54 protein-coding genes and 2 tRNA genes (1 of these 56 running past the window's edge) are annotated in these 51,402 nt (G+C 64.1%); 25 read left to right on the top strand and 31 right to left on the bottom strand.

Annotated elements, in window-relative coordinates; translation table 11 throughout:
* Window positions 1–155: 155 nt before the first annotated feature.
* Window positions 156–1,466, bottom strand: a complete 1,311-nt coding sequence (locus OB905_11675) for a ribonuclease R (GenBank protein MCU4926632.1) — start codon at window positions 1,464–1,466, stop codon at window positions 156–158.
* A 148-nt stretch (window positions 1,467–1,614) separates the two neighbouring features.
* Here OB905_11675 and OB905_11670 point away from each other — a divergent pair, with 148 nt between their 5' ends.
* The 7 genes from OB905_11670 (at window position 1,615) to OB905_11640 (ending at window position 7,126) form a co-directional block, all read left to right on the top strand.
* A complete protein-coding gene (locus OB905_11670) occupies window positions 1,615–2,094 on the top strand; it encodes an RNA-binding protein (protein ID MCU4926631.1) in 480 nt (159 codons plus the stop codon).
* Window positions 2,095–2,190: 96 nt separating this feature from the next.
* Window positions 2,191–2,547 carry a cell division protein SepF gene (gene sepF / locus OB905_11665; protein MCU4926630.1) on the top strand — a complete coding sequence of 119 codons (357 nt, stop codon included), beginning with the start codon at window positions 2,191–2,193 and terminating at the stop codon, window positions 2,545–2,547.
* 76 nt (window positions 2,548–2,623) lie between these two features.
* Complete coding sequence (locus OB905_11660) at window positions 2,624–2,803, top strand: hypothetical protein (protein ID MCU4926629.1); 180 nt, start codon at window positions 2,624–2,626, stop codon at window positions 2,801–2,803.
* 169 nt (window positions 2,804–2,972) lie between these two features.
* The gene (locus tag OB905_11655; GenBank protein ID MCU4926628.1) at window positions 2,973–4,121 is read left to right on the top strand and encodes a citrate synthase; all 1,149 of its coding nucleotides are present in this window, start codon (window positions 2,973–2,975) and stop codon (window positions 4,119–4,121) included.
* Between the two features lie 321 nt (window positions 4,122–4,442).
* A complete protein-coding gene (ilvA, locus tag OB905_11650) occupies window positions 4,443–5,654 on the top strand; it encodes a threonine ammonia-lyase (GenBank protein ID MCU4926627.1) in 1,212 nt (403 codons plus the stop codon).
* 87 nt (window positions 5,655–5,741) lie between these two features.
* A tRNA-Ser gene (locus OB905_11645) sits at window positions 5,742–5,823 on the top strand.
* Between the two features lie 334 nt (window positions 5,824–6,157).
* Window positions 6,158–7,126 carry an AAA family ATPase gene (locus OB905_11640; protein MCU4926626.1) on the top strand — a complete coding sequence of 323 codons (969 nt, stop codon included), beginning with the start codon at window positions 6,158–6,160 and terminating at the stop codon, window positions 7,124–7,126.
* 40 nt (window positions 7,127–7,166) lie between these two features.
* Here OB905_11640 and OB905_11635 read toward each other — a convergent pair whose 3' ends face one another.
* From OB905_11635 to OB905_11620, 4 genes are read right to left on the bottom strand one after another with little or no spacing between them, the layout of a single operon-like run.
* On the bottom strand, window positions 7,167–9,164 hold the full coding sequence (locus tag OB905_11635) for a hypothetical protein (GenBank protein ID MCU4926625.1): 1,998 nt from the start codon (window positions 9,162–9,164) through the stop codon (window positions 7,167–7,169).
* Window positions 9,164–10,519 carry a DUF58 domain-containing protein gene (locus tag OB905_11630; protein MCU4926624.1) on the bottom strand — a complete coding sequence of 452 codons (1,356 nt, stop codon included), beginning with the start codon at window positions 10,517–10,519 and terminating at the stop codon, window positions 9,164–9,166. The genes OB905_11635 and OB905_11630 overlap by 1 nt, the downstream gene beginning before the upstream one ends.
* Window positions 10,512–11,237, bottom strand: coding sequence for a hypothetical protein (locus tag OB905_11625; protein MCU4926623.1), 726 nt, complete (start codon window positions 11,235–11,237; stop codon window positions 10,512–10,514). Before OB905_11625 ends, OB905_11630 begins: the two co-directional genes overlap by 8 nt.
* Window positions 11,234–13,669: an FUSC family protein gene (locus tag OB905_11620; protein MCU4926622.1), complete on the bottom strand. Its 2,436-nt coding sequence runs from the start codon at window positions 13,667–13,669 to the stop codon at window positions 11,234–11,236. Before OB905_11620 ends, OB905_11625 begins: the two co-directional genes overlap by 4 nt.
* 351 nt (window positions 13,670–14,020) lie before the next feature.
* Here OB905_11620 and thsB point away from each other — a divergent pair, with 351 nt between their 5' ends.
* Window positions 14,021–15,682 (top strand): thermosome subunit beta, encoded by a 1,662-nt coding sequence (thsB, locus tag OB905_11615; protein ID MCU4926621.1) that lies wholly within the window; start codon window positions 14,021–14,023, stop codon window positions 15,680–15,682.
* Between the two features lie 193 nt (window positions 15,683–15,875).
* Here thsB and OB905_11610 read toward each other — a convergent pair whose 3' ends face one another.
* Window positions 15,876–16,340: an Lrp/AsnC family transcriptional regulator gene (locus OB905_11610; protein MCU4926620.1), complete on the bottom strand. Its 465-nt coding sequence runs from the start codon at window positions 16,338–16,340 to the stop codon at window positions 15,876–15,878.
* 125 nt (window positions 16,341–16,465) lie between these two features.
* Here OB905_11610 and glnA point away from each other — a divergent pair, with 125 nt between their 5' ends.
* On the top strand, window positions 16,466–17,821 hold the full coding sequence (gene glnA, locus OB905_11605) for a type I glutamate--ammonia ligase (protein ID MCU4926619.1): 1,356 nt from the start codon (window positions 16,466–16,468) through the stop codon (window positions 17,819–17,821).
* 96 nt (window positions 17,822–17,917) lie between these two features.
* Here the strand turns inward: glnA and OB905_11600 are convergent, their stop codons facing one another.
* From OB905_11600 to OB905_11590, 3 genes are all read right to left on the bottom strand, one after another.
* Entirely contained in the window at window positions 17,918–18,823 is a 906-nt protein-coding gene (locus OB905_11600; protein ID MCU4926618.1) for a phosphatase PAP2 family protein, read from the bottom strand.
* A gap of 43 nt (window positions 18,824–18,866) precedes the next feature.
* Window positions 18,867–20,204: a YihY family inner membrane protein gene (locus OB905_11595; GenBank protein MCU4926617.1), complete on the bottom strand. Its 1,338-nt coding sequence runs from the start codon at window positions 20,202–20,204 to the stop codon at window positions 18,867–18,869.
* Between the two features lie 81 nt (window positions 20,205–20,285).
* On the bottom strand, window positions 20,286–21,404 hold the full coding sequence (locus OB905_11590; GenBank protein ID MCU4926616.1) for a tRNA (guanine(26)-N(2))-dimethyltransferase: 1,119 nt from the start codon (window positions 21,402–21,404) through the stop codon (window positions 20,286–20,288).
* A 96-nt stretch (window positions 21,405–21,500) separates the two neighbouring features.
* Here OB905_11590 and OB905_11585 point away from each other — a divergent pair, with 96 nt between their 5' ends.
* Window positions 21,501–21,950, top strand: a complete 450-nt coding sequence (locus tag OB905_11585; protein MCU4926615.1) for an S-layer protein — start codon at window positions 21,501–21,503, stop codon at window positions 21,948–21,950.
* Between the two features lie 59 nt (window positions 21,951–22,009).
* Entirely contained in the window at window positions 22,010–22,366 is a 357-nt protein-coding gene (locus OB905_11580; protein MCU4926614.1) for an SWIM zinc finger family protein, read from the top strand.
* A 138-nt stretch (window positions 22,367–22,504) separates the two neighbouring features.
* On the opposite strand, the gene OB905_11575 is transcribed toward OB905_11580, so the two are convergent.
* The gene (locus tag OB905_11575; GenBank protein MCU4926613.1) at window positions 22,505–22,699 is read right to left on the bottom strand and encodes a DUF5786 family protein; all 195 of its coding nucleotides are present in this window, start codon (window positions 22,697–22,699) and stop codon (window positions 22,505–22,507) included.
* A 245-nt stretch (window positions 22,700–22,944) separates the two neighbouring features.
* On the opposite strand from OB905_11575, the gene OB905_11570 reads away from it, so the two are divergent.
* Window positions 22,945–23,604: a helix-turn-helix domain-containing protein gene (locus OB905_11570; protein MCU4926612.1), complete on the top strand. Its 660-nt coding sequence runs from the start codon at window positions 22,945–22,947 to the stop codon at window positions 23,602–23,604.
* A gap of 288 nt (window positions 23,605–23,892) precedes the next feature.
* Here the strand turns inward: OB905_11570 and OB905_11565 are convergent, their stop codons facing one another.
* Window positions 23,893–24,159 carry a hypothetical protein gene (locus OB905_11565; protein ID MCU4926611.1) on the bottom strand — a complete coding sequence of 89 codons (267 nt, stop codon included), beginning with the start codon at window positions 24,157–24,159 and terminating at the stop codon, window positions 23,893–23,895.
* Window positions 24,160–24,316: 157 nt separating this feature from the next.
* Window positions 24,317–24,979: an imidazole glycerol phosphate synthase subunit HisH gene (hisH, locus tag OB905_11560; GenBank protein MCU4926610.1), complete on the bottom strand. Its 663-nt coding sequence runs from the start codon at window positions 24,977–24,979 to the stop codon at window positions 24,317–24,319.
* Window positions 24,980–25,123: 144 nt separating this feature from the next.
* Here hisH and OB905_11555 point away from each other — a divergent pair, with 144 nt between their 5' ends.
* Window positions 25,124–25,558 carry a hypothetical protein gene (locus OB905_11555; protein MCU4926609.1) on the top strand — a complete coding sequence of 145 codons (435 nt, stop codon included), beginning with the start codon at window positions 25,124–25,126 and terminating at the stop codon, window positions 25,556–25,558.
* A gap of 4 nt (window positions 25,559–25,562) precedes the next feature.
* Here the strand turns inward: OB905_11555 and OB905_11550 are convergent, their stop codons facing one another.
* The 3 genes from OB905_11550 to OB905_11540 all read right to left on the bottom strand — a co-directional run bounded on the left by OB905_11550 (window position 25,563) and on the right by OB905_11540 (window position 27,007).
* The gene (locus tag OB905_11550; GenBank protein ID MCU4926608.1) at window positions 25,563–26,162 is read right to left on the bottom strand and encodes a uracil-DNA glycosylase; all 600 of its coding nucleotides are present in this window, start codon (window positions 26,160–26,162) and stop codon (window positions 25,563–25,565) included.
* A gap of 102 nt (window positions 26,163–26,264) precedes the next feature.
* Window positions 26,265–26,837, bottom strand: coding sequence for a DUF99 family protein (locus tag OB905_11545; protein ID MCU4926607.1), 573 nt, complete (start codon window positions 26,835–26,837; stop codon window positions 26,265–26,267).
* Window positions 26,837–27,007 carry a DUF5786 family protein gene (locus tag OB905_11540; GenBank protein ID MCU4926606.1) on the bottom strand — a complete coding sequence of 57 codons (171 nt, stop codon included), beginning with the start codon at window positions 27,005–27,007 and terminating at the stop codon, window positions 26,837–26,839. Before OB905_11540 ends, OB905_11545 begins: the two co-directional genes overlap by 1 nt.
* 145 nt (window positions 27,008–27,152) lie before the next feature.
* On the opposite strand from OB905_11540, the gene OB905_11535 reads away from it, so the two are divergent.
* Entirely contained in the window at window positions 27,153–27,764 is a 612-nt protein-coding gene (locus tag OB905_11535) for an MBL fold metallo-hydrolase (protein MCU4926605.1), read from the top strand.
* A gap of 68 nt (window positions 27,765–27,832) precedes the next feature.
* Here OB905_11535 and OB905_11530 read toward each other — a convergent pair whose 3' ends face one another.
* The 3 genes from OB905_11530 to OB905_11520 form a co-directional block, all read right to left on the bottom strand.
* Window positions 27,833–27,982 carry a 50S ribosomal protein L40e gene (locus OB905_11530; protein MCU4926604.1) on the bottom strand — a complete coding sequence of 50 codons (150 nt, stop codon included), beginning with the start codon at window positions 27,980–27,982 and terminating at the stop codon, window positions 27,833–27,835.
* Between the two features lie 77 nt (window positions 27,983–28,059).
* Window positions 28,060–28,563: a DUF367 family protein gene (locus OB905_11525; protein MCU4926603.1), complete on the bottom strand. Its 504-nt coding sequence runs from the start codon at window positions 28,561–28,563 to the stop codon at window positions 28,060–28,062.
* Window positions 28,564–28,672: 109 nt separating this feature from the next.
* The gene (locus tag OB905_11520; protein MCU4926602.1) at window positions 28,673–29,188 is read right to left on the bottom strand and encodes a hypothetical protein; all 516 of its coding nucleotides are present in this window, start codon (window positions 29,186–29,188) and stop codon (window positions 28,673–28,675) included.
* Between the two features lie 214 nt (window positions 29,189–29,402).
* On the opposite strand from OB905_11520, the gene OB905_11515 reads away from it, so the two are divergent.
* Window positions 29,403–29,738, top strand: coding sequence for a nuclear transport factor 2 family protein (locus OB905_11515; protein MCU4926601.1), 336 nt, complete (start codon window positions 29,403–29,405; stop codon window positions 29,736–29,738).
* 48 nt (window positions 29,739–29,786) lie between these two features.
* Here the strand turns inward: OB905_11515 and OB905_11510 are convergent, their stop codons facing one another.
* Together OB905_11510 and OB905_11505 are read right to left on the bottom strand one after the other, a co-directional pair.
* The gene (locus OB905_11510; protein MCU4926600.1) at window positions 29,787–30,932 is read right to left on the bottom strand and encodes a rhodanese-like domain-containing protein; all 1,146 of its coding nucleotides are present in this window, start codon (window positions 30,930–30,932) and stop codon (window positions 29,787–29,789) included.
* A complete protein-coding gene (locus OB905_11505; protein MCU4926599.1) occupies window positions 30,926–31,282 on the bottom strand; it encodes a hypothetical protein in 357 nt (118 codons plus the stop codon). Before OB905_11505 ends, OB905_11510 begins: the two co-directional genes overlap by 7 nt.
* Window positions 31,283–31,429: 147 nt before the next feature.
* Between OB905_11505 and OB905_11500 the strand changes: the two genes are divergently transcribed.
* The 3 genes from OB905_11500 (at window position 31,430) to OB905_11490 (ending at window position 33,385) form a co-directional block, all read left to right on the top strand.
* Window positions 31,430–31,702 carry a hypothetical protein gene (locus tag OB905_11500; GenBank protein MCU4926598.1) on the top strand — a complete coding sequence of 91 codons (273 nt, stop codon included), beginning with the start codon at window positions 31,430–31,432 and terminating at the stop codon, window positions 31,700–31,702.
* Between the two features lie 175 nt (window positions 31,703–31,877).
* Window positions 31,878–32,837, top strand: a complete 960-nt coding sequence (locus tag OB905_11495; GenBank protein ID MCU4926597.1) for a succinylglutamate desuccinylase/aspartoacylase family protein — start codon at window positions 31,878–31,880, stop codon at window positions 32,835–32,837.
* A 74-nt stretch (window positions 32,838–32,911) separates the two neighbouring features.
* Window positions 32,912–33,385 carry a universal stress protein gene (locus OB905_11490; GenBank protein MCU4926596.1) on the top strand — a complete coding sequence of 158 codons (474 nt, stop codon included), beginning with the start codon at window positions 32,912–32,914 and terminating at the stop codon, window positions 33,383–33,385.
* Window positions 33,386–33,528: 143 nt separating this feature from the next.
* On the opposite strand, the gene OB905_11485 is transcribed toward OB905_11490, so the two are convergent.
* The 11 genes from OB905_11485 to OB905_11435 form a co-directional block, all read right to left on the bottom strand.
* Window positions 33,529–33,933 carry a DUF6276 family protein gene (locus tag OB905_11485; protein ID MCU4926595.1) on the bottom strand — a complete coding sequence of 135 codons (405 nt, stop codon included), beginning with the start codon at window positions 33,931–33,933 and terminating at the stop codon, window positions 33,529–33,531.
* A 13-nt stretch (window positions 33,934–33,946) separates the two neighbouring features.
* Entirely contained in the window at window positions 33,947–34,651 is a 705-nt protein-coding gene (locus OB905_11480; protein ID MCU4926594.1) for a V-type ATP synthase subunit D, read from the bottom strand.
* A 65-nt stretch (window positions 34,652–34,716) separates the two neighbouring features.
* Window positions 34,717–35,673: an aminopeptidase gene (locus OB905_11475; protein ID MCU4926593.1), complete on the bottom strand. Its 957-nt coding sequence runs from the start codon at window positions 35,671–35,673 to the stop codon at window positions 34,717–34,719.
* A gap of 85 nt (window positions 35,674–35,758) precedes the next feature.
* A complete protein-coding gene (locus OB905_11470; protein ID MCU4926592.1) occupies window positions 35,759–36,193 on the bottom strand; it encodes a low molecular weight phosphatase family protein in 435 nt (144 codons plus the stop codon).
* Complete coding sequence (locus OB905_11465) at window positions 36,190–37,344, bottom strand: phosphate uptake regulator PhoU (GenBank protein MCU4926591.1); 1,155 nt, start codon at window positions 37,342–37,344, stop codon at window positions 36,190–36,192. The genes OB905_11470 and OB905_11465 overlap by 4 nt, the downstream gene beginning before the upstream one ends.
* Window positions 37,345–37,350: 6 nt before the next feature.
* Entirely contained in the window at window positions 37,351–38,013 is a 663-nt protein-coding gene (gene phoU, locus OB905_11460) for a phosphate signaling complex protein PhoU (protein MCU4926590.1), read from the bottom strand.
* Between the two features lie 8 nt (window positions 38,014–38,021).
* Window positions 38,022–38,846 (bottom strand): phosphate ABC transporter ATP-binding protein PstB, encoded by an 825-nt coding sequence (gene pstB / locus OB905_11455; protein ID MCU4926589.1) that lies wholly within the window; start codon window positions 38,844–38,846, stop codon window positions 38,022–38,024.
* 1 nt (window position 38,847) lies between these two features.
* Window positions 38,848–39,780: a phosphate ABC transporter permease PstA gene (pstA, locus tag OB905_11450; GenBank protein ID MCU4926588.1), complete on the bottom strand. Its 933-nt coding sequence runs from the start codon at window positions 39,778–39,780 to the stop codon at window positions 38,848–38,850.
* On the bottom strand, window positions 39,777–40,769 hold the full coding sequence (pstC, locus tag OB905_11445) for a phosphate ABC transporter permease subunit PstC (GenBank protein MCU4926587.1): 993 nt from the start codon (window positions 40,767–40,769) through the stop codon (window positions 39,777–39,779). Before pstC ends, pstA begins: the two co-directional genes overlap by 4 nt.
* Before the next feature lie 15 nt (window positions 40,770–40,784).
* The gene (locus OB905_11440; protein ID MCU4926586.1) at window positions 40,785–41,807 is read right to left on the bottom strand and encodes a substrate-binding domain-containing protein; all 1,023 of its coding nucleotides are present in this window, start codon (window positions 41,805–41,807) and stop codon (window positions 40,785–40,787) included.
* A gap of 407 nt (window positions 41,808–42,214) precedes the next feature.
* Window positions 42,215–42,287, bottom strand: a tRNA-Asp gene (locus tag OB905_11435).
* Between the two features lie 332 nt (window positions 42,288–42,619).
* Between OB905_11435 and OB905_11430 the strand changes: the two genes are divergently transcribed.
* The 7 genes from OB905_11430 to OB905_11400 form a co-directional block, all read left to right on the top strand.
* Window positions 42,620–42,847 (top strand): DNA-directed RNA polymerase subunit H, encoded by a 228-nt coding sequence (locus OB905_11430; GenBank protein ID MCU4926585.1) that lies wholly within the window; start codon window positions 42,620–42,622, stop codon window positions 42,845–42,847.
* Window positions 42,848–44,428 (top strand): DNA-directed RNA polymerase subunit B'', encoded by a 1,581-nt coding sequence (locus OB905_11425; protein MCU4926584.1) that lies wholly within the window; start codon window positions 42,848–42,850, stop codon window positions 44,426–44,428. It abuts the gene before it with no gap.
* Between the two features lie 4 nt (window positions 44,429–44,432).
* Window positions 44,433–46,262 carry a DNA-directed RNA polymerase subunit B gene (rpoB, locus tag OB905_11420; protein ID MCU4926583.1) on the top strand — a complete coding sequence of 610 codons (1,830 nt, stop codon included), beginning with the start codon at window positions 44,433–44,435 and terminating at the stop codon, window positions 46,260–46,262.
* 3 nt (window positions 46,263–46,265) lie between these two features.
* Window positions 46,266–49,196, top strand: coding sequence for a DNA-directed RNA polymerase subunit A' (locus OB905_11415; GenBank protein ID MCU4926582.1), 2,931 nt, complete (start codon window positions 46,266–46,268; stop codon window positions 49,194–49,196).
* Window positions 49,189–50,376 (top strand): DNA-directed RNA polymerase subunit A'', encoded by a 1,188-nt coding sequence (gene rpoA2, locus OB905_11410; protein ID MCU4926581.1) that lies wholly within the window; start codon window positions 49,189–49,191, stop codon window positions 50,374–50,376. Before OB905_11415 ends, rpoA2 begins: the two co-directional genes overlap by 8 nt.
* 194 nt (window positions 50,377–50,570) lie before the next feature.
* Window positions 50,571–50,999 carry a 30S ribosomal protein S12 gene (locus OB905_11405; GenBank protein ID MCU4926580.1) on the top strand — a complete coding sequence of 143 codons (429 nt, stop codon included), beginning with the start codon at window positions 50,571–50,573 and terminating at the stop codon, window positions 50,997–50,999.
* A gap of 1 nt (window position 51,000) precedes the next feature.
* Window positions 51,001–51,402, top strand: the 5' portion of a protein-coding gene (locus tag OB905_11400; protein MCU4926579.1) for a 30S ribosomal protein S7. The gene runs 207 nt beyond the window's last position; the window shows 402 of its 609 coding nt (coding positions 1–402); it begins with the start codon at window positions 51,001–51,003; its stop codon lies off the right edge, out of view.

Here is a 51,402-nt window from a genome sequence, read left to right as displayed (position 1 = left end):
CACTACCGGGTCCTTCGGACCGCTCGTTCGCGCGAATGCTCGTGTTCAACTCGCAAACGTACTGAGCAGGTATTTCATACCAACAGCCCTCGAAATGAGCCGCCTTTCGAACTGTGCCACCCTGTTTTGCGGTGGCTGATCGGTTATTGAGACGGTCAGATCGTCTTCTCGGCTTCGTCGTCGTCGACGACCTCGATCCCCCGATTGTTGACCGCCATCGGGTCGAGGCCGACCTCTTCGAGGAACTGCTTGTACTCGCGCTCGCACTGCTCGGCGTCTTTTTGCTTGTCGCTGGCGCGGTCACAGAGTGCGACGAGATTTTCGGGGACGTCGTTCTGGTAGACGATCCAGTGGTTGATCAGGTCCGACAGGCGCCGGATCGGGCTCGTGAAGTGGCCGTAGATCTCGAAGTTGAGCGCGTGGTGGCCGCCGAAGGGGTCGCTCATGTACTTCGCGCGGGGCATGACCTTCATCACGGCCCACTGGATCTTGTCGAGCTGGCGGCCGGGGGCGTCCTCCAAGGTGGCGTTGACCGCCTTTCGTGGTTCGTCCCAGGTGTCGCCGGGAACGGAGACGCCGTCTAACTCCTGGATCTCCTGGAGCGCCTTCGACCACTCGTCCGGGGTCGGCTGCGGGTGGACGCGGTACATCGCCTCGACGCCCCGCCCCCACATCAGCTCGTGCGTGACGGCCTTGTTCGCCTTGAGCATGCACTCCTCGATGATGGTGTGTGCGCGGTCCCGACTCGGGTTCAGGACGAGCGAGCCGTCCTCCTTGCGGATCTCGTGCATCTCGTCGGCCAGCTCGTGGACGAGGACGTTCTCCTCGTGCAAGGGCGCGTCGGGGTCGTCCAGGCGCTTCTCGGCGTCGGAGTAGGTGAGGCGCTCGTCGGACTCGATGACCGATTTGTAGATGTCGATCGTCTCGTAGGAGAGCGTCTCCTTATCGAGGTGCATCTCGACAGTGTGGGCGAAGCGCTCCTCGTTGGGAACGAGCGAGCAGACCGACTCCGCGAGCACCGGCGGGAGCATGTGGATCGTGTAGCCCGGCAGGTAGACCGTGTTCCCGCGCTCGACGGCTTCCTCCCACATCGCCGTCTCGGGGTTGACGTAGTGGCCCACGTCTGCGATGTGGACCCAGAGGACGTACTCGTCGTCGCGCTCCTCGACGGAGATGGCGTCGTCGAAGTCCTGGGCGTCGATCGGGTCGGTCGTCCACGTCGTCAGATCCCGGAGGTCCGTCCGCTCCTCGTCGTCGAGCCCCTCGCTGATCTCGGCCTGGACGTCCTGCGTCCTGGCCTCGGCTTCGTCGAGCACCTCGTCGGGAAAGCCGTCGCGGATCTCGAACTTCTCGAACAACTCCTCGCGTTTGTTCTCGAGGTGGCGCGCGAGGTCTTCTGAGATTTGGACGGGGCCCTGCCCTTCGGCCGTCCCAGCCTCGGCCTGCGCCTGTGCGTCGTCGCTCATACCGGCGCCTACGGACGTGGTCGTGAAAGTCGTGTCGGGACGGAAACTGTCCAACCATCGGACGGCTCTCCTCCGAGTGCAGGGTCTGGCTGTCCTCCGAGCGGTCGAGAACGGGCGTTTTATACCCAGACCCGCTGTTTGCCCGACCATGCAGGTGAAATCGCGCCACCACCTCCGAAGCGACGCGGTCCGGGAGCTCGAGGCAACCCTCGAGGAGCAACTCGGCGTGTCGCCCGACGGCGACGCCTACGAACGCGTCGAATTCGAGGAGACGGACTGGGAAGTCGTCCTGATCGACGGAGCCCCCCAGGTCGCGTACTTCGACGACGTACCGTTTCTGACAGTTCGTGGCGCCAACGCCTACGAGCCCGAGCACCGCGTTGTGACCGTCGACGCGGGCGCCGTCTCCTTCGTCAGCGACGGGGCCGACATCATGCGCCCCGGTATCACCGCGGCGACTGCCGACATCCACGCCAGCGACCTCGTCGTGATCGCCGAAGAGTCCCACGGGAAGGTTCTCGCCATCGGCCGCGCCCGCGTCGACGGCTCCGAGATGGTCGGTGATGAGGGGAAGGTCGTCGACTCGCTACACCACGTCGGCGACGAACTGTACGACTTCACCGGCTGAGCCACGACGCGATTCTCACACGTTAGTGACAGTATCGGCGGCGAGAAACTCCGTCTGACGTAAGAACTATACTGGCGGCGACGGTGGGTTCCTCCAATGGGACTCATGAGCAAGATCCTCGGCGCGGAGCAGTCTCGAACCACCGAGGACTACGTCGAACTGGATATCGCTGACGTCGACGAGGAAGCCGTCGAGGCGACGATGCAGGTACATATCGCCGAGGTCGACGGCCAGCAGTCGACGATCGAGATCAAAGACGCCGTCTACGACGGTGACATCGTCCTCGCAGATATCACGCGTCTGCGGACGCAAGACAAGACCATCGAACACATCGTCGACGAGCTCCGGCAGGTCGCCCGCGAGGTCGACGGTGACATCGTCCGGAAGGGCGACGACCAGATCATCGTCACGCCGACTGGCGTGAAGATCGGCCGCGAGAAGCTCGGTCGGTAATCACCGCTTCAGGCGATTCCGTCCCTCCGTTTTGCCGTTCCGATAGCTACTTTGGAGCGCTCCGGCCAGGATCGGTATGGACGTCGCATCGCTTCCCGGCCCCCGACAGCTCTGGACTGCACTTGCGGTGTTCGCAGCCTTGCTCGTCTTCCAACTACTCGTTCGCGGTGAGGTCACGATCGTCGTGGCGGCCGTCGCGGCACTCGGATACGTGGCCGTCGCGACCGCCGTCGAACGGAGTGATAGCGGACGCTAACCATCTCTCCTCTCTCTGCCTCTGGTCGTTTTTTACAAGTGCCAGATAGGGGCCGTTATGGCCTGCGTGTTTTTGCTGTCTCCGGGCGCAACCGGCAACATCGGACGCGTTCGGGTGTGACAGCGACCAAACGACAATACTTTTCCATCGCCGACGGGAACCGTTCAGTATGACTGACGACCTGAAGAAGGGGCTCGAAGGCGTGTTGGTCGCCGAGTCGGAACTCAGCTCGATCGACGGCAGCGTCGGTCGGCTCGTCTACCGGGGCTATCCGATCGAGGAGCTGGCGACGGGTGCGAGCTACGAGGAAGTGCTGTATCTGCTCTGGCACGGCCACCTGCCAAGCGAGGACGAACTCGATCCCTTCGTGGCGTCGATGGTCGACGAGCGTGAGGTCGACGACTCGATTCTGGAAACCGTCCGCGCACTCGCCGACGCCGATGCGGAGCCGATGGCTGCGATGCGCACCGCCGTCTCGATGCTCTCGGCGTCGGAGCCCGAACTCGACGCCGATCCCGACGACCGGGAGGCGGCCCTCCGGAAGGGACGTCGGATCACGGCGAAGGTTCCGACGATCCTGGCGGCCTTCGAGCGCTACCGCCAGGGCGAGGAACCCGTCTCGCCGAACCCCGACCTCGGCCACGCGGCGAACTTCCTCTACATGCTGACCGGCGAGGAACCCGACGAGATCGCCGCCGAGACGTTCGACCAGGCGCTTATTCTCCATGCCGACCACGGCCTGAACGCCTCGACGTTCACCGCGATGGTCATCGGCTCGACGATGGCCGACATCTACTCCTCGGTGACCGGTGGCATCGGCGCGCTCTCGGGGCCGCTTCACGGCGGCGCCAACCAGGACGTCATGGAGGTCCTGATCGAGATCGACGAGAGCGACCTCGATCCCTTAGCGTGGGTCGAGCAGGCGACCGAGGAGGGACGGCGCATCCCCGGCTTCGGTCACCGCGTCTACGACGTCAAAGACCCGCGCGCCCACATCCTCCAGGAGCGCAGCCGCGAACTCGCCGAGACCGGCAATCCGCGCTGGTACGAGATCACGACCACGATCGAGGAGTACCTCACCGAGGAGAAAGGGCTCGTCAAGAAGGGGATCGCCCCCAACGTCGACTTCTACTCCGGCTCGGTCTACTACCAGCTCGGCATCCCGATCGACATGTACACCCCCATCTTCGCGATGAGCCGCGTCGGCGGCTGGATCGCTCACGTCCTCGAGTACCAGGACGACAACCGTCTCATCCGACCCCGAGCTCGATACACGGGTGAGACTGATCAGGAGTTCGTCTCGATCGACGAGCGGTAGGCCGTCTTCACCCCCAATTCCGGTCGCCGCCTTCGTGCGAATCCATCACGAACGACGTGCGTCTGACCCGCGTCTGACGCCGCCCCTATCTCGACTCAGTCTGCCACTTTCACTTTCGGGAAGGAGCCATGAGATTTATATGGTCTGCCTTCCCGTTTCCAGTTGCACGTCACACGCCGTGCACTCCTGTATTCCCTGTAGTGCTGTTCCGCCCAACAGCACTACCCGTTTATCACAGTTGAGTGACATCGATCCGATCACCCGTCGGGACGACTCGCCCACAGCCGAAATCATTACCCACCCGACCGAGTACTGGGGCGTATGCTCGACCGCTCGGACGTCCTCGCCGCCCGGCCGCGGGTGCAAGAGACGTCCAGACACACGCCCTGTGACCGATCACACACGTTCTCGGAGATGACCGGCGCTGAGATCTTCCTCAAACTCGAGAACTTCCAGCGAACGGGGGCGTTCAAGATTCGTGGCGCGACCAACCGCATCGCGACGCTCTCGGATGCACAGCAAGACGCCGGTATCGTCACCGCAAGCGCGGGCAACCACGCCCAGGGCGTTGCCCTGGCTGCCACCCGGGCCGGCGTCGACGCGACTATCGTCATGCCCGAGGACGCGCCGATCGCGAAGGTGAAAGCCACCAGAGGCTACGGCGCCGAGGTCGTTCTCTCGGGGATCGACTACGACGAGGCCGCCGCCCGCGCCCACGAGATCGAACGCGAGGAGGGCCGAACCTACCTTCACGCCTTCGACGACCCGGACGTGATGGCCGGTCAGGGGACGATCGGGCTCGAAATTTTGGAGGACTGCCCCGACGTCGAGACCGTCGTCGTCCCCATTGGCGGCGGCGGACTCATCAGTGGAATCGCCACCGCGATCAAGGGCGCCCACCCTGAGGTCCGCGTCGTCGGCGTGCAGGCCGAGGGCGCTGCGAGCGCCGCTGCTGCAGTCGAGGCGGGCGAGCGCGTCGTCTTGGATGGGGTCGACACGATCGCCGACGGGATCGCGACTCGCAGCGTCGGCGAGCGGACGCTCCCGATCATCCGTGAGCGCGTCGACGAGATCGTCACCGTCTCCGATCCCGAAATCGCCGTCACGATCACCCACCTTCTGGAGCGTTCGAAGACGCTCGTTGAGGGTGCCGGCGCGGTGGCGCTCGCGGCGGTTCTCTTCGAGCGCTTCGAGTACGACGAGGGCGAGGTGATCGTCCCCGCGCTCTGTGGCGGCAACATCGATCTCAACACGCTGACGACGGTGATCGTCCGCGGGCTGGTCGAGACCGGACGTTACCTCAAGATTCGAACGGTGCTGGTCGATCGCCCCGGCGCCTTAGAGCAGCTCGTCGAGATTCTGTCACGCCACCGCGCGAACATCTACGCCATCCAGCACGACCGAACCTCCCGGGAAGTCGGGATGAGCGACACCGAGGTCGAACTCGACCTCGAGATGCGCGGCCCGGACCACGTCGAGACCGTCGTCTCTGCCCTCCGCGAGGCTGGATACGAGGTCGACGTGCTCGTCTGACTGCGACTGTCGCAGGTCCGACACCGTCCTTGCACCCGGTGACTGCTTCGAAATAGTTAAACGACTCTCGGGGCTAGCAACTGGTGAGCCAGGATGGCCGAACGGTAAGGCGCACGCCTGGAAAGCGTGTTCCCTTTCGGGATTCAGGGTTCAAATCCCTGTCCTGGCGCTTCTTCGAGTTCACTATCAACGAGCGACGCGTAGCGGCGCGAGTCATCCGAACTCGAAGAACGCAAGAAGCGGGATTTGAATTAGACTGAGGTTCTGCGAGCGAAGCGAGCAGGTTCTCAGCCGTAGTTCAAATCCCTGTCCTGGCGTTGCGCGATTCGGAGCGAACAGAGAGCGAGAATCGCGGGTTACCGAACGACGAAACCGTGACGCATTTTGTCGTTACAACCCGGTGAACGCCGCGTAGCGGTGCGAACGCGCAGTGTCGCGACTCGTCGAGACGACCTTACTTAGCGCCAGTATTTTGATACCGTTTCGGACGAAAGTCTGCCACGATGGAACGCGACGACCGCCCGGTCGCGTCGGCGAGCGAGCGCTGTGACGCCGTCCTCTCGCGGGTCGGCGAGGCCGTCATCACGGATCGGGGGTTCTTAGAGCACGTGCTCACGGCGGTGTTGGCACGCGGCCACGTCCTCTTGGAGGATGTCCCCGGAACCGGGAAGACGCTGACCGCACTGACGCTCTCGCAGGCGCTCGGGCTCGACTTCAACCGGATTCAGTTCACACCGGATCTCCTGCCGGGTGATATCACGGGTTCGCACGTGTTCAACGAGGGGACCGGCGAGTTCGAATTCACCGAGGGACCGGTGTTCGCGAACGTCGTGCTCGCCGACGAGATCAACCGCGCGCCGCCGAAGACACAGGCGGCGCTGTTAGAGGCGATGGACGAGGGACAGGTGACCGTCGACGGGACGACGCGTGACCTCCCCGACCCGTTTCTGGTGATCGCGACCCAGAACCCCGTCGAACAGGAGGGGACCTTCGAGCTGCCGGAAGCCCAGCGCGACCGCTTCATGGTCAAATCCTCGATCGGCTACCCGGAACTGGCGGGTGAACTCGAACTGATCGAGCGGCGCAGCCGGCGTGAGACGAAGATGCCGTCGGTCGGTTCGGTACTCGATACGGAGGGCGTCCGTGCGCTCCAGCAGGTTCCAGAGGGCGTCTCGATGGAACCCGACCTCCGGGAGTACCTCGTCAAGCTGGCCCGAGAGACCCGGACCGACGACCGAGTCGAAATCGGCGTCTCCCCGCGCGGTATCCAGCGCTACTACGAGGCAGCCCGCGCCCGCGCGGTGATTTCCGGTCGAGCGTACGTCGCCCCGGACGATGTAAAGCGCATCGCTGAACCGATCATGCAACACCGGCTCGTCCTGACGACCGACGCGAGGATCGCGGGCGTCGACGGAGCGGACGTCGTCGCCGACGTGATAGACCGCGTCGAGGTCCCGGCGGTGCGCCCATAACTGGCGGTGAGTTCGTAACAGCCGGTGTGTCGTCTCTGGCTCACCGCGACTGTTGCCTGTGCTGGTGGTCGTCCCGGGCCGCATCTACGATCACGCTCGCTCGGGTCGCGTTGATGCCGTCGATGGTCTCGAGCTCCGTCGCGGTGGCCGCCTGCAGATCGCCGATGGTCTCGAAGCCGTGCTCTCGCAGGATCGCCACCTCGACACCGTAGAGCTCCGGGAGCGTCATCTCGGACACCGCCAGATCGCTTCGGGCACGTTCGGTCCTCGCCGCCCCGTCGCTTTGCTCGGAGGAGTGCCTTCTTCGGGGCGCTTTTGCGTGGGGCGGCGACTCGTCTCCCGGGTTTCCGCTGGAACCCGTCGCATCGGTTCTCGCCTCGTCGTCTCTCTCCTCGTCCCTTCTACCGACTCGGAGCGCCCGCCGCTTCAGGGCGATCCAGACCGCAATCAGCGCCACGATCAGCGCGCCGAGAGCGGTGAGTCTCGGCTGTACGACGACCGTCTCGGTGAGCGCCAGCAGCCCGAGTGCCACCCCGACCCCGGTCCCGGCGACGACGGCTGTGCCGGTGATATGTACGATCGCGGGCCGCCGGGCCGAGCCGTCGCGGCCGAGTTCTTCGGTTATCGACACGCCGTAGAGGGCGGCGTCCCACGAGACCATCGCACAGGCGACGGGGATCGCGACGACCAGCGTTCCGGCCCCGCCCACCGCGGCGACAATCGCGCCAAGCACGAGCGCTGCAGCGCCGAACGAGCCGGGTGCTGCCCGATCCGGCAAGAGCGCGAGCGCTCCGATCCCCCAGACGCCAACCAGGAGCGTGACGACCAACCCGACGACGGCGACGGTCGCCACGCTCGCGATAGCGATCCCACTCGGTGGCGCGAGTACCGCCTGCACGTCCGCTACCGGCACCACTCCGGTTCCCGGAACGGCGACCGTCTGTTCCGTCGTTCCCTCGAGCTCCGGCCGGAGTACCCGCTCGAAGAGCATCGGGTAGCCGACGATCAACAGGGATGCGACGACTGCCCCACCGGTAAACGCAGGGAGCCACGCGAGGAGGCGGCTGTGCCTGAGTCGCCGGAGTCCCGGCAGCCACGAGAGGACGAACAGGACGGCCATCACTGCGATGCCCGCGAGGAGGACGATCCGGAGGCCAGTCGACGTCGCGACCGGGAGAAGGAGTGTCTCGAGCGTCGCGACGGCCTGTGCGGCGGCCTCGACCTCGATCCCATCCGAGACGGCAATTGCGATCGTTGCCCCGCTGCCGAACAAGAAGACGAGAAAGCCGTACCGAGTGGCAGCCGTCGATACGCGCTCGATTTGTCTTCGCGCCGGTTCGCGTCGATCCCGTGCCAGCAGCTGCGGAATCGGTAATCGGGGGCCCACGGCGGCGACAACCCACAGCGCCCAGACCACCAGTCCGACGAACGTCGCCATCGCGGTGACCGATCCTGTCGGTGAGAGTGCCAGCTCGGAGACGATGCCCACGTTGACTGCGTCCGCGTCCCCTCCACGCTCGCCCCACACCGAGCGTGCCGGATCGGTGTGTACCGCCCCCACGATCGCGATCGGAACCGCGGTCGCAACGGCGATCGGGATCGCAGCCCGGACGGCGCCGTCGCCGATCGCCCCGGTAACAGTCGCCGTCGCGCCGAAGGCGGCGAGCCCGATCGCAGCGACGACACCGAGTCGGTATCCGACCGCGATCGATGTCGGGCCTCCGACGACCGCGATGGCGCCAGCCGCCGTCGCAGCGACCGCCGCGAGAACTGTCAGGACGCTCGCGATGGCTCGGCCGCCCGGCGTTCGACGGTTGGCCGCCGAGACCGTACCCGTTAGCAGACTGCCCGCGAGGGCGGCGACGACACCCGGGAGAAGGACGTCGGTCCCGACTGCGAGGACGATGGCCCCGACAGCCGTCGCGAGCACTGTTCCCACCACCGTCGCGGGAGCGCTGACGGTTTCGGCTGTTCGCTCGCGGTCGGCTCGGCTCGGCACCGGTGTCACACTGGCGGCTCGCTCTCCTGAGCTGCCCATCAGCGGATCACCTCGCCGAACCCGCGAGCGAGTGCGCTCGCGAGCGTTCGATCGGTGCTCCAGTCGACGACCGGGACGTCGCTGCGCCGGAGCCGTTCGAGGCGTGCCTGCCGGCGCACGCCTTCGAGCCTGGCTCCCACCTCGTCGCCGCCGGTCACGTTCGGTGAGAGCACAGACAGGGGGTAGCCACGTCGGCGAAGCGCGAGCACGAGATCGACGATTTCGTCGTCTACCGCGGGTGTACAGCACACGAGCTGCGTGTTCGGCGGGAAGAGCGCATCGAGGCGTGTTGCCAGCTCCGCGCCGCCATCCGGGCGGGCCCGGGGCGGCTCGCGCTCCCCGCTTCGCATCGACGGATCAGGCGTCGATCCGTCAGCCGGTGAGCCAGCGCTTCCGGATGCGGCGACGGCGTCACAGACGGTCGCGATCCGGCCCCCGACGTCGGCACCCATCCCCGGCTCGACGTACGCCGGTGGCCCGGTGTAGACGCCGGGCATCCGGCCGCGAACGCCGAGGCCCACGGCGCCGACGCTGTGGCCCACATCGGCCAGGACGCTGGCGGCGACGATGCCGGTGTAGGCGGCGAGCGTCACGCCGTCTGGGTGGCCGCGGTCGGCGGCTACCCGGGAGGCGTCGCGGCCGTCGACGAGCACGACGACGCTGGCCGCTTCCTGCTCGCGGTAGCGAACGGTTCCGAGCTCGCCAGTTCGGGCGTACCGCCGCCAATCGATGCGCTTGAGCGGATCGCCTCGCTGATACTCTCGCGTCGAGTGAAACTCGTAGCCTGCGCCGCCACTATCCGTCGCGACCGCACCGACCAACGGGATTGTTTTTCGGTGTAACGGAAGTCCATCGAGGGGGATCGAACAGTCGAGTTCGGTGTCGCCACTGGCTCGGATCGAGTCGGTCGTGACGGCCGCCGCGCTCAGGCTGCGGAGTCTGATCCACGTCGGACCGAACGCGTACGTCCCGTGGCGCGGCCGGAGCGCGTACGAGACGCTCGTCTGTTCGCCGGCTCGCAGCGTCGTCGCCTGCTTGACCGTCCCCTCGACGGGGTCGAGTCCGTCGGGAACGCGGTCGACGATCCGGACGTCAGCCAGCGTTCGGTCCGTCTCGTTTCCCACTGTGAGCGTGACCTCGACGCGCTCGCCCGGCAGCGGGTTCGCGGGCGTACAGCTGCGTTCGACCGCGATCGCCGCTGTCGGCTCTGGAACGGACGACAGCGCTGCATATCCCACAAACGCGATTGGGACGATCGCGGCCAGCACCAGCGCGCTCGAGCCGACGAGAAGTCCGGCGGCGACGAGGACGATTGACGCGACGACGCCCGAGTGCCACCGCGTCACTCTACGCATTCGATCGCTCCCCCGAGCCGTCTCTTTCGGCCGCGCTCGCAGCGGGCTCGGATCTCTGCCGACTCGCGTGTTCGTCTGTCGTTCCGGCGTGCTGGCTCGTCGCTGCGTCTGTTGTCGCTCGCTCGAGTTCGTCGACCGTCCGCTCGAGGCGACGCTCGAACGTCGAGCCGGGAAACAGCCAGGCGCGAAGCCGGTGCCAGAGCGTGAGTTGGCCTGCCGACTCGTCGCCCAGGAACACCGCGGCGATCCGATCGTCGGTCCACTCCCCGCGCCGGACGCGCTCGGCGGCCCGCTCCGTCGACTGTCCGCGGGCCGTTTCGACGGCCAGGGCTACGTCTCGCACCTCGTGGATGACCTCTCGGGTGCCTGCCGACCGACCGCGTTTTAGGGCGTCGATCGTCGTGTCGATCCGGTGGGTCGTCCGTTTGCCGGCCACTGCGACGTGCTTCGAGTCGCTGGCTTCGGCGGCACCCTCGACGCCGCCATCTCGGACGTCCGTTGCTCCGGAGAAGTACGCGCGCCACAGCCCGAAGAGTGCGACGACCGCGACGACGGCGAGTAGTGCGTGATCCGGATCTACCGATTGCTCGGCCGCTTCGATCGTCGCGGTGAGCTCCGAGGGGAGGAGCGTCGGTGCCGCCGCGACGCCGACGCCGACTCCCAGTCCTGCGAGCGCGACGAGCACGAGCACGACGTTGCCGATAGACCGCCCGCTCACGGCTCCTCCCTCCCGTCGGTACCGGAGCCGTTCGCTGCGTCAGTTTCTGCCGTCCCGGACTCGGCATCGGCACTGATCGACCGGACCGCGACCGCCACCCGATCGAGCCGATCGGATGAGGGGGCCACGTTCCCGTACTCGGCGTCGCGAAACGTCTCCACGACGGTTTCGACCGCTCGCTCGGGAACTCCGTTCTCGACTGCGTACCGGCCGATCTCGCCCGGCGTCTTCGTTCGCACCCCCGGTGGGCGGACGACTCTGACGAACTCGATCCACAGCTCCCGGAGCGTCTGGGTGACCGCCCCCGCTGTGTCCTCGCCGGCCGTACCCGCGCTTCCCGATTTCGATCCGACACCCCGCTTTCCTCGGAAGCGGACGGACCGGAGCAGCGACCGGATCGCCGCGACGACCGCCCGGACCAGCCGTCGGGGGTCGAGCGCTGCCAGACCGGCGAGCCCGGTCTCCCGGAGCCGCCACGGCAGCGCGGCGAGCCATCGCCCGGCCCGCCGGATCGCGAGCGCGACCCAACGGGCCCGCTCGGCCAGTCGATCGCCCAGGCGATCGAGCAGCGCTGCGAGCCGGACGATGCCGTCGACTGCTCGCCGCCCGAGCGCCGAGAGGAGTGCACGCAGCCGCGCGAGGACTGCGCCCGGAGCCGACCATAGCCCCGCTCTCGAGAGCCCGACGCGCCGGACGAGCACCCAACCCGTCACCGCCACGAGGACGGCCGCCCCGCCGAGCACGAGTGCAGCGTTCCGATACAGGCCGTCGAGGGTCGTCTCCGCCTCGGCCCCGGCTAACGCCGCGCTGATCGTCGCCCCGTCGGCGACCGGCAACCCGACGGTCGCCGTCCCGTTTTCTGTCGTCTCGACGGGCTCTCCGTCGACGAGTACCGTCGCGTTCTCGACCGGGTCGACGCCGTCCGTAACGGCGACGTCGACCGTTCGGCCGGGAAGCGGTAGGATCGTTTCGACCTCGACGTCGAGCATCCGAACTTCGACGTCCCGCTCGACGCGAATCTCGCCGCGTTCGACCGCAACGGTCACGTTCCCCTCGCTCTCGGGGACGGTGAACGATGCGGTGCCCTCGTCGTTAGTGACGGCGATCTCGTCTCCGTCGACCAGCACCGTTCCGTTTGGGATCGGATTCCCGTCGACTGTCGCCGAAACCGTGGTATCCATCTCGGGAAGGATCGGTTCGTCGATTTCGACGGCCGTCTCGGGATTCAACTCGACGGTCGTTCGCGTCTCGTTTTCGGAGGCGGTTCCCGGATCAGCAACGAGCTGTGACTTCGCGTCGAGTTGCTCACCGTCGGTCCCGCCACTGGCCACTGCCGTCTCAGTCGCCGCGCTCGGATCGATCGTTACCTCAAGTTCCGTCGTGTACGGAACCGTTCCGGTGACCGTTCCATCGGAATCGGTCGTTCCGATCGGCTCGCCGTCGAACGCGACCGATGCTCCCTCGAGTGGCTCGTCGTCTTCGGTAACCGTCGCCGTGACCTCCGTGCCTGGGCTCGGCGGGTCGTCGAACGCGACGTCGTACTCGGGACCGCTGTCTGCATCGTCTCCGTTCTCCTCGCCGTTTTCGTCGTCTCCACCATCGCTGTCATCTCCGTCGCCATCTCCATTCTCTCCACCATCGCCGACCTCACTCTCATCGTCGTCACCACCGTCCACACCATCTCCCTCATCACCGTCACCGCCATCCCCACCATCGCTGTCTCCGTCATCGCTGCCTTGACCGTCACCGCTTTCTTCGTCCTCACCATCATTACCGTCGCCACCATCACCGTCTCCCGTGTCGCTGTCATCGGAGTCACCATCCTCACCGTCGCCCGGATCACTGCCGTCGCCGTCGCCATTCTGACCGTCTCCGATCCCATCCTCGTCCCCGTCACTGCCATCCTCACCGGTGCCATCTCCGATCCCGTCCTCGTCGCCATCACTGCCATCCCCGTCCCCATCCTCGTCTCCAGCGCCACCGTCTCCATCTCCGACGTCGTGGTCGTCTCCACCGTTCTCGACACCATCAGCTGGGTCGCCGTCGTGATCATCACCGTCACCTAGCTGCTCGTCACCGCCGTCTACGTCTCCGTTAGCCTGATCTCCGCCGTTCGGATCTCCGCTATCGACATCTCCGTCGTCTGGTCCGCCATCGGCGGGAGCGCCATCTGATGGGACATCGTCTCTACTCTGGTCGCCCGGATCGCCGTGCTCCGACTCGTTACCTGCGTCTGGATGCCCGTCTCCGGGTTCCTCACCATCGGCGCCATCACCAGGGCTAACCCCGCTGCTCCCCGGGCCAATACCCCCCAGCGTCGGTGCCGCAACCGCTGCTAACGCAAGAATGAGAACCGACAGCACAACCAGTGTGAACTGTCCCCAGTCCGGCCCACCCGTCCCCTCGCGGTTTCGGTCTGCTGTCTCTCGCATTCCAGTTACTGCTCCGAACTGTCGTTCAGCTAGGTATCCACAGTCCCCGGAAATAAAACTCCTCGCTCCGCTGTCCTCTTGTGAGGGGTGTTGCATCCGGCCAACGTCCGGCAAACACACCGGTAGCGCAACCTCCCGTTTCTTGGGTTGGCGCTGTCTCACTGTGGTATATATACGGTCGAAGATGGACCGACAGATCGGACCGACTGTGCGATAGCAGTTCACACGGATCTGCGCGTACCAGTTGGCCCTACGGCGATCTTCTCCTGGGCTGTCGGAGACGTGGGACACCCGCGCTCTCCACTGAGTAGAAGCTTTTTTATAGAAGGACAAACATAGAATCGGCTGACTATGAGTCAGCGAATGCAGCAGGGTCAGCCGATGATCGTTATGAGCGAGGACTCCCAGCGCGTCAAGGATCAGGACGCGCAGGACTACAACATCAGCGCTGCCCGCGCAGTCGCCGAGGCAGTTCGCTCGACGCTCGGACCGAAGGGAATGGATAAGATGCTCGTCGACTCGACGGGCTCGGTCACGATCACCAACGACGGCGTGACCATTCTGAAGGAGATGGACATCGACAACCCGACGGCCGAGATGATCATCGAGGTCGCCGAAACCCAGGAGGACGAAGCCGGCGACGGCACTACGACGGCCGTCGCGGTCACGGGCGAACTCCTCAAGAACGCCGAGGATCTCTTAGAGCAGGACATCCACCCGACGGCGATCATCAAGGGCTTCCACCTTGCCGCCGAGCAGGCCCGCGCGGAGATCGACGACATCGCGACGGAGATCGACACCTCCGACGAGGACCTGCTTCGCAAGGTTGCCGAGACGTCGATGACCGGCAAGGGCGCCGAGGTCAACAAAGAGCACCTCTCCCAGCTTATCGTCGACGCCGTCTCCGGCGTCACCGTCGAGGCCGACGACGGCGAGAACGTCGTCGACCTCGAGTACCTCAACATCGAGACCCAGTCGGGCCGCGGCGTCGGCGAGTCCGACCTCCTCGAAGGCGGCATCGTCGACAAGGACCCGGTCCACGACAACATGCCCAACAGCGCCGAGGACGCCGACGTCCTCCTGCTCAACGACCCGATCGAGGTCGAGGAAACCGACGTCGACACCGAGGTATCCGTCACGGATCCCGACCAGCTCCAGAAGTTCTTAGACCGTGAGGAAAAGCAGCTGCGCGAGAAGGTCGACCACATCGTCGACACCGGCGCCGACGTCGTTCTCTGCCAGAAGGGCATCGACGACCTCGCCCAGCACTACCTCGCCAAGGAGGGTATCCTGGCGGTTCGCCGCGTCAAGAAGTCCGACCTCGAGTTCTTAAAAGAAGTCCTCGGCGGCGCCATCGTCTCCGATCTCGAGAGCGCGAGCGCGGACGACCTCGGACACGGCGACCTCACCCGTGACGACGAGGACGAACTGTTCTACGTCGAGGGCGAGGACGCCCACGGCGTCACCCTCCTGCTTCGCGGTTCGACCGACCACGTCGTCGACGAACTCGAGCGTGGCATCAACGACGCACTCGACGTCGTCGCGACGACCGTTTCCGACGGGCGCGTGCTCGCTGGCGGCGGCGCAATCGAGGTCGAACTCGCCTCGCGCCTGCGTGACTACGCCGACTCCGTCTCCGGACGCGAGCAGCTGGCCGTCGAGGCCTTCGCCGACTCGCTCGAGCTCGTCCCGCGCGTGCTCGCCGAGAACGCCGGCCTCGACAGCATCGACACGCTCGTCGACCTCCGCGCAGCCCACGAGGACGACGAGATCCGCGCCGGTCTGAACGTCTTCTCGGGCGACGTCGAGGACACCTTCGAGGCCGGCGTCGTCGAACCGGCCCACGCCAAAGAGCAGGCCGTGACCTCCGCCGCGGAGGCCGCGAACCTCGTGCTCAAGATCGACGACATCATCTCCGCCGGCGACCTCTCGACCGACAAGGGCGACGACCAGGAAGGCGCCCCCGGCGGCGGCATGGGCGGCATGGGCGGCGGCATGGGCGGCATGATGTAACACCGCGGGACACACCGCTTTGCGCTCGTTCCGTTCCGTTCGACGACCGACGATCCGTTTTTTGTGGCCGTCTCGAGACTGGGCTGGCCAGACCCCACCACGACCGAGCCGATCGTCTGTCGTTACAAGCTGATCGTACACCGTTATAATCGCACGTCGGACCGAGCGACCGAACGCGCGTAGTACCGCAGAATTAGCTGTCTTCGTCGACGTCGAGCTCGAACTGTTCGTTCTCCGAGACTGCGTTGAGCACGACGCTCGTGTTCGAGGCCTTGATGTCCGGGTCGGTCAGCAGCGCCTTGATCTGGTCGTTCATCCCATCGGTGTCTTTGAACTTGCCGATGGCGATGACGTCGTAGTCACCCGTGACTTCGTAGACGCTGGTCATCTGTCGGTGTTCGCTGAGGGTGTCGGTGATGTCCGGGAGTGCGTCACCTTCGACCTGGAGCTGGATCACGGCGGTCACGTCGTAGCCGACCGCGTCGTAGTCCACTCGAGGCGTGTAGCCTTCGATGACTCCTTCCTCCTCTAAGTCCGAGAGGTGGTTCGAGATCGTCGTCACCGAGACGTCGAGATCCTCTGCGAGACTTCGCAGACTCGCTCGGCCATCGCCTAGCAGTGCATTTACCAATTTTGCATCGAGATTTTCGTACGTCATCAACTCCATCCTCTCACTCCACCCTTTAGAACTTTACGAATATCCAATTACGTGGCGACGAGGGAAGATTTGCTCGATGCAGTAGCATTAATGTACTAGGGATAGTTTGATAGCACGACGAGAAGATGACAAGCGGAAATCTCACAAGTGCCGAACAGGACGTATTGGATCAGATCGAGGAACACGACGTCGACTTCCTTCGCCTCCAGTTCACCGACATTCTCGGTGTGGTGAAGAACGTCTCCGTCCCAGCCCGCCAGGCTGAGAAAGCGTTCACCGAGGGAATCTACTTCGACGGCTCTTCGATCGAAGGCTTCGTCCGTATCCAGGAGTCGGACATGCGTCTCAAGCCCGACCCAGAGACGTTCGCGGTCCTGCCATGGCGCCAGAAGGAGAACAGCGCTGCCGGTCGGATGATCTGTGACGTCATCAACACCTCGACTGGCGAGCCGTTCAAGGGCGACCCCCGCTACGTGCTCAAGCAGGCCCTAGAGCGTGCCGAGGAGATGGGGTACACGGTCAATGCGGCTCCCGAGCCGGAGTTCTTCCTCTTCGAGGAGGACGAGGAGGGCCGCGCGACGACGAAGACCAACGACGCCGGCGGCTACTTCGACCTCGCGCCAAAAGACCTCGCACAGGACGTGCGCCGTGACATCATCTACGGACTCGAGGACATGGGCTTCGAGGTCGAGGCCAGCCACCACGAGGTCGCCCAGGGGCAACACGAGATCAACTTCGAGTACGACGACGCCCTGACGACGGCCGACAACGTCGGCACCTTCCGGACGGTCGTTCGTGCTATTGCGGCCCAGCACGACCTCCACGCGACGTTCATGCCCAAGCCAATCCCGAAGATCAACGGCTCGGGGATGCACACGCACCTCTCGCTGTTCACCGAGGACGGCGAGAACGCGTTCCACGACGGCGACGACGAGTTCGACCTCTCGGAGACGGCAAAGCAGTTCACCGCCGGTATCTTAGAGCACGCTCCGGCGATCACCGCCGTCGCGAATCCGACGGTCAACAGCTACAAGCGACTGGTCCCCGGCTACGAGGCGCCCGTCTACGTCGCCTGGTCCGACCGCAACCGCTCGGCGCTGATCCGCAAGCCGGCCGCACGCGTCCCGGCCGCCAGCCGCGTCGAAGCGCGCTTCCCCGACCCGTCCTGTAACCCGTACCTCGCACTCGCGACGCTCATCCAGGCCGGTCTCGAGGGCATCGAGAAGGGTCTCGAGTGTCCCGACCCCGTCCGCGAGAACATCTACGAGTTCGACGAGGAGAAACGCGAGGAGTACGGCATCGAGACGCTGCCGACGAACCTCGGCGAGGCCGTCGACGCCTTAGAGGAGGACGAGGTCATCCTTGATGCCCTCGGCCCGCACATCGGACCGAAGTTCGTCGAGGCAAAGAGCCAGGAGTTCTCGGAGTACCTCGTCGACGTCTCCCAGTGGGAGCTCGACCGGTACTTAGAGACGTTCTAAGGCTCCGACTACGGTCCTTACTGATGCGCCGCGATCTCCGCGTCGCTTTTTTTGTATCTTTGGCGACTCCGTCTCCGTCCGCTACGGTGTGTACTGTCAAGAAACAGCACCGGTCGACGCCTCCCAGTGAGGGAGCGCGAGCACTACCGCTGCGCCGACGAGTCCGACGAGGAACCAGGCGGCGTACCCCTCGAGAACCACCAGCAGTGCCGCGATCGCCGCCAACAGCGCGAGTCCGGTGAGGATGCGGGCGCCCGCGCCGACCGTGAGCGACCACGGCGCCTGTGGCGGTGGCGCGTACCACCACAGCGCGAGGCCCGCGATCGCGGCGCCAAACAGGGCCGCCGCGTCCGGCCGCCCGCCGACGAGTAGCGCCAGCAGCGCGATTGTAGCGACGGTCGCGAACACGCCCTGTGTCGCCGTCTCTTGCCCTCGACCGGACAGCCACGCCCGGATCGCGAGCACGACGGCCAGATAGCCAAGCGCGATCGCGGTTCCAATCACGACGTCGAACGGGTAGTGCAGGCCGGCGCCGACCCGCGAGAAGCCGACGAGTGCGATCATCGTCGCCGCGACGCCGTAGCGCATTCGGCGCGTCCCGTAGTTCGTCTCGAGTGCGAGCATCGTCCAGAGCACCGTTCCCGCGATGGCGTGTCCACTCGGAAAGCTCGTCGTTCCGACTTCGACGGCGGGCGCGTAGACGAGCGCGACCACAGTGGGGAGACTCTCCGGTGCGATCGCCGGCCCGACGCCCGGTCGCGCAACCGAAAAGAAGCCCTTCAGCCCGACCATGACGGCGTAGCCGCCCATGACGATCCCCACCCAGGGGGCAAACCGGTGGCGGTCGACGAGCCAGTAACAGCAGACGACCGTCGGCGCGACGATCCAGACGCTACCGAAGTACGAGAGAAACGCGAAGACGAATGCCATCCACTCCGGGAACGTGTCACGGACGGCTTCGACGTGGGACGGCTCGAACACCGTGATGCCGACGTGGAACATAGTGTCTGACTGTCATTTCCGCAGCGTAGCTGTTCCTGTTGGGCTAGGAGCGCCACTCGCCGACTCGATCTCGGAGGCGACCCGGGAGCCCGAGTACCGAGAGTCCGGCTCCGAACAGCACCATCAGCACGTAGACGCCGAGCGTCGAGGTCCAGACGACGAACATCGCGAGGATGGCCCAGCCACCCTCAAGGAATCGAAACGCCGCGACGGCCATGATCGTCCCGTAGAGCAACACCAGGTACGGCCCCCAGCCGTGGGCGTGGCTGCGCCGCACGCGCCGACGGACGTAGCGTTTGAGCTCGGACTCTACGGACTCCTTGCGAACCGTTCGGCGCTCGACGTCGTCCTCGAACGACTCGACCTGGTCGCGAAGGCGCGCGATCTCCTCGCGAAGCGCCTGCGGGTCGTCGGCTCTGTCCCGCGTCCGGGACGTTCCGCGCCCATCCGACCCATCGGCGCCGCTCCGGCGCTCTTCGCGGGGGTCGTCCCCTCGCGGGTCCGCACCCGTCCCGTCCTCGTCGGCGCTGCTGGCGTCGTCGGACATCGCTTCTGTCGAGATCTGTCGCGCTCCCGGACTTTGTAGCTGCCGATCCGTGTCACGGCCCGCGAGTACCGCATTCACCACGGCGCCGAAGACGACGACGGCCGACGCCACGTATAGCCAGGCCAGCACGAGAAAGACGGCACCGATCGCCCCGTAGACGGCGAATTCGCCCGCGAAAGCCGCGTAGAGGCCGAACGTCCGACTGAGTAGGAACCAGCCGATCGTTGCCACGATCGCCCCGGGGAGAGCCTCTCGAACTCCGACGTTCGCGTCCGGGAAGACGACGTACATCGGCAGAAAGGCCGCCAGCAGACCGAGCACGACGAGCGCGTAGCCGACCACGGTCAGTCCGGTTAGCGCTGGCGGAACGAACAGCAACACGGCTTCGATCACAGCGACGGCGCCGAGACCGACTACGATTGCGGCGGAGACGATGAGCACGTCCCAGAGGGAGTCGACGAACGACTTCGCCGCGGCAGTTCCGTACACCAGCGCGAAGGCTCTGTCGAGCCCGCGAAGCACCCGACTCGAACCCCACAGCAAGCCGACCGCTCCCACGGCCGTCGCGCTCCGTCTGCCCGTGTCGTCGACCAGCGTCTCGGCGACGAGATCGAGCGCCGAGGGCGTGAGCACGTCGCTCGCGGCGGTCGTGACGCGGGCCACGAGCGCGTCCCCGCCGACGGTCGTTGCGAGCGCGACGGTCAGCAGTGCCAGGGGGACCAGCGAGACGAATGCGTAGAAGGCGACACCGGCAGCCAACAGTGTCAGCTGTTCGGTCCGTGCGAGGGAAATCGAGCGTCCCAGGACGTCTTCGGCGCGATGGCGGTCGAGCACGCCCACAGTATCACTTCCCAGAGGCAAATAGCGGGTGGGATGGCGCACGCTGTGGTGGTTCGAGCCAGGCCACCGACGGGCTCAGTCGGTCAGTTCCGACGCCGTCGCTGCCCGGATCTCGCCCACGTCGGCGTCCGTCTTGAACGTCGTTCCGCCGTAGTGAGCCGGCGACGCGCGGTAGCCCGCCTTTCGGAGATCAGCGAGGAAGTCGTCCATCGCGTTAGCCGGCAGCCCCCAGTTCTTACAGAGTTTGTGCTGGTCGTAGTGGGTCGGCTCGGCGAGTTCGCCGGCGAGGGTCTCTATGAGGTCGCGGGCAGTTTCGGCGGTCGCGAACTCGTCCGGGATCGCCTCCCGGACGGTCGCTGTGAATTCCAGGTCGACGGTGGCACCGAGCCAGAGCGGGCCGGCTGCAAGAATTCGGTCGCCTCCACAGTTCGGACACGCTTCCAGCGTGTTCGCGATCAACCCCGACTGAGTCTCGCGGTAGAGACAGTCTTCGCAGTGACTGAGCGTGCCCAGCTCCGAGAGTGTGGCGTCGGCGGCGGTTGCGCGACGGTCGAGTTCGAGATACGTCCGCACGTAATGACTCGTCGCGTGGGTCACGAGCGGGGTGATCCCGACGTCGAAGCGGGCCGCACTCCGGGCGAGCGCCGAGAGCAGCGTTCGGACGCCCATCTCCGGGTGGTACTCCGTGTTCCGGGGGACCGATCCGTACGAGCGGACGCCGCTGGCGAAGTGGGCGCCACACAGCGGCGCGGTGTCGGTCGCGGTTACGCAGACGAGGTTGTGACAGTTCGCGAACGCGGCGTCGGCAAAGGGCATCGGCGTTCCGAACGGGTCGAGATCGACGACGTCGAACATCGAGTCGTGCAAGAGTGCGTTGACGTTGCGTCGCACAACCTCACCCTCCAGATCGTTCCGCTCGAAGTTCTCCCGGGCCAGGGAGACGGCCCCTTCGTCGATATCACAGCAGGTCACGTCCCAGCCGTCGGCAGCGGCGCGGACGCCCCGAACGCCGCTTGCCGCCATTCCGTCCAGGTAGCGCTCGGCTCGCGGCTCACGCTCGCGGTAGGCCCGCAGGACCGCGATCGTCAGATCACGGTTTAACTCCTGGCGCGGGTTGTAGAACACCGACTCCTCGAACCCCTCCGTCTGCTCGCCGGGTACCGCGATCTCGACGCCACCCTCCGTCACGCGCATACAGTCAGATGGTCGCGGTACCGCGAAAAGCGACCCGGTTTTCGCGTTCCGATCAGTGTCAAAAGAGTCAAATCACACTGGTTTGATAGGTGTACTATGCACACGTCTGCGGTTACCCGGCGCCAGTTTGGCGCCGCGGCTCTCGCAACCGTTTCCGCCGCCCTCGCGGGGTGCCTCAATAACAACGGTGACGACGAGAACCTCGACACCGGCGGAACGCCAGTCCACCTGGTCGTCTCTTTGGAAAACGACGATGGCGAACCGGTCTCTGAGGGCGTTTCGGTCACGATATCGCACGACGAGCAGAGTTTCACCAGTAACTTCCAACACGAAATCGACGGCGGACGCCTCGTCGCTCGGACGCTCGCAGATCCCGGCGCGTACACCGTGACCGTCGAAAGCTTAGCCGACGAGTTCGACGTCGTCGAGCGCGAGGTGTCACTCGACGAGGCCAACGACGAAGATGACGCGGAGGATAACGCGACGGAGATCACGATCGAACTCCCTGGAGCAACTGGTGACGGAGAGCGCGAGGAGGACGGCTGAGCCTCTCGCTTTCGTCCAACAACCAAACGGATTTGACGGTTCGGTACCCAGACCTGAACGTGTCCGCGTCGAATCCCGTCGAGCGGTGGCAAGCTCGCCTCGAGGAGACGGGTCGCCTCACGCCGGAGATCGTCGACCGGATCACCCGGATTCACGACGATCGCGGCGCCCGCGCGATCGAGGCCGTCGGCGAAGGGCGAGTCAAGGCCTACCAGGACTTTACCATCGTCGTCGGCTACGAGGATGAGTACATCGTCGAAGACGGCGGCTGTACCTGTAAGGACTACGAGTACAATCTCGATGCGGACGACCCCACGGATCTCTGCTGGCACATTCTCGCGGTCGCCATCGCGCGACGAATCGGTCACGTCGATTACCACGACATGTGGTACTCCGAGGTTCGAGAACTGCTTTAGCGGTCGGTTGACTACGCTTCCCTCCTCCGAACCCGTGCTACCCAGTGGTCATCACTTCGCGGCGGTCGATCGCCGGTGGCTGGTGGATCTCAACGGAATCGACGAGCGACTTCATAGACACCCCCGGTTCCGGGCGTCTTACTCGTCTTTGGCGGCCTTCTTCTCCTTGATCTCCTGAAGCTGTCCGAGGAGGGCGTCGGTCGACCCTCCCGTCTCGACGCTCATTTCGCCGTCGTGGTCGTTCTGGTGGACGTTGACGGCCGCGTCCTCGTCGTCTTCGGTTCCGGCGTCAGGTTGGCGCTGTTCGGACTCGTCGTAGCTTCCAAAACCCATACTACCGCAGCGATCGCCCGGCGATAAAGCGCCACCGGTCCGCCGGCGCCTCGCGTTGCCCTCCCACGGTAGCTCGTCGTATGCGGGTGCGTGGCTCTGTTGACTGGTGCCCTCTCTGACAATTACTCCCGTAGAATCCGTGTTCACTACAGTTGTGTATCGACCGGCCATCGTTCTAATAATCGCACAGCACGCGGTGCGTGCTCCGCGGAGGTTTTTACAGCCAGCGAGACATCATTTCAGCAATGGCTACTGAGGCTACGTTTACCGTTCCATCCGATCAGTTCCCCCTTGGTACCGTGTTCGCTCAATTGCCGGACGTGACGGTCGAACTAGAGCGACTGATCCCGTCGCGTGACGTGGTAATCCCCTACTTCTGGGTTCGGGGGACGGACGTTGCGAACATCGAGGACGCGTTTTCTGATCATCCGGGCGTCAATCGAATCCAGCTCGTCGATTCCGTCGATGATGAGTCTCTGCTACGTGTCGAGTGGTCACTCGAATACGACGACGTGTTGAGTGTGTTGACCGAGACCGACATCCCGCTTATCAAAGCTATCGGCACAAGCCGTCGGTGGACGTTCGACATCCGCGGAGATTCCCGAAGTGATGTCGCAACCTTTCACTCTCGGTGTCAAGAGTTGGACATTCCAGTCACGCTGACCGAACTGCACGCACTGACGCCGGTCGAGACTGAAACTGAGGCAGCACTCACTGACACACAGCAAGAAGCGCTGGTACTGGCCTATCAGCGTGGGTACTTCGAGTCCCCGCGTGAGGTGACGATGGAAGAACTCGGCGACGAACTCGGTATTTCCCAGCAGGCCATCGCGTCTCGACTCCGCCGTGGGACGAAACACATCCTCGGGCGCACCCTTCCCGAAACGTCGGATTCGAATCGATAACTCGCTTAAAAAGCTGTTGTACTCCCAACAGTAGCGCTGACAGTGGTATCCGTCGAACAATGGGTAACTGATGCCCGAGGGAGACAGCGATCGAACGGTCATCACGTGTCTCAATTGTGGATCAGCCTACGCTGCGCTGGAATGGCCCGACGGTACAATACAGCCAATTGGGAAGCGAGACGGGTGTGACTGCGGATCAACGGAGTTTCACACCGTCGAAACGACGAGTACGGCGGATGTTCGTGGTAACTGAATTGGTCGACTACCGGAACGCATCCTGCTCTTGGGTCATCTGCGTTGAATACGTAACTCGGCGTCCGTACTGTCCACTCGATACTCCCCAATGGGGAACTGCACAGAAACACCGTCACCGCTGGCCAGCAGGGTGTCGAGGGCATCAGGATCGACCCAGTCATAGACTCTGATATCGTGAGTCTCCGAGAGAGTTTCCAACTCAACCCCTTCGAGTGTTGCAATAGCGTCGACGATTGCAACACTCGGCTTCAAATCGGTCGTTTGTAGATCGACCACGAGTGCGTTGTCTGCTCCCTCCATAGAGAGTGCTAGCAACAGAAGTCGGTTGGGTGTTCTGGTACATCTCTAGAAAAGCCGCGCTGGTCGTTTTGGGACCTGTACTGACTGAGAAATGTACACCTACAACCCTCACACGCACTCTGTAACGCTGGTTACGTCCCGCTGTCGTCGCGACAGATCACTCTGCCGCGCAGATCTCGACGAAGTTTCGCAGAATCTGCAGCCCCGTCTCACCGCTCTTTTCGGGGTGGAACTGCGTCCCGAAGACGTTGCCGGCCTCGTTGGCGACGATCGAGGGGAACGTCCGCTCGTAGTCCGTGCTGGCGACGATCGCGGCCTCGTCGTCGGGGACCGCATAGTACGAGTGGACGAAGTAGGCGTACTCTCCGTCTACCCCTTCAACGAGTGGGTGCTCGCGCTCGATCACCAGTTCGTTCCAGCCCATGTGGGGCACCTTCTGGCCGTCGTCGAATCGGACGTTCGTTCCCGGGACGAGATCCAGCCCCGATACGGCGGCGTCGCCGTCGGTCTCTCCCTCTTCGCTCGCAGTCAGCAGCATCTGCATTCCCAGACAGATCCCGAACAGGGGCTGGCCGCGCTCGGCGACCGCCAACAGATCGTCGCGGATTGGATCGGCGTTCTCGACTCCCTCGCGGAAGGCGCCGACACCGGGGAGGACGACGCCGTCAGCAGCTTCGAACGCAGCGGGGTCGTCCGTGATCTCGACGGCTGCGCCTGCGCGTTCCAATCCGCGGGTGACGCTGCGGAGGTTCCCGAGGCCGTAGTCGACGACGACCACCTCGGCGAGTGCGTTTTCGGGCGGCGAGAGTGTCGTGTTCATGTCTGCCCGTCGGTGGCGCGCGGGCAAGTGCGTTGCCCTTCGCGCAACGCGCGCGAGGCATCGAGTCGGCGGGTTGTTCGCCGTGACTTTCCGTCGCTGCGAACCGTGCGAGATATTATCAACCTGTAGAACTGTTTTGATTCTATGACCCTCCGATCCTCGATTCTCGGCACTCGGCCGGCGCGCACTCGCGTGCTGGCGCTTGCAGCTCTGATCCCGACCCTCGCGTCGGTGGCGTTTTTGCTCGAGTACGATGCGGTGCTCTCGCTAACACTGCTCGTCGCCGTCGCCGTGGTCGTCACCCTTTACGCCGGCTGGGCGCGAGCCGGCGTGATCGCGGGGCTGTCGCCGGTCTTCCTCGCGATCCTCTGGCGGTTCGTCGTTCCGCCGCTGATCGGCTACATCAGGTGGTCAGAGGAGACGCGCTACACCCCGCCGCGGCTCCTCGGTTACAAGCGCGACCCGCCCGGCGAGCTCGTCGAGGGGATCACGAATGGGGTTCCGTCGGCCCTGATCGGGGCGCTCGTCATCGGGGGTGTGGCGTACCTGCTCGGCTCGCGCGTCCGACGGCGGCTGTAGCCACTCAAAAGCCGTCCAGTCGCGACTGGCCGCTCTCGCTTCCCGCTACGTCCGCGAGATCGGCTGCCGTCGCGAGCGCCTCGGCGAACGTCTCCTCCTGGCTCCGATCGTACAGCGTCGCCGCGGGGTGGACCGAGATCACGACCCGCCGGGGCGTCTCGGCGATTCGCACCTCCTCGACGGTGCCTGCCTCCGACGTCACCGCGACCGAGCGCTCCAGCAAGTGCTCGCTGGGGACCTTTCCCAGCGTGACGATCACGTCCGGATCGAGGCGGTCGAGTTCGGTCTCTAAGTAGCCCCGGCAGTTCCCCAGTTCCTCACGGGTCGGATCCCGATTGTCGGGCGGTCGACAGCGCACGCAGTTCGTGATCCGGATGTCGGACCGTGCGAGCCCGACCCGTCGAAGCCCATCGTCTAGCACCGTGCCGCTACGCCCGACGAACGGTTCGCCGCGCTCGTCTTCGGTCGCGCCGGGTCCCTCGCCGACGAAGACCACGTCGGCGTCTTCGGGACCCGTTCCGTTGACGATCCGGCTGCGCGACTCGACGAGCGCCGGGCACCGCTCGCAGGCGGTCACCTCGACGCCCTCCATCTGCTCGTCCATAGCGGTCGGTCGAACGGCCCGGTACTACGTGTTTCGGCTCGCGAACGCCGGGTCGGCCCACCCGGTTCAATTTGGCGTGCTGCGACGGGGTTGACTCGGCGTTCACGGCTGGCTCGACTTCTCTCGGTAGCGCCGGGCCGCCCGCGCGGCCAGCCGGGCGACGCGAATCGGCTCCGGCCGCCCGCCCGAATCGGTAAACGCCTGGACGACGCGCTCGGCTTCTTGGCGTTCACAGCCCACCGCGCGGACGTACATTGTCTCTGATCCAACAGCGACCGGCTCTCGCGGCGGCAGAGCGCGGTAGCGTGTCAGCCGCCTTTCGAGCTCCACTCCCGAAAATTCAGCTCGGAGCGCGGGCGCTAACCCGTCGCTCTCTTCGAAGGTGACAGCAATCACCGGCCCGTCGCTCGCTTCGGCCAGCCGTTCGAGGTCGAGGACGTTGTACCACGCCGGTGCGACCGCCCCCAGAAGCACGTACCGCGCGTCCGGCCGGTCGAGATCGGCGAGTAGGGAGCCGACGGCCGCAGTCGCGTCGGTGCCGCCGACCGTGCAGTCGGCATAGCTGAGGCCGTCGACGATCCCGTCGGCCCGGACGACTGCGCCGGCGAGGGTGGCAGTCTGCCGATCGTCGCCGGCCGATTCGGCGACGCCGACCGCCCGCACCCCCGATTTCATCACTCCTCTTTGATCTCCTCGAGACGATCGAGTAGCTCGTCGTTTGTGGCCCCGTTTTCGAACTCGATGCTTCCCTGGTGGCTGTGTTCTTCGGACTCAACCGCGTCGTCCTCGTCAAAATCGGCGTCGACGTCCTGCTGCTCGGATTCGTCGTAGCTTCCGAATCCCATACAGACACACGTATGCGAGCCACGGCAAAAAGTTCCGGGGTTGTCCCAGTTTGCGTTTTTAATTCCCGGTTCGTGCCGGCCGATCGCGACCACCATCGTGCTCGCGCCAGGGTTATCCTTCCGCAAGCCGACGCTCCGAGCACGCATGGACGTCACCAACGTCACCGAGGACGCCGAGTCGTTCACCGCAAACGCCTACCTCGTGGTCGGCGACCGGACGGTACTCGTCGACGCCGGCGCGTGGGACGGGGCCGTCGACGAGATTCGCGAGCACGCAGACGGCCTCGATGCGGTCGTCCTGACCCACCAACACGGCGACCACGTCGCCAGCCTCGAGGCAGTCGTCGACGCCTTCGACCCCGACGTCTACGCCTTCGACGACCACTCGGCCCGAACGCACGAACTCGCGGACGGCGACACGATCCGGATCGGCGACGAGGACTTCGACGTCGTCTACACGCCGGGCCACGCCGACGATCACGTCTCGATGGTTTCTGACACCGCACTCTTTTCGGGCGACGTGGTCGTCCACGACGACGGCGCCTTCGACGACGGCAGCTTTGGCCGGACCGATAGACCCGGACAGTCCCGCGAACGGCTGATCGAGAGTATCGAAGAACTGCTCGACCGCATGCCCGACACCGTCGAGCAGATGTACGCGGGCCACGGCGGCGTCTTCCACGGCGATGTCCGGACCGTCGTCGAGCGGGCCTTAGAGCGGGCCGAGAGACGCGAGCCGAAGTATCCCGACGAGTGACGGCTCCGGCTGTCGAGAAACAGAGCTGTAGCTGGCAGGCAAACAGGAAATAGTGCGAGAACCGACGATCAGGCCGCGCGGGCTTCTTTCGCTTTCGGTCGGAGCTTCTTGTAACCGCACTTGCGACAGCGCTTTGCCTCCTTGGAGTTGCGGGCGTTACAGCGCATGCAGATCATCTTCTCGAGCGTTCGTTTTTCCGCGGCGTCGAAACTGGCCATACGGGTTCGTTACGCGCTGGCGCATTTAACCGCTGTGGTCCGCAGTTTGGCGGCGCGGTAGCCATCCGGTATCGGCCTCACTCCTCGTCGGCTAGATACTCGGATTGCACGGCGACGACCTCGGTGGAGTCCGCGCAGTCGGCGTACCGGCGCAGCGGCTCCTCGTTGAGTTCCAGAAACGTCTCGCCCCAGCGAAGGGGCTCCAGCAGGTCGGCGGCCGCCTCGTTCTCGCCGAAGATACAGAGCGCGGCCGCGAGCGCCTCGGCGGTCGTCAGCTCGAACGGGCGGCCGAAGTTGACCGGGTTTGCGGCGACGAGAAAGGGGAGGGCGCGGTGGACGCCGGGCATCGAAAAGGCGGCCGCTTCTGCGGACTCCCAGGAGCAGTCGAGTGCGACGAGCGTCCCGAGGGCCTCCTCGGCGTCGGCCGGCGAGAGCGCCTGCTCGGCGTGGGGGTTGAGTACGACACCGTAGGGCACCGCGGACATCGAGCGATGGAGGATCGCCCGATCGAACTTCTCGAGGCGCCGAGCAGTGCACTTCTTCGGGTCGTCGTCGCCCTCGTAGTAGACGTGGACCTCCACTACTTGGGCGTAGGCGCGAGCATGGCAAAAGCCGGTCGGTTCGGGTCGTTACGCACTGGGACAGTTATGCACTGGCCCGCGGTTCCGTATGGCCCACGATTCAGTGCGATCACACTTCGTCCTCGTGCGTACTCTCGGTACCGTCGTTCCAGTGCGTGAGAAACGCTCGTTGCACCGTCGAACCGACCTCCTCGCGGGGTATTCTCAGCAGCCGCGCGTGCGTATACGCCACGTCGGAACGCGACGAATCCGGTATGCACGTGAACACGTGTATCGTCGACTCGTCTTCTAAACCGACGGCGCTGATTTCGAACGCGTCCGAGGAAACCGACGAGATCGCCTGGACACCGACGATCACCGACGTTTCGAAATCCGTCTCGCGGATGAACCGGAACTCCCGATCGAACTTCTCGGCGTGATCGGCGGCCGTAGCCAGCCGAATCCCCTGCTCGAATCCGATGATGTCCCTGCTGGAACGCTGACTCTCGTACGACAGCTCCTCGATATCTCGTGATGGACAGCCACCTCCGAACCGGGTACTGAGTTCGTCGACCGTTTCAAGGCATCCTGCGAGGCTCGCTGTCATCGCGACGCCAGCGCCACGTAACACGTCGCGTCTGTTCATGTCCTTTTTTTAATATTATCGTATATAACTCTGGCTTCCCCCTCAAAACGAGGCCGACCGCGCTCGGCGAGGGTGATCGCGGAGAGGTTGGTGATCACGGTCGTCCCGTGAGTCATGGTCGTGGATCTCGCGCCCGGGAAAAGACGCTCGGGCCGCCGAGAGCGTTCTCGGCTCGACGCCGAGCCTTTTTGCGCCCCGGGACGAACTCGCCGGCATGAACGCCGAAACGGTCGTGCGGCGGTACTACGACGCGCTGGACGAACACGAGTACGACACCCTCCGTGCCGTTCTCGACCCAGCATTCGTCCAGCAGCGACCGGACCGAACGTTCGAGGGCCGGGACGCCTTCGTCCGGTTCATGCGCGAGGAGCGACCGAATCCGGACACGACCCACGAGCTGGCCGGACACGTCGTCGATCCCGACCGCGGCTGCGTCGCAGCCCACGGGCGCGTCCTCGACGGTGACCGGGAGCTATTCGAATTCGCGGATTTCTTCGAACTCGACGAGAATGGCGAGTCAATTGTGCGCCTCGACACCTACTCGCGGTAGGCGTCGGCGGCTACCGCTTCGCTGGCGATCTGTGGCATCCCGCGTTGCCTACGCCGAGCAGTTGTTCGGCCCCATCTCGAGTTCGATCCGCTCCTCGGGCGGGACCTCGAGTGCTCCGCGATTGCGGTCGATGATCTCCTCGTAGTTCGCCGGCTTCTCTCCGGCGTCTGCAAGCCGGTCGACGAACGCCTCCTCGTCCATCGCGAGGACGTCGATCCCGGTTCGGGCCTCCCCGATCGTCGTCTGGATCGCCTCGCCGGGCGCACCGTGGCCGAACTTCCCATCCGCGGTGACGGTGACGTGGCCGGGCAGTACGACGATATCCTCGGGCTCGGCGAGCACCGTCCGGTGGAGCGACTCGTAGAGCATTCGTGCTCCCTCCTCACCTTCGTCTTCGCTGAACTCGAGTTCCGTCCGGCCCGTCGAGTCGACGTGGAGCGTGTCGGCGGTTAACAGCGCCGCGTCGTCGACGAGGATCGAGAGCATCTCGCTGGTGTGGCCGGGCGTGTAGACGGCCTTCATCGCCACGTTTCCGACCTCGAGCACTTCGTTTCGCTCGAGAGGGTCGTACTCGACCGCGACGTCGCGCTCGTCGACCCGCGCGCTCAGGTAGTAGGGGACGTCGTGGGCGTCCGCAAGTTTCCGGCCGCCAGAGACGTGGTCGGCGTGGACGTGCGTGTCGATCACGCCGACGATTTCGAGACCGGACTCCTCGGCTGCGATGACGAACTCGTCGGTATCGGCAGTGGGATCGACGACGACCGCCTCACCTGTCTCGGGGCAGCCGACGACGTAGCCCAGACACCCCTTCGCCCGGCGTTGGACCTGTACGACCGAGACGTCCTCGCCGGCGTCGATTTCGACGTGATCGTAGACGCCGCTCCAGCCTTGCATGCCGCCCTCGACGGCCTCGACCTCGTAGGCGTCGGTCGCCGACTCGAGTTGCGTCGCCAGATTCGCCGAGGAGATCCCCTTCGCACAGATGGTGATCACGCGCTCTGCGTCACCGACGACCGACTCGAGCTCTTCGAGCCGGCCGTCTAACTCCTCCTCGGGACCGAACGGGAAGTGCAATGCGTCGTCGACGTGCCAGGACTCGTAGCTCTCTTCGGGCCGCGTATCAACGAGGGCGTACGTTACCTCCGGATCGTCTTGCAGCGCCGCGAGCCGATCCGCAGAGAGTGTCGTTACCATACCGGGTGTACGCGATTCGGGGCCCTAAATGTCGCCCCTTGTCGGTCGAGGTCGGTTCGGCACCGATCTGCTACAGTGTCGCCCCGCCACTCACGCGTCGGCTTCCTCATCATCCCCGTCCTCGTCGGGTCGGGGTGGCCGCCGGTGGAGTCCTCTTCGTCGATGGGACCACCGCCGCCACCGTTCGTCTCGTTGTCGGCCTCGTCCGGGTGATCGATGCCGTCGTCCTCGCCCTCCTCGCCGGGTCCCTCGTCGCCGCAGCCAGCCAGCGCCGCGATCGAGCCGGTGGCGACGAGTGCGGTACCCGTGATCGTCCGCCTGCGGCTCACCGATCTCGTCGAGTCAGTCATCGACGGCGATTGTGTGCTGGTGCGGATAGTCGCCGTGCTTGCGACGGCAGCAAAACCGGTCGATCCTGCACCCACCGGGCTCCGGGGGACCGTCCCGCCGACTCGAAGAGTCGAAATCCCTACGTGGGCGCCCTTCGAACGCCGCGTATGTCGCTTCTAAAACCCGTCTCGTCGCTGGCGCTGCTGGCCGTTGGGATCGCCGTCATGGTGTTGCTCGCGACCGTCGTCTTCTTCGTGACGATCTTCGTCGTCTCGACCGGCTCGAGCCTTGCGGGATACGAGCCCAGCGCGGACTTCGTCGTCCTCTCCTCGGCGCTGATCGTCGTCGCGGTGATCCTCACCGGCGGATTTACTCCGCGCCTCTCCCGGAGCGACGAGCCGGCCGAAGAGGACGTGTTCGGCGACCGAACCTACCGCTGACTGGGTCGTCAATCTTCGCCACGAGCCGGCAGATTCCAGAGTGTTCAAACCGCTCGTGTGGGCCCCACGGTTTTCACTGATCCCTCTCGGTCCGGATCGCGCCTGTAACGCCTGGAATCGTCGGTAAGCGACGGAGACCGAACCAGTAAAGGCGAGTGCGACCATCCTCGATGACATGACGACCACGCTCGGTACGGCGAGCGCGGACCCCGGTGAGATCGATACGGGCCGACTCGAGGTGGGAGAAACCCGAGATGGGAGCCCGTTCGGGCTCCCGGTCGCCGTGGTCAACGGCGCCAAATCCGGGAAGACGCTCTATCTGCAGGCGGTAAGCGACGGCGACGAGCTAAACGGGGTCGGCGTCCTGAGCCGGGTGCTCCCCCGAATCGATCCGGCAGTCCTCTCGGGGACGTTGCTGATCGTCGGCATCGTCAACTATCCGGCGTTCCAGGTCGCCGAGCACCGTAACCCGTTAGACGACACCAAGATGAATCGCGCCTATCCAGGCAACGAGTCGGGGACGTCGAGCGAGCGCATCGCTCACGCCACGTTCGAGGCGGCGAGTCGGGCCGACCTCATCCTCGATCTCCACCAGGGATCGACTAGCCGGATGATCGACGAGGTCCGGGTACGCTGTGGTCGACGCCACCGGATGCACGAGGCGTGTCTCGAACTCGCGAAGGCGTTTGGCTGTGGCTATATTCTGGATCAGAAGGGGCCCGACGGCCAACTGGCTCGCGCCGCACCGGACGACGGTATTCCGACGGTCGACCCCGAACTCGGCGGCTGTGTCGGCTGGGACGAATCGAGCATCCAGACCGGCGTCGACGGCGTGTTCAACGTCCTCCGGCACTACGACTTCTTGTCCGACCAGTCGGAGGTAACGGCCCAGACCCGCGCGGCCGGCTTCGAGCAGTACGGCGCCCCGGCTGGCGGACTGGTCTCGTTCGGTCCGGAGCTGGGCGACCGGGTCGAAGCTGGTGAGACGCTGTTCGAGGTGACGACGGTCTTCGGCGAGCCGAAGGCGACCGTGACCGCCGATAGCGACGGAATCTTCTGGCGCACCCGCCGGCTTCCACAGGTCGCGACGGGCGAATACGTCTGCTCGGTCGGCACCGACGTCGACACCTACTGAGTCGGTTCCGTGGGCAGTTTCGCGACCGATACACCGCACGCTTAAGAAGATTGACTTCCAACGTGTGGCCAACGATGGATACGATAATGGTCGCGATCGGCCCAAAGGACGCCGATCGAGCGGATGCGATGGTTTCACACGCGATCTCGGTTGCCGGTGCCACGGACGCGTCGGTCGTGTTGGCCCACGTCCTCTCTGAGAGCGAGTTCGAGGCCGAATCCGAGGAGTACCACGAAGCGATCGAACGGGTCGGCACCGACATCGAAGAGCGCGATCTCTCCCCACAAACGCTCGCCCGCGAGAAAGAGACGATCGCATCGATGGTCGACCGCCTCGAGGATGCCGGTTTCAAGGTCGAGATTCGCGCTGCGGTCGGTGACCGATCGAATGAGATCGTCAAGATGGCCGAGGATGTCGCTGCCGAGAACCTCATCATCAGCGGCCGCAAGCGATCGCCGACCGGTAAGGCAGTGTTCGGAAGCACCTCACAGGAAATTCTGCTCACGGCGCCCTGTCCGGTAACCTACGTCCGCGCCGAGGACGACTAACCGGACGAACCGGTTCGAACGCCGACTCTCGGGCCACGTGCAACCCCTTCGCTTCGAGTGCAGTTCTCAGTTGTTGCGACTGGCAGCCAGCGTCCGATCGGGGGTTCGCCGTCTCTTTGCCTTCGGTTAGACGGCTTCCACTGCTAGTACAGCAGCTGCTCGAGCTGGTGACGACGCCGGTCCAGATCGATCGCCGGCTCGACGTCGGAGTCTGCCAGCAGCCGGTCGATCGTCAACAGCGGGTCGACCCCTCGTCGCTCGAGATCGAGCAGTAGCGTCTCGATGGCCGCCCGGTTGGTCGCAAGCGAGTCACACTGGTCAAGTAGCAAGGAGAGGACGACCCCCGCATCGGGATCGGTCGGATACGCGTCACTGATCGGATCGAAAGCAGCCACATCGCCGGAGACGTCGCGGTTCTCGCCACCGGCCGAGACAGCAAGACACTGCGAGCAGATCGTTGCAATCGCTGTCGTTTCGGGTGCGTACTCGCGGTACTTTTCGGGAACGGCGAACGCCACCGTCGGACGCTCGCAACGAGAACAGGCCATCGGGTGTCTCGGATCAGTCGCCGCCCGGAAGGCCACCTGCCGTGGCCTGCTCCATCTCCTCGCCGGCTGCTGCTTCCTTCTGCGCTTTCTCCTCTTGTTCTTTCTTCTCTTTGATCTTCTTCAGCCGGAAGATCTCCTCGCGCTCTTGCTCTTCTAATTTCTGCTCGATGTACTCTTTGTTCTCGTAGAGATCGGGGAGGAGCTTGAACTCGAGCGCGTTGACGCGCCGTTTGGTCGTCTCGATCTCGCGGAGCATCTTCTTCATCGCCGTCTCGACTTCCGCGGCGAGGATGATGCTCTCCAAGAGGTCTTCGTAGGCTTCTGCGGCCTCGTCGATTCGGGCCGAAGAGCCCATGATCCCGTAGCCGCGCTGATCTAAGCTCTTCGAGACGCGCGAGGACTCGATCTGCGGGACGACGACACCCATGATATTCTTCGACTCGGTGGTGATCTCGGGGTGTTCTTGAAGCGCCGCAGCGGCGCCTCGGACCGCGACGTCGCCTTCCATCGCCCGGGCCATGTTGATCTTCTTTTGGGCCGACTCGTAGTCGTCGGCGAGCTCTCCGCGGACGTCCTGGGCCTTGTCCAGAATGTCCATGAACTCCATGATGAGGCCGTCGCGTTTCTTCTCTAACGTCCCGTGTCCCCGCTCCGAAAGCTCGATGCGATCCTCGATCGCCATCAGGTTCTTTCGGGTGGGTTTGACGTCCGTGGCCATCTTGTGGGTCGCTTGCGCCCGCAGTCGGATAACTGTTTACAGTTTGGACGCCGGTCTGGGCCTGGCTACGGCCGCTCGACTTTTGGGAGGTCTACGACCTCCCCGTCCGCCTCAACCGTCGGCTCCCGAACGATCCCGTCCAGGTGGATTGGCGCGTCCGTGGTGCCGCCGATACCGGCGTCGTCACCGATCGCGACGTGGATCGTGCCGGCGGCCTTCTCGTCTAACAGCACCGAGCCGACGAGTTCCGTGACGGCGACGTTCGTCCCGATGCCCAACTCGGCGACGTTGTACGCGGCGTCGCCGACTTCCTCGGCTGCGCCCTCGACCGTCTCCCGAATCTCGTCGTCGGAGATCGACGTGACCTCTCCGTCCTCGAACTCGAAGGTGATCGGCTGGCCGTCCTCGAGCAGGCCGTGGGGTCGCATCGTCCCGTCGACGACGACCGTCCCCGTTGCACTTTCGGGGCTGACGAACACCTCGCCAGCGGGCAGGTTCGACATCGCGCCGGGCTCGTGGACGATGCCGGTATCGGAGAGGAACTCACGGTCGCCGATCTCGAAGGTGACGTCGGTGCCGGCGTCAGTTGTCACCCGAATTTCGTCGGCGTCGCCGACCTGTGCGAGCATCTCCTCGCAGTGGGCGGCGATCGACTCGTAGTTGGCGTCTAAGCCGGCGACGAACACCTCTTCGGTGATCCCTGGAAGGGTGGCGACGCGGGCACCTGCGTTGGTTGCATCGGTTCTCGCTCGAGTGTGCGTGAGACTCTTCGATGTCGGTGCGAGGACGACGTCGGCGCCGGCCATCGCTGCGGCGACGGGGGACGGGGGCTCGCCGCCGTGGGTCTCGCCCGGCGGGTACCGAACGATCACCGCGTCGTCGGTGATCTCGCTGGCGACGTCGTACAGCACCTCACCGATCGGCTGGCGCTTGTCGTCAGTGACGATCGCACAGGATTCTTCGGGTTGAAGTTTCAGACACTGTCTCACGGCCGTCTCGGCCGGCGATCGAAGGTCGCTCATACCCACAGATGGTGCCAGAGGGTCGAAAGCCCTTCCCTTCCGTCGATATCTCCGACCGAACTGCGCCCGATTCGCTCGTCTGTGGTTACGCGCTCGTGGCTCGATCCTCGAGTTCGTCGAACAGCGTCTGAACGTGCCCGCGAACCGTTTCTCGGATCTCCCGAACCGTCTCTGCGTCCTCACCGTGGGGGTCCTCAAGCGCCCAGTCGCGGACGTCGATCCCCGAATCGGCGTCGAGTTCGAGCGTCGAACAGCCCATCGTCGCGACGACGTCACAGGCGGCGAGTTCGTCGTCGCTGACTGCCTGTGGCGTCCGATCTGAGAGGTCGATACCCTCCTCGGCCATCGTCTCGACAACGACTGGGTGGACCTGGTCGGCCGGGTGCGTACCACCGGTTTCGATCTCGACCCGGTCGGTCCACTCCCGCCGCTCGCGCTCGCGCTCGGCGAACGCGGTCGCCATCTGGCTCCGGCCGGCGTTCTGGACGCAGACGAATCCGAGGCGAACGGCGTCACTCACGCCGACCACCCGGAGCCGGCGTTCCAGCCGTTGCGTCCCGCTCCGTCGCCACGTTTGTCTCGTCCGTGCTCCTCCGCGGTCTGACTGGTATTGGTGTCATCTGTCTCTGTGTAGGTTGGGGGTATTTCGGTTTGTTCGGACGTTGAGTGACCTCGAATCGCTCCGTTCGGAACCGCCCGTCGCTCCGCGGTTGCGGTCGCGACGTTTCCACCCAGCGCCGCCGTTCGGCGAACACACTCGAGCACCACGCCGTCGCGGTAGCTACCGTCGCCGCCGGCGAACGCGCGTTCGAGCGAATCGATCGACGATCGTACCTCTGTGTGGGCGTCGGTCGCGGCCTGCAGCTTCCCGTCGAGTGCGAGTTCGACGACCGCCCTGGCGTCCCCTGCCACAGTCGCCAGCCGGGGATCTGGTCGGTCTCCGGAGATGTCCGGCGATTGCCGGGCGACGCTCGCGATTCGCGTCGCGAGGTCGCCGAGTCGCTCTAACTGGCGTGCGGTCCGGTACGCGTACCACGCCGTCGCGCGGTCGACGTCGAGCCGGTCGAGCTCCGTCACGTCGCCCAGCCCCCGGTGGAACGACCGGGCAACGATCGCGAAGAAGCGGTCGACGTCGTCGTCACGCTCGACCACGCGGGCCGCCAGCTTCTCATCCCCGCGTTCGAGGGCATCGACGGCGTCCTCGTGCATTGCGAGCGCGAGGCCACGAATCTGCGTGAGCGTCTGCTCGAACGACACCTCGTCGGCGTCGAGCAAGTTCCGCGCCGTGATCGATGTCTCACTCTCGCGGACGACCTCGAGACCGAGGAAGCGACCGGCTGCCTCGGTGACCGCCAGTCGAGTCTCGGCGTCGATGCCGGCGTCGTTCGCGACGGTGATCTCATCGCAGCCGGCGCGGTAGGCGGCGTCGATGCGACGCCGGACCGCCGCCGGTTCGATGGCGTTCGCCTCGATAGTGGTCTCGCGGTCCGTCCGATCGAGCGAACGGCTGGCAACGATCAGCCGATCGTGGTGGGGGTAGAGGTACATCGAGGCCCCCGATTCGATTCCCCGATCGACCGCCCACGTCTTCGGAAGCGAGATGGAGTACGTCGAGGAGCCGGTCAGTTGCACCTTCCGTTCGATCGCCTCCTTCGCGTGCTGGCTGCACATCTCCGGTCAGTAGATCAGCTCGTCGTCGTTTTCGACCATGTACAGGGTTCGTGCGGCGACGTTCACGGCGTGGTCCGCGATACGCTCTAGGTCCCGAATCGTCAACAGCATTCGGGATACGTCCTCGAGCACGTCCTCGTCGTCGGGCTCGTCGCGTTCGAGCAGGCTCCGCATCACGATCTGGCTTGCCTCCTCACAACGGGTATCGATCTCGTCGTCTCGCTCATCGATCTCGTAGGTCGCCTCGGCGTCGTCCGCCGCGTAGGCAGCCATCGCGTCCTCGACCATCTCGACGGTCTGGGAACCGATTCGCTCGAGATCGACCTCTGGGTAGCGATCCTGGTCGGCCCCGATGGCATACCCGGCGAGATTAGTTGCCAGATCGCCAACGCGTTCGAGATCGGTGATGATCTTAAACGAAGCAGCGATAAAGCGCAAGTCGCCTGCAACCGGCTGCTGGAGGGCGAACAGGTCGATACAGTCTCCTTCCAGATCAAGATACAGCTGGTTTACCTCGTGGTCGCCGGTGATCACCTCCTCGGCGAGGGTCTCGTCTTTCGATTCAAGCGCTTGCAGCGCCAGTCGGAGGCGCTCGCAGACGAGGTCGCTCATCGCGAGCACGTCTTCGCGAAGCGTTTCAAGTTGCGTCTGGTATGAGTCTCGTGGCATAGTCGTGATTACCCGAACTTGCCGGTGATGTAGTCTTCGACGCGCTGGTCATCAGGGTCCTCGAAGATCGTGCTGGTGTCGTCGAACTCGACGAGCTCGCCGCCGGTGAGGAAGACGGCGGTCTTATCCGAGATACGGGCCGCCTGTTGCATGTTGTGAGTCACGATGACGACGGTGTAGTCCTCGACGAGTTCGTCGATCAGGTCTTCGATCTTCGAGGCCGCGACGGGATCGAGCGCCGACGTCGGCTCGTCCATCAAGAGCACCTCCGGATCGGGGGCGATCGCCCGTGCGATGCACAGGCGCTGTTGTTGGCCACCCGAGAGATCGAGCCCTGAACTGTCGAGTTGGTCGTTTACTTCGTCCCAGAGCGCCGCCCCTCGTAGCGCCGACTCGACCTGGGAATCGACATCGTCGTCTTTTCCCTGAATTCGAAGTCCGTAGGCGACGTTGTCCCGGATCGACTTCGGGAAGGGATTCGGCTTCTGAAACACCTGTCCGATCTTTCGACGCAGCGCGACGGGGTCGACGTCCTCGTCGTAGACGTTCTTGCCGTCGAAGCTGAGTTCGCCGTCGACCCGACAGACGTCGATCTGGTCGTTCATCCGGTTGATCGAGCGCAGGAACGTCGATTTTCCACAGCCCGAGGGGCCGATGATCGCCGTCACCTTGTTTTTCGGGATCTCGACGGTGACGTCTGAGAGCGCTTGCTCGTCCCCGTAGTGGACGTTCAGGTTCCGGGCCTCGAGGATCGCCTCGTCGGGCCGTGATGTCCGTCCGGTATCCGTCGACTGTACCTCCGTCGTGAGTATCGTCTCTTCTGTTTGTGCCATCTCAGATCTCCGTCTCGTACTTGTTTCGGATGTAGATCGCGACCGCGTTCATCGCGAACATGAACAGCAACAACACCACGATCCCCGTCGCCGCGAGGTGGATGAAGTGCTGGCTCGGCTCTGCTGCCCAGTTGTAGATCTGGGTCGGCATCGCGCTGAAGCGGTCGAGTGGACCGAACGGCATCCGGTTGGTAAACAGCGCCCCGACCATGATCAGCGGCGCCGTCTCGCCGATTGCTCGCGCGAGCGCGAGGATGGTTCCAGTCATGATCCCCGGAATCGCCGCGGGGAGGACGACGTTGCGAATCGTCTGCCACTTCGTCGCGCCGGTCGCGTAGGAGCCGTTTCGAACGCCGTCTGGAACCGCCCGCAACGCCTCCTGTGTGGAGACGATGATGATCGGCATCACCAGCAACGCGAGCGCGATCGCTCCGGCGATCAGGATCGGTCCCATACCGACCCCGTTGACGAACGCCGCCAGCGCGAGCAGTCCGTAGACGATCGAGGGGACGCCAGCGAGGTTCGCGAGGTTCGCCTCGATCAGCCGGGTGATGCGCGTATCGGGCGCGTACTCCTCCAGATAAATCGCCGACCCGACGCCGACGAAGAACGCGAGGATCGCCGTCAGGATCATCAGCATGATCGAGGCGACGATCGCGCCCCTGAAGCCGGACAGCTCCTCCCGTCGGGAGCCGTCTCGGGTGAGGAAGTCGACGAAGTTGATGTTGAACTCCGTCAGTCCAGTGTAGAAGTCGGTCGCGACGTCGAGCAACAACAGCGCCAGCATGACGACGCCGAACATCGAGGCCGCGAAGATGAGGCCGAGGAAGAGTCGATTCTTCAGGTGCTCTCGGCCGAGATCGGCGCCAGTAAAGCGTTCTTCGCTCCCGTCTCTGTCCTCGACGTCTCGCCGGTTTTCGGTGTCCGTGCTCATCGGTACTCCTCCTGGAAGCGGCGCTTGAACGCGTCGTTGAGCAAGTTCATCACCAGCGTCATCACGAACAACAGCAGTCCGACGGCGAACAGGCTCTGGTACTCGATGGTGCCGACCGCGGACGTCCCGCGGGCGACAGACACCATGTACGCCGTCATCGTCATGATCTCGTCGAACGGATTCGCGGTGATGTTCGCGTTGAACCCGGCCGCAAGCGTCACGGCCATCGTCTCACCGATCGCTCGCGAGACCGCGAGAATGTAGGAGGCCATCACACCCGAGATCGACGCTGGGAGCACGATCCGGGTCGAGACGTCGTACTTCGTCGCACCGAGCGCGTACGCCCCGTTTCGCAGATCGTCGGGAACGGCTGACATCGCGTCCTCCGAGATCGACGAGACCATCGGAATCGTCATGATGCCGACGACGAGAATCCCCGACAGCAGGCTGTACCGGCCGATGTTGATCCCGAACAGCGTCTCGGCAATCGGACTGAGCAACACTGGGTTGATGAAGGCGATCGCGAAGTAGCCGTAGACGATCGTCGGGATGCCGGCGAGCACCTCGAGTGTCGGCTTCAGCTTTGCGCGCACGCCAGGCGAGGCGTACTCAGAGAGGTAGATCGCCGTCGCGGTTCCGATCGGGATCGCGACGAACGCCGCCCCGACCGTGATCGCGAGCGTTCCGAAGATGATCGGAAGCGCGCCGTGAGCCGGCGTCGCGTGAGATGGTGCCCATCGCGTGCCGGTGAAGAACTCGGTGAATGTGATCTCTTGGGTGATGCTCGCGCCCGTGACCATCTGGGTGAACCGGGCGCCGAAGAAGTAGCTCGCGGCGTTGTCGATCAACACGAAAAAGATCGCGAGCGTCGTGAGGACCGTGATCGCGGCACAGCCAAAGAGGAGGCGTCGTGCACGCTGATTGGCGGCGAGGTCCTCGGCTGCGGTCTCGCCGCTGATCCCCGGCCCGTGGGTCGTTTCAGTGCTCATCCTGTGTGGTCCCCGTTATGCGCGGTCGACAGCGAGATCGTCTTGTGAGGCACCAACCTGGTCGAGCCAGTCGTCGATCTTGTCGTGGTTCTCGTCGGTGACCTCGTCTGGTGCCGCGTAGAAGTTCTCGTCGCGGGCGAACTCTTGGGCGTTGTTCGCGTAATAACGGGCGAACGAACCGATCAGTTCCGTCTCCTCTTCCAGACTCGCCATGTTGAAGTACGCGAACAGCGGGCGGGCCAGCGGCGAGTAGAGCCCATCTTCGATGTTCTGCTCCTCCGGAAGGTAGAAATCGCCGTCTGCGTCGCTCTCGACCGGAACGGCTTCGATCGGTTCGTCGTCTTCAATCTCTCGAAGATAGCCAAGTCCGCCCCAGCCGAAGCCGTGCTCGTTGCCCGCAACCGCGTTCATAATCTCGTTCGTCTGGCTCGTTGCAGAGTAGTCGTCTCGGATGTTCCCAATTTCGCCACAGATCTCCCGTGTGAAGTAGTCGAACGTCCCGGATGCGTCGTCGCGGGCGTGTAACTGCATCTCCTCGTCGGGCCACTCAGAGCGAACGTCGCTCCAGTGAGTCACCTCGTCGGTCGCCTCGAACTCCCAGATCATCTGGAGCTCGTCTAAGGTGATGTTGTCGACCCAGTCGTTCTCGGAGTTCTTTACCACCGAAAGCCCGTCGAGCCCGACCTCTAAGAAGTCGTAGTCGACATCTTCCTCTTCACAGAGTTCGATCTCTTCCTCGGTGATCTCCCGACTCGCGCTCTGCACAGCGGAGTTGCCTCGGCAGAACTCCTGGAAGCCGGCGCCGGTCCCCTCCGGTGCGACGTCGACCAGCACGCCCGAGAACTCGTTCTCGAAGTTCTCGCCCGTCCAGTCGGTGATCGGTGCCACCGTGTTCGATCCCGAAGCGTCGATCGTTCCGTCGAGTTCGCTATCCCCACCGAGACAGCCTGCAACGCCAGCCAGTCCAACGGCGCCGGTACCGACGATGAAGTTCCGCCGCGATACACCCTGTCCAGCTTCGGACGTCTCGTCCGTCATCATCTGGGACGACCATGCACATGAATAAGTACGATGCTATGAGCTATATATTTAGACATGTGGTTATATAGAACTCTCAATAGGCGAACAGAGACCTCCATATCCGGCTCTCCCGGAATCTGCTCCTCACGATCTGTAAACACAGTCGGACGTGTCCACGTCGTTCGCGTGGCTGGTAGCGTTCACTCCGACTCTACCGCTCTTCGATTCGAGTGTTCGCGATCGGATGGACCGGTCGCTCGCGGATTTGAAATCGAAGAAGACGCCCGAGGCGGGATTTGAACCACAGTCATTCTACTCGCTTCGCTCGTGTCACTCCCTGCTTCAAATCCCTTGTTTGGCGTTTTGCTGACGCCGTGCTCGTTCGTCGCTACGCTCCTCACTCACGAATTGGCGTCAGTAAAAAGCGCCCGAGGCGGGATTTGAACCCGCGTCACGACCGTGACAGGGTCGTATGATGGGCCACTACACCACCCGGGCCTTCGACGCAATTTATCGTTTCCCGGTCGCAGTATTAAGGCTTTCCAATCGGACGCCGTGTGGTACTCTTCACCGGTGTCTCGTAGAGGCCATCTCTTCGGATATCCACCACCACACCAGAGCCACAACTGTCTGGAAATCCGAGAAGACCCACAAGGGATATAACCGAGAACGCGGTATTCTCCCCTGTGAACGACTCGCCCGGTCAGGTTCGCCCGACCGGTTAGCCGTGCTTTTGCGGGACGACTTAGTAACCCTTAACTGGGTTCCGCCGATACGTCTCTGTAGTATCTCGTGACAGCCGCTTCTCCCTTCAGAGCCCAGCAAAACACATGGTAGACGTAAGCCAACACGAACTCGTTCCGGAGCACACCATCCTCGACGAGGCGGTCTTAGAGGACGTGCTCTCAGAGTATGACATCGACCGCACAGACCTGCCGAAAATCAAACGCAACGATCCCGCCCTGCCCGACGAGGCCGACGTCGGGGACGTCATCAAGATCGTCCGGGACTCGCGTACCACTGACCAAGCCATCGTCTATCGACTCGTGGTGGAATAAATGGCGATGGAACTCGACAGAGACGAACGACGCGATATCTCGCGGGAGTACTTCTCCCGAGAACGGCTCGCAGAGCACCACTACCGATCGTTCAACGCCTTCCTCAACCGGGGGATGCAGGAGGTCGTCGACGAGAAGGCGACGATCGACACGGACATCGGCGACAAGGAAGGCGAAGAGCCGGTTCACGTCGAACTCGGTGACGTGCGCGTCGTCACGCCTCGCGTTCGCGAGGCCGACGGCTCCGAAGAACTGCTGTACCCACAGGAAGCGCGGCTGCGCAACATCACCTACTCCGCGCCCGTCTTCATGGAGATGTCGATCGTCAAGGGCGAGGAGGGCGACCAGCGCGTCGTCGACTCGACGGAGACGAAGATCGGCCGGATGCCGATCATGGTCGGCTCCGACAAGTGTAACATCGCCGGCTTCTCCGATCAGGAACTGATCGAGATCGGCGAGGATCCCGCCGACCCTGGCGGCTACTTCATCGTCAACGGCTCCGAGCGGGTGTTGATGACCAGCGAGGACCTGGCGCCGAACAAGATCCTCGCGGAGTACGACACCAAGTACGGCGACGAGATCCAGGTCGCAAAGACCTTCTCGCAGCGCCGTGGCTACCGGGCGCTCGTGCTCTGTGAACGCACGCGAAACGGGCTCCTCGAAGTCTCGTTCCCCTCGGTTTCGGGCTCGATCAACTTCGTGACGCTCGTGCGCGCTCTCGGCCTCGAATCGGACGAGGAGATCGTTCACAAGGTCTCGAACGACCCCGAGGTCGTCAAGTACATGCTCGAGAATCTGGAGGAAGCGGACGTCCAGACCGAAGAGGAGGCAATCGAGACGCTCGGCAAACGCGTCGCCTCGGGTCAGGGCAAGAACTACCAGCTCAAACGAGCCAACTACGTCATCGACCGCTACCTGCTTCCGCACCTCCACGAGGACGGCGTCGACGAGGAGGACGTCCGCATCAACAAGGCCCACTACCTCTGTCGGATGGCCGAGGCCTGCTTCGAACTCGCGCTCAACCGACGGGAAGCGGACGACAAGGACCACTACGCCAACAAGCGCCTGAAGGTCAGCGGCGACCTGATGAAAGACCTGTTCCGGACGGCACTGAACAAGCTCTCCCGGGACGTGAAGTACCAGCTAGAACGTGCGAATATGCGAAACCGGAACCTCTCGGTCAACACCGTCGTCCGATCCGACGTCCTGACCGAGCGCTTAGAGCACCCGATCGCGACGGGTAACTGGGTCGGCGGCCGCTCCGGTGTCAGCCAGCTGGTCGACCGGACGGACTTCATGGGGGTTCTCTCGCACCTGCGACGGCTCCGCAGTCCGCTCTCGCGCAGCCAGCCTCACTTCGAGGCGCGGGACCTCCACGCGACCCAGTGGGGTCGCATCTGTCCCTCCGAGACGCCCGAAGGACCGAACTGTGGACTAGTGAAGAACTTCGCGCAGGCGATGGAACTCTCCCAGAACATCGAAGACGAGAGCGAACTCAAACGCGAGCTGGCCTCGATGGGTGTCGAGGGCATTCCGGGCATCGAGAGCATCGAACGATCGACGCAGCCGGCGGACGACTGATACCATGAGTAGCCAACAACGAGAAGCCAAGGTGTACGTCAACGGATCGCTCGTGGGTACCCACGAGGATCCCCACGAGCTAGCCGAACAGATCCGCGAAGCGCGACGCATCGGCGACGTGTCGGACATGGTCAACGTCTCCGTCAAAGAGCGCACGCGAGAAGTCATCGTCAACGCCGACGCCGGCCGGGCTCGACGCCCGCTGCTGGTCGTCGAGGACGGCGAACCACGAATTTCGCCCGAGGAGATCGACGCCCTCCGCGAGGACGACCTCGAGTTCGAGGACCTCGTCTCTCACGGCTACATCGAGTTCATCGACGCCGAAGAGGAAGAGGACATCTTGGTCGCGGTCGACGAGGAGGACCTGACCGAGAAGCACACGCACTTGGAGATCGACCCGTCGCTGATCTTCGGGATCGGTGCGGGGATGATTCCGTATCCAGAGCACAACGCGAGTCCCCGCATTACGATGGGGTCGGGGATGGTCAAGCAGTCGCTTGGCCTCCCGAGTGCGAACTACCGTATCCGACCGGATACGCGCCAGCACCTCTTACACTATCCGCAGCTCTCGATGGTCAAGACCCAGACCACCGAGCAGATCGGCTTCGACGACCGGCCCGCCGCACAGAACTTCGTCGTCGCCGTGATGAGCTACGAGGGGTTCAACATCGAGGACGCGCTGGTCATGAACAAAGCCAGCGTCGAGCGTGCACTCGCCCGCTCGCACTTCTTCCGTACCTACGAAGGCGAGGAGCGACGCTACCCCGGCGGTCAGGAGGACCGCTTCGAGATTCCCTCCCAGGACGTCCGCGGTGCCCGCGGTGAGGAGGCGTACACGCATCTCGACGAGGACGGCCTCGTCAATCCAGAGACCGACGTCGACGAGAACTCCGTCCTGCTCGGCAAGACCTCGCCACCGCGATTCTTAGAGGAACCCGACGATATGGGCGGCCTCTCGCCCCAGAAGCGCCGCGAGACGAGTGTCACGATGCGCTCTGGCGAATCCGGCGTCGTCGACACGGTCACCCTGATGGAAGGCGAGGACGGCTCGAAGCTCTCGAAGGTCTCCGTGCGCGACGAGCGAATCCCCGAACTCGGGGACAAGTTCGCATCGCGACACGGCCAGAAGGGAGTCATCGGCCACCTCGCACCCCAGGAGGACATGCCGTTTACCGAGGAGGGCGTCGTGCCTGACCTCGTGCTCAATCCGCACGCGCTGCCCTCGCGGATGACCGTCGGACACATCTTAGAGATGATCGGCGGCAAACTCGGTTCGATGGAAGGACGGCGCGTCGACGGCACCCCCTTCCTCGGCGAGGACGAGGACGAACTCCGTGGCGGACTGGAGGACAACGGATTCAACTCCGCGGGTAAGGAGACGATGTACTCCGGCGTCACCGGCGAGAAGATCGAGGCCGAGATCTTCGTCGGCGTCATTTTCTACCAGAAGCTCTACCACATGGTCTCGAACAAGCTGCACGCCCGCTCGCGCGGGCCGGTGCAGGTGCTCACCCGACAGCCGACCGAGGGTCGCGCCCGCGAGGGTGGCCTTCGTATCGGGGAGATGGAGCGGGACGTCTTCATCGGCCACGGCGCGGCCATGACGCTGAAAGAGCGACTGTTAGACGAGTCCGACCGCGAGTTCATCCACGTCTGTGGAAACTGTGGGATGAGCGCCGTCGAGAACGTCGAGCAACGCCGGGTCTACTGTCCGAACTGCGACGAGGAGACCGACATACACGAGATCGAGATGAGCTACGCGTTCAAGCTCCTGCTAGACGAGATGAAGGCGCTTGGCATCGCGCCGCGACTGGAACTCGAGGACGCCGTCTAACCCATGCAAAACAGTACACCAAAGGACATCGGATCGATTGACTTCGGGCTGATGGAGCCCGAAGAGTACCGGGAGATGAGCGCGACGAAGATCATCACGGCCGACACCTACGACGACGACGGCTTCCCCATCGATATGGGGCTGATGGACCCCCGACTGGGGGTCATCGACCCCGGCCTCGAGTGTAAGACCTGTGGGAAACACTCCGGCTCGTGTAACGGCCACTTCGGCCACATCGAGCTGGCCGCGCCCGTCATCCACGTCGGCTTCACGAAGCTCATCCGGCGCCTGCTTCGGGGCACCTGTCGAGAGTGTTCGAAGCTGTTGCTCACCGAAGACGAGCGAGACGAGTTCCGAGCAGACATCACGGAGTCACGCAAGCTGGGTCGGGATTTAAACGACGTGACGAAAGCGGCGATCCGACAGGCGAGAAAGAAAGATCGGTGCCCCCACTGTGGCGAGATTCAGTACGACATCGACCACGAGAAGCCGACCACCTACTACGAGGTCCAGCAGGTTCTCACGAGCGAGTACTCCCAGCGCATCGCCGGCGCGATGCAGGGCAACGAGGAGGAGGGAATCGACCGAACCACTCCCGACGAGCTCGCCGAGAAGACCGAGATCGAGCTGACCCGGATCAACGAAATCCTCTCGGGTTCGTTCCGCCCACGTGAGAGCCAGCGCAAGGCCATCGAGAAGGCACTGGATATCGACCTCACCGAGGAGGACACGAACAAGCTGATGCCAAGCGACATTCGGGACTGGTTCGAGGCCATCCCCGACGAGGACCTTCAAGTGCTCGGGATCAACGCCGAGCGCTCCCGGCCCGAGTGGATGATCCTTACTGTCCTTCCCGTCCCGCCGGTCACCGCGCGCCCCTCGATTACGCTCGACAACGGGCAGCGCAGCGAGGACGACCTCACCCACAAGCTGGTCGACATCATCCGGATCAACCAGCGGTTCATGGAAAACCGCGAGGCCGGTGCTCCGCAGCTGATCATCGAGGACCTGTGGGAGCTGCTGCAGTACCACGTGACGACGTTCATGGACAACGAGATCTCGGGGACGCCGCCGGCCCGACACCGATCCGGCCGACCCCTCAAGACCCTCTCACAGCGCCTCAAGGGCAAGGAGGGACGCTTCCGTGGCTCGCTGTCCGGGAAGCGCGTGAACTTCTCGGCTCGTACCGTCATCTCGCCTGACCCGACACTCAGCCTGAACGAGGTCGGCGTTCCGGACCGCGTCGCCAAGGAGATGACCCAGACGATGAACGTCACGGCTCGGAACGTCTCCGAGGCACGTCGATACGTCTCGAACGGTCCAGAGGGCCACCCAGGCGCGAACTACGTCCGCCGTCCCGACGGCCGGCGGCTGAAGGTTACTGAGAAGAACTGCGAGGAACTCGCCGAAAAGGTCGAGGCTGGATGGGAGGTCAACCGCCACCTCGTCGACGGCGACATCGTCATCTTCAACCGGCAGCCCTCGCTGCACCGGATGTCGATCATGGCCCACGAGGTCGTGGTCATGCCGTACAAGACGTTCCGACTGAACACCGTCGTCTGTCCGCCGTACAACGCCGACTTCGACGGCGACGAGATGAACATGCACGCCCTCCAGAACGAGGAGGCCCGCGCCGAGGCTCGCGTTCTCATGCGCGTCCAGGAGCAGATCCTCTCCCCACGCTTCGGCGAGAACATCATCGGGGCGATCCAGGACCACATCAGTGGAACCTATCTGCTGACCCACGACAACCCGCGCTTTAACGAGACGCAGGCCCTGGATCTCCTGCGAGCGACCCGGATCGACGAACTACCCGAACCCAGCGGGATCGACGACGAGGACAAGCCGTTCTGGACTGGCCGGGACGTCTTCTCAGAACTCCTCCCCGACGATCTGGATCTCGAGTTCACCGGTACAATCGGTGAGGATGTCGTCATCGAGGACGGCCAGCTTGTCGAGGGGACGATCGCCGAAGACGAAGTCGGCGAGTTCGGCGGCGAGATCGTCGACACGATCACCAAGGAGTACGGTAACACGCGTGCCCGCGTCTTCATCAACGAGGTTTCGACGCTCGCGATGCGGGCGATCATGCACTTCGGGTTCTCGATCGGGATCGACGACGAGACGATTCCGAGCGAGGCCCAGGATCGGATCGACGAGACGATCGAAGACGCAAACGACCGCGTCGAAGAGCTCATCGAGGCCTACGAGCGCGGCGAGCTCGAGAGCCTCCCCGGGCGGACGATCGACGAGACCCTGGAGATGAAGATCATGCAGGCGCTCTCGCGTGCCCGTGACAACGCCGGGAACATCGCCGAAGAGCACTTCGAAGCCGACAACCCGGCGGTCGTCATGGCCAACTCCGGGGCTCGCGGATCGATGCTCAACCTGACCCAGATGGCAGGCGCCGTCGGCCAGCAGGCAGTTCGGGGCGAGCGAATCAACCGCGGCTACGAGGACCGAACGCTGAGCCACTACGAGCCAAACGACCTCTCGGCAGAGGCCCACGGCTTCGTAGAGAACTCCTACACCGCCGGCCTCACGCCGCGGGAGTTCTTCTTCCACGCGATGGGTGGCCGCGAGGGGCTGGTCGACACCGCCGTCCGAACCTCGAAGTCCGGCTACCTGCAGCGTCGACTGATCAACGCGCTCTCCGAACTGGAGACGCAGTACGACGGCACCGTCCGGGACACCTCGGACACGATCGTCCAGTTCGAGTTCGGCGAGGACGGCACCTCGCCGGTCAAAGTCTCGTCTGGCGACGACCACGACGTCGACGTCGAGGGGATCGCTGACCGGATACTCAACGAAGAGTTCGACAGCGAGGAGGAGCGATCACAGTTCCTCGGCCGTGAGCCGCTGCCGACGAACCTCTCCGAGCACGCCGACAGCCGTCGCCTGCCCGAGGGAACGGAGGTGACCTCGGATGACTGAGGTCGACTTCGACGTCGACGACGACGTGATCGTTCTCGTCGAGGACACCAGCCTGCCGCGTCGACTCAAGGATCGCGTCTACGGCGCCATCGAGGACCGAGACGGGGTTACTGTCGAGCAGGCCGCCGACATCGTGACCGCCGTCGAGAACGACTACATCGACTCTCGCGTCGATCCCCTGGACCCCGTCGGCACCGTCAGCGCCCAGTCGATCGGCGAACCGGGAACGCAGCTGACGATGAACACGTTCCACTACGCAGGGGTCGCCGAGATCGACGTCACCCAGGGGCTGCCCCGGCTCATCGAGCTGGTCGACGCCCGGAAGACGCCCGACACGCCGATGATGACGGTGTATCTCGAAGACGAGTACGCCACCGAGCGAGAGCGCGCCCACGAGGTCGTCTGGAAGATCGAGGCGACGAAGATCCTCGCACTGGGTGACGTCTCGACGAACGTCGCGGACATGCGCGTCCAGATCTCGCTCAACCGCGACACCTTAGAGGAGCGGATGATCACGCCCGAGGAGGTCGCCGAGATCATCGAGGATAACCTCGGCGTCTCGACGGTTCAGCAGGGCACCGAGATTCAGTTCGGCCCCGAGGAACCCTCGTACCGTGATCTCCTCCAGCTGGTCGAGGAGCTTCGGGACATCACGTTCAAGGGAATCGAGGAGATCTCCCGAGTCGTTATTCGCCGTGAGGAGATGGACGACGGCGAGGAGCAGTTCATCCTCTACACCGAGGGATCTGCCTTCGGCGACGTGCTCTCGATCGAGGGCGTCGACGCTTCCCGAACGACCTGTAACAACATCCACGAGATTCACCGCAACCTCGGGATCGAAGCCGCTCGCGAGGCGATCATCGAGGAGACCAACAACACGCTCGCCGAGCAGGGTCTCGACGACGTGAACGTTCGGCACCTGATGTTGGTCGCGGACATGATGACCAACGAGGGTACGGTCGAGTCGATCGGCCGCCACGGCATTTCCGGCTCGAAAGACTCCGTACTCGCCCGCGCGGCGTTCGAGGTGACGGTCAACCACCTGCTCAACGCCGCGATCCACGGCGAGATCGACGAACTCGACGGCGTGACGGAGAACGTCATTGTCGGCAAACCGATCAAGCTCGGCACCGGCGACGTCGATCTCCGGATGGGTTCGACCGGCGGGAAAGCCGACTGAACGTCTCTCATCTGCGTTCGTCCCGTTCGCGATTCTCCGTCGACTATATCGTCGCTACTGCCCGTTCTGTCCGTAACGCTACTCTCCAAAACGCGCTCAGATCTCTCTATGGGGTGTCCTAACGCGCTCTCGTGGCGTAACGCCGGCGCCAAACAGGGATGCTTAAGTGCCTTCGTCGGATAGCGACGGGTACTATGGCAAACGGCAAGTACGCCGCGCGCAAGTTAAAGAAGGACCGCCAGAATCAGCGGTGGTCCGACTCTGACTACGCGCGCCGCGCTCGTGGACTTCGCGAGAAGTCCGACCCCCTCGAGGGCGCCCCGCAAGCTCGCGGTATCGTTCTCGAGAAGGTCGGTATCGAGGCAAAGCAGCCCAACTCGGCGATCCGAAAGTGCGTCCGAGTCCAGCTGATCAAAAACGGCAAGCAGGTCACCGCGTTCTGTCCCGGTGACGGCGCCATCTCCTTTATCGACGAACACGACGAAGTCACCATCGCCGGGATCGGTGGGGCGAAGGGTCGTGCGATGGGTGACCTTTCGGGCGTCAACTACAAAGTCGACAAGGTAAACGGCGTTGCGCTGCTCGAACTCGTTCGTGGCAACGCGGAGAAACCGGTGCGATAACATGTCCGAGCAAGAGCAACCCGAACCCGACGCTCCTGCCGGCGGCGCCGACGTCGGCGCCAAGCTGTTCGGCACGTGGGAGATCGGCGAGATCGCCTACGAGGATCCCTCGACTGAGCGCTACATCGCGGTGACGCCGATCGCTCACACCGGTGGGCGCCACGCGAGCAAGCAGTTCAAAAAGTCCCAGATCTCGATCGTCGAGCGGTTTATCAACCAGCTGATGCAGACCGAAGAGAACACGGGTAAGAAACAGCAGACGCTGAATCACGTCCGTGACGCCTTCGAACTCATCTACGAGCAAACCGAGGAGAACCCGATTCAGGTGCTCGTGACCGCTGTCGAGAACGCGGCTCCCCGAGAGGAGACCGTCCGCCTGAAGTACGGTGGTATCTCGGTCCCC

It is taken from the genome of Halobacteria archaeon AArc-dxtr1, from assembly GCA_025517425.1.
In the GTDB taxonomy this organism is placed as follows: domain Archaea; phylum Halobacteriota; class Halobacteria; order Halobacteriales; family Natrialbaceae; genus Halostagnicola.
This window is presented reverse-complemented; position numbering and strand designations above follow the sequence as displayed.

Coding starts and splice junctions, on each gene's coding strand:
- OB905_11415 (MCU4926582.1), top strand. CDS start 46,266: ATGCAAAACAGTACACCAAAGGACATCGGATCGATTGACTTCGGGCTG.
- OB905_11495 (MCU4926597.1), top strand. CDS start 31,878: ATGACGACCACGCTCGGTACGGCGAGCGCGGACCCCGGTGAGATCGAT.
- pstA (MCU4926588.1), bottom strand. CDS start 39,780: ATGAGCACGGACACCGAAAACCGGCGAGACGTCGAGGACAGAGACGGG.
- OB905_11500 (MCU4926598.1), top strand. CDS start 31,430: ATGTCGCTTCTAAAACCCGTCTCGTCGCTGGCGCTGCTGGCCGTTGGG.
- OB905_11655 (MCU4926628.1), top strand. CDS start 2,973: ATGACTGACGACCTGAAGAAGGGGCTCGAAGGCGTGTTGGTCGCCGAG.
- OB905_11630 (MCU4926624.1), bottom strand. CDS start 10,519: ATGCGTAGAGTGACGCGGTGGCACTCGGGCGTCGTCGCGTCAATCGTC.
- OB905_11530 (MCU4926604.1), bottom strand. CDS start 27,982: ATGGCCAGTTTCGACGCCGCGGAAAAACGAACGCTCGAGAAGATGATC.
- OB905_11465 (MCU4926591.1), bottom strand. CDS start 37,344: ATGTGCAGCCAGCACGCGAAGGAGGCGATCGAACGGAAGGTGCAACTG.
- OB905_11575 (MCU4926613.1), bottom strand. CDS start 22,699: ATGGGTTTTGGAAGCTACGACGAGTCCGAACAGCGCCAACCTGACGCC.
- ilvA (MCU4926627.1), top strand. CDS start 4,443: ATGCTCGACCGCTCGGACGTCCTCGCCGCCCGGCCGCGGGTGCAAGAG.
- OB905_11520 (MCU4926602.1), bottom strand. CDS start 29,188: ATGAACAGACGCGACGTGTTACGTGGCGCTGGCGTCGCGATGACAGCG.
- OB905_11675 (MCU4926632.1), bottom strand. CDS start 1,466: ATGAGCGACGACGCACAGGCGCAGGCCGAGGCTGGGACGGCCGAAGGG.
- OB905_11515 (MCU4926601.1), top strand. CDS start 29,403: ATGAACGCCGAAACGGTCGTGCGGCGGTACTACGACGCGCTGGACGAA.
- OB905_11510 (MCU4926600.1), bottom strand. CDS start 30,932: ATGGTAACGACACTCTCTGCGGATCGGCTCGCGGCGCTGCAAGACGAT.
- thsB (MCU4926621.1), top strand. CDS start 14,021: ATGAGTCAGCGAATGCAGCAGGGTCAGCCGATGATCGTTATGAGCGAG.
- OB905_11545 (MCU4926607.1), bottom strand. CDS start 26,837: ATGAAATCGGGGGTGCGGGCGGTCGGCGTCGCCGAATCGGCCGGCGAC.
- OB905_11670 (MCU4926631.1), top strand. CDS start 1,615: ATGCAGGTGAAATCGCGCCACCACCTCCGAAGCGACGCGGTCCGGGAG.
- OB905_11660 (MCU4926629.1), top strand. CDS start 2,624: ATGGACGTCGCATCGCTTCCCGGCCCCCGACAGCTCTGGACTGCACTT.
- OB905_11490 (MCU4926596.1), top strand. CDS start 32,912: ATGGATACGATAATGGTCGCGATCGGCCCAAAGGACGCCGATCGAGCG.
- OB905_11565 (MCU4926611.1), bottom strand. CDS start 24,159: ATGGAGGGAGCAGACAACGCACTCGTGGTCGATCTACAAACGACCGAT.
- pstC (MCU4926587.1), bottom strand. CDS start 40,769: ATGAGCACTGAAACGACCCACGGGCCGGGGATCAGCGGCGAGACCGCA.
- hisH (MCU4926610.1), bottom strand. CDS start 24,979: ATGAACACGACACTCTCGCCGCCCGAAAACGCACTCGCCGAGGTGGTC.
- OB905_11570 (MCU4926612.1), top strand. CDS start 22,945: ATGGCTACTGAGGCTACGTTTACCGTTCCATCCGATCAGTTCCCCCTT.
- OB905_11585 (MCU4926615.1), top strand. CDS start 21,501: ATGCACACGTCTGCGGTTACCCGGCGCCAGTTTGGCGCCGCGGCTCTC.
- OB905_11425 (MCU4926584.1), top strand. CDS start 42,848: ATGGCGATGGAACTCGACAGAGACGAACGACGCGATATCTCGCGGGAG.
- OB905_11440 (MCU4926586.1), bottom strand. CDS start 41,807: ATGACGGACGAGACGTCCGAAGCTGGACAGGGTGTATCGCGGCGGAAC.
- OB905_11550 (MCU4926608.1), bottom strand. CDS start 26,162: ATGGACGAGCAGATGGAGGGCGTCGAGGTGACCGCCTGCGAGCGGTGC.
- pstB (MCU4926589.1), bottom strand. CDS start 38,846: ATGGCACAAACAGAAGAGACGATACTCACGACGGAGGTACAGTCGACG.
- OB905_11485 (MCU4926595.1), bottom strand. CDS start 33,933: ATGGCCTGTTCTCGTTGCGAGCGTCCGACGGTGGCGTTCGCCGTTCCC.
- OB905_11505 (MCU4926599.1), bottom strand. CDS start 31,282: ATGACTGACTCGACGAGATCGGTGAGCCGCAGGCGGACGATCACGGGT.
- sepF (MCU4926630.1), top strand. CDS start 2,191: ATGGGACTCATGAGCAAGATCCTCGGCGCGGAGCAGTCTCGAACCACC.
- OB905_11430 (MCU4926585.1), top strand. CDS start 42,620: ATGGTAGACGTAAGCCAACACGAACTCGTTCCGGAGCACACCATCCTC.
- OB905_11640 (MCU4926626.1), top strand. CDS start 6,158: ATGGAACGCGACGACCGCCCGGTCGCGTCGGCGAGCGAGCGCTGTGAC.
- OB905_11480 (MCU4926594.1), bottom strand. CDS start 34,651: ATGGCCACGGACGTCAAACCCACCCGAAAGAACCTGATGGCGATCGAG.
- OB905_11405 (MCU4926580.1), top strand. CDS start 50,571: ATGGCAAACGGCAAGTACGCCGCGCGCAAGTTAAAGAAGGACCGCCAG.
- OB905_11475 (MCU4926593.1), bottom strand. CDS start 35,673: ATGAGCGACCTTCGATCGCCGGCCGAGACGGCCGTGAGACAGTGTCTG.
- rpoB (MCU4926583.1), top strand. CDS start 44,433: ATGAGTAGCCAACAACGAGAAGCCAAGGTGTACGTCAACGGATCGCTC.
- OB905_11600 (MCU4926618.1), bottom strand. CDS start 18,823: ATGTTCCACGTCGGCATCACGGTGTTCGAGCCGTCCCACGTCGAAGCC.
- OB905_11610 (MCU4926620.1), bottom strand. CDS start 16,340: ATGACGTACGAAAATCTCGATGCAAAATTGGTAAATGCACTGCTAGGC.
- OB905_11540 (MCU4926606.1), bottom strand. CDS start 27,007: ATGGGATTCGGAAGCTACGACGAATCCGAGCAGCAGGACGTCGACGCC.
- phoU (MCU4926590.1), bottom strand. CDS start 38,013: ATGCCACGAGACTCATACCAGACGCAACTTGAAACGCTTCGCGAAGAC.
- OB905_11620 (MCU4926622.1), bottom strand. CDS start 13,669: ATGCGAGAGACAGCAGACCGAAACCGCGAGGGGACGGGTGGGCCGGAC.
- OB905_11635 (MCU4926625.1), bottom strand. CDS start 9,164: ATGGGCAGCTCAGGAGAGCGAGCCGCCAGTGTGACACCGGTGCCGAGC.
- rpoA2 (MCU4926581.1), top strand. CDS start 49,189: ATGACTGAGGTCGACTTCGACGTCGACGACGACGTGATCGTTCTCGTC.
- OB905_11590 (MCU4926616.1), bottom strand. CDS start 21,404: ATGCGCGTGACGGAGGGTGGCGTCGAGATCGCGGTACCCGGCGAGCAG.
- OB905_11535 (MCU4926605.1), top strand. CDS start 27,153: ATGGACGTCACCAACGTCACCGAGGACGCCGAGTCGTTCACCGCAAAC.
- OB905_11555 (MCU4926609.1), top strand. CDS start 25,124: ATGACCCTCCGATCCTCGATTCTCGGCACTCGGCCGGCGCGCACTCGC.
- glnA (MCU4926619.1), top strand. CDS start 16,466: ATGACAAGCGGAAATCTCACAAGTGCCGAACAGGACGTATTGGATCAG.